The organism is Mycobacterium asiaticum, assembly GCF_001673635.1.
Taxonomy (GTDB): domain Bacteria; phylum Actinomycetota; class Actinomycetes; order Mycobacteriales; family Mycobacteriaceae; genus Mycobacterium; species Mycobacterium asiaticum_C.
The window spans coordinates 57,672-115,342 of record NZ_LZMH01000031.1; the positions used below are offsets into that span (position 1 = coordinate 57,672).

Annotated in this window: 49 protein-coding genes and 2 pseudogenes (2 of these 51 cut by a window edge); 20 read left to right on the plus strand and 31 right to left on the minus strand. The window is 63.4% G+C overall.

The genetic code is table 11. The features are described 5' to 3' along the window. The 3 genes and pseudogenes from A5645_RS07675 to A5645_RS27610 all read left to right on the plus strand — a co-directional run. Nucleotides 1-1,770 carry the 3' portion of a thiamine pyrophosphate-binding protein gene (locus A5645_RS07675; protein ID WP_065129097.1) on the plus strand. The gene continues 84 nt to the left of window position 1, outside the view, so the window shows 1,770 of its 1,854 coding nt (coding positions 85-1,854); the start codon falls outside the window, past its left edge; it ends in the stop codon at nucleotides 1,768-1,770. Nucleotides 1,771-1,860: 90 nt separating this feature from the next. After that, nucleotides 1,861-2,661: an aldolase/citrate lyase family protein gene (locus tag A5645_RS07680; RefSeq protein WP_081288223.1), complete on the plus strand. Its 801-nt coding sequence runs from the start codon at nucleotides 1,861-1,863 to the stop codon at nucleotides 2,659-2,661. 125 nt (nucleotides 2,662-2,786) lie between these two features. After that, nucleotides 2,787-3,896 (plus strand): annotated as a pseudogene (locus tag A5645_RS27610) (IS3 family transposase); the annotation flags it as partial. A gap of 462 nt (nucleotides 3,897-4,358) precedes the next feature. Here the strand turns inward: A5645_RS27610 and A5645_RS07695 are convergent. Continuing rightward, entirely contained in the window at nucleotides 4,359-5,624 is a 1,266-nt protein-coding gene (locus A5645_RS07695; protein WP_065129099.1) for a hypothetical protein, read from the minus strand. Between the two features lie 738 nt (nucleotides 5,625-6,362). On the opposite strand from A5645_RS07695, the gene A5645_RS07700 reads away from it, so the two are divergent. Together A5645_RS07700 and A5645_RS07705 are read left to right on the plus strand one after the other, a co-directional pair. After that, complete coding sequence (locus A5645_RS07700) at nucleotides 6,363-8,993, plus strand: PEP-utilizing enzyme (protein ID WP_065129101.1); 2,631 nt, start codon at nucleotides 6,363-6,365, stop codon at nucleotides 8,991-8,993. Nucleotides 8,994-9,059: 66 nt separating this feature from the next. After that, on the plus strand, nucleotides 9,060-9,869 hold the full coding sequence (locus tag A5645_RS07705) for a phthiotriol/phenolphthiotriol dimycocerosates methyltransferase (protein WP_065129102.1): 810 nt from the start codon (nucleotides 9,060-9,062) through the stop codon (nucleotides 9,867-9,869). 260 nt (nucleotides 9,870-10,129) lie between these two features. Here the strand turns inward: A5645_RS07705 and A5645_RS07710 are convergent, their stop codons facing one another. From A5645_RS07710 to A5645_RS07735, 6 genes are all read right to left on the minus strand, one after another. Next, complete coding sequence (locus A5645_RS07710; protein ID WP_065129179.1) at nucleotides 10,130-11,737, minus strand: pyruvate, phosphate dikinase; 1,608 nt, start codon at nucleotides 11,735-11,737, stop codon at nucleotides 10,130-10,132. A 267-nt stretch (nucleotides 11,738-12,004) separates the two neighbouring features. Beyond that, nucleotides 12,005-12,745 carry a class I SAM-dependent methyltransferase gene (locus A5645_RS07715; RefSeq protein WP_172830489.1) on the minus strand — a complete coding sequence of 247 codons (741 nt, stop codon included), beginning with the start codon at nucleotides 12,743-12,745 and terminating at the stop codon, nucleotides 12,005-12,007. Nucleotides 12,746-12,784: 39 nt separating this feature from the next. Then, complete coding sequence (locus A5645_RS07720) at nucleotides 12,785-13,708, minus strand: glycosyltransferase (RefSeq protein ID WP_065129180.1); 924 nt, start codon at nucleotides 13,706-13,708, stop codon at nucleotides 12,785-12,787. A 47-nt stretch (nucleotides 13,709-13,755) separates the two neighbouring features. Next, nucleotides 13,756-14,691: a GNAT family N-acetyltransferase gene (locus A5645_RS07725; protein WP_065129105.1), complete on the minus strand. Its 936-nt coding sequence runs from the start codon at nucleotides 14,689-14,691 to the stop codon at nucleotides 13,756-13,758. Nucleotides 14,692-14,975: 284 nt separating this feature from the next. Then, nucleotides 14,976-15,968, minus strand: a complete 993-nt coding sequence (locus A5645_RS07730; protein WP_065129107.1) for an NAD-dependent epimerase/dehydratase family protein — start codon at nucleotides 15,966-15,968, stop codon at nucleotides 14,976-14,978. Between the two features lie 9 nt (nucleotides 15,969-15,977). After that, the gene (locus tag A5645_RS07735) at nucleotides 15,978-17,084 is read right to left on the minus strand and encodes a DegT/DnrJ/EryC1/StrS family aminotransferase (RefSeq protein WP_065129108.1); all 1,107 of its coding nucleotides are present in this window, start codon (nucleotides 17,082-17,084) and stop codon (nucleotides 15,978-15,980) included. A 1,049-nt stretch (nucleotides 17,085-18,133) separates the two neighbouring features. Here A5645_RS07735 and A5645_RS07740 point away from each other — a divergent pair. From A5645_RS07740 to A5645_RS07755, 4 genes are all read left to right on the plus strand, one after another. After that, entirely contained in the window at nucleotides 18,134-19,582 is a 1,449-nt protein-coding gene (locus A5645_RS07740) for a glycosyltransferase family 87 protein (protein ID WP_172830490.1), read from the plus strand. A 192-nt stretch (nucleotides 19,583-19,774) separates the two neighbouring features. Then, entirely contained in the window at nucleotides 19,775-20,440 is a 666-nt protein-coding gene (locus A5645_RS07745) for an SDR family NAD(P)-dependent oxidoreductase (protein WP_253866880.1), read from the plus strand. Continuing rightward, complete coding sequence (locus A5645_RS07750) at nucleotides 20,437-21,519, plus strand: 3-dehydroquinate synthase (protein WP_065129111.1); 1,083 nt, start codon at nucleotides 20,437-20,439, stop codon at nucleotides 21,517-21,519. The genes A5645_RS07745 and A5645_RS07750 overlap by 4 nt, the downstream gene beginning before the upstream one ends. After that, entirely contained in the window at nucleotides 21,491-22,768 is a 1,278-nt protein-coding gene (locus A5645_RS07755; protein ID WP_065129112.1) for an FGGY family carbohydrate kinase, read from the plus strand. Before A5645_RS07750 ends, A5645_RS07755 begins: the two co-directional genes overlap by 29 nt. Before the next feature lie 28 nt (nucleotides 22,769-22,796). On the opposite strand, the gene A5645_RS07760 is transcribed toward A5645_RS07755, so the two are convergent. The 6 genes from A5645_RS07760 to A5645_RS07785 form a co-directional block, all read right to left on the minus strand. Beyond that, nucleotides 22,797-23,840: an NAD-dependent epimerase/dehydratase family protein gene (locus tag A5645_RS07760; protein WP_366663756.1), complete on the minus strand. Its 1,044-nt coding sequence runs from the start codon at nucleotides 23,838-23,840 to the stop codon at nucleotides 22,797-22,799. Between the two features lie 20 nt (nucleotides 23,841-23,860). Then, entirely contained in the window at nucleotides 23,861-25,372 is a 1,512-nt protein-coding gene (locus A5645_RS07765; RefSeq protein ID WP_065129113.1) for a glycosyltransferase, read from the minus strand. 5 nt (nucleotides 25,373-25,377) lie between these two features. Beyond that, nucleotides 25,378-26,397, minus strand: a complete 1,020-nt coding sequence (locus tag A5645_RS07770; protein ID WP_065129114.1) for an NAD-dependent epimerase/dehydratase family protein — start codon at nucleotides 26,395-26,397, stop codon at nucleotides 25,378-25,380. Beyond that, nucleotides 26,394-27,665: a nucleotide sugar dehydrogenase gene (locus A5645_RS07775; protein WP_253866871.1), complete on the minus strand. Its 1,272-nt coding sequence runs from the start codon at nucleotides 27,663-27,665 to the stop codon at nucleotides 26,394-26,396. Before A5645_RS07775 ends, A5645_RS07770 begins: the two co-directional genes overlap by 4 nt. A 301-nt stretch (nucleotides 27,666-27,966) precedes the next feature. Further along, entirely contained in the window at nucleotides 27,967-29,439 is a 1,473-nt protein-coding gene (locus A5645_RS07780) for an ArnT family glycosyltransferase (protein WP_065129116.1), read from the minus strand. Nucleotides 29,440-29,533: 94 nt separating this feature from the next. After that, the gene (locus tag A5645_RS07785) at nucleotides 29,534-29,806 is read right to left on the minus strand and encodes a hypothetical protein (RefSeq protein ID WP_155767896.1); all 273 of its coding nucleotides are present in this window, start codon (nucleotides 29,804-29,806) and stop codon (nucleotides 29,534-29,536) included. Between the two features lie 310 nt (nucleotides 29,807-30,116). Between A5645_RS07785 and A5645_RS07790 the strand changes: the two genes are divergently transcribed. From A5645_RS07790 to A5645_RS07800, 3 genes are all read left to right on the plus strand, one after another. Further along, entirely contained in the window at nucleotides 30,117-30,605 is a 489-nt protein-coding gene (locus A5645_RS07790; protein WP_065129118.1) for a GtrA domain-containing protein, read from the plus strand. 266 nt (nucleotides 30,606-30,871) lie between these two features. Beyond that, nucleotides 30,872-31,888 carry a CDP-glucose 4,6-dehydratase gene (gene rfbG, locus A5645_RS07795; RefSeq protein WP_065129119.1) on the plus strand — a complete coding sequence of 339 codons (1,017 nt, stop codon included), beginning with the start codon at nucleotides 30,872-30,874 and terminating at the stop codon, nucleotides 31,886-31,888. Between the two features lie 19 nt (nucleotides 31,889-31,907). Next, the gene (locus tag A5645_RS07800) at nucleotides 31,908-32,120 is read left to right on the plus strand and encodes a dodecin (protein WP_065129120.1); all 213 of its coding nucleotides are present in this window, start codon (nucleotides 31,908-31,910) and stop codon (nucleotides 32,118-32,120) included. Between the two features lie 7 nt (nucleotides 32,121-32,127). On the opposite strand, the gene lipL is transcribed toward A5645_RS07800, so the two are convergent. The 4 genes from lipL to mutA all read right to left on the minus strand — a co-directional run bounded on the left by lipL (nucleotide 32,128) and on the right by mutA (nucleotide 38,607). After that, entirely contained in the window at nucleotides 32,128-33,414 is a 1,287-nt protein-coding gene (gene lipL, locus A5645_RS07805; RefSeq protein ID WP_065129121.1) for an esterase/beta-lactamase LipL, read from the minus strand. 63 nt (nucleotides 33,415-33,477) lie between these two features. Next, complete coding sequence (gene meaB, locus A5645_RS07810) at nucleotides 33,478-34,449, minus strand: methylmalonyl Co-A mutase-associated GTPase MeaB (RefSeq protein WP_065129122.1); 972 nt, start codon at nucleotides 34,447-34,449, stop codon at nucleotides 33,478-33,480. Between the two features lie 32 nt (nucleotides 34,450-34,481). Beyond that, nucleotides 34,482-36,743 carry a methylmalonyl-CoA mutase gene (gene scpA, locus A5645_RS07815; protein ID WP_065037625.1) on the minus strand — a complete coding sequence of 754 codons (2,262 nt, stop codon included), beginning with the start codon at nucleotides 36,741-36,743 and terminating at the stop codon, nucleotides 34,482-34,484. 4 nt (nucleotides 36,744-36,747) lie between these two features. Then, nucleotides 36,748-38,607, minus strand: a complete 1,860-nt coding sequence (gene mutA / locus A5645_RS07820; RefSeq protein WP_065129123.1) for a methylmalonyl-CoA mutase small subunit — start codon at nucleotides 38,605-38,607, stop codon at nucleotides 36,748-36,750. Between the two features lie 180 nt (nucleotides 38,608-38,787). On the opposite strand from mutA, the gene A5645_RS07825 reads away from it, so the two are divergent. After that, the gene (locus A5645_RS07825) at nucleotides 38,788-39,549 is read left to right on the plus strand and encodes a TVP38/TMEM64 family protein (protein ID WP_065129183.1); all 762 of its coding nucleotides are present in this window, start codon (nucleotides 38,788-38,790) and stop codon (nucleotides 39,547-39,549) included. Between the two features lie 29 nt (nucleotides 39,550-39,578). Then, nucleotides 39,579-40,475 carry a S1 family peptidase gene (locus A5645_RS07830; RefSeq protein WP_065129124.1) on the plus strand — a complete coding sequence of 299 codons (897 nt, stop codon included), beginning with the start codon at nucleotides 39,579-39,581 and terminating at the stop codon, nucleotides 40,473-40,475. Here A5645_RS07830 and A5645_RS07835 read toward each other — a convergent pair. Continuing rightward, on the minus strand, nucleotides 40,456-41,937 hold the full coding sequence (locus tag A5645_RS07835; protein ID WP_065129125.1) for a sensor histidine kinase: 1,482 nt from the start codon (nucleotides 41,935-41,937) through the stop codon (nucleotides 40,456-40,458). The two genes, A5645_RS07830 and A5645_RS07835, sit on opposite strands and share 20 nt — an antisense overlap. Next, nucleotides 41,934-42,623, minus strand: coding sequence for a response regulator transcription factor (locus A5645_RS07840; RefSeq protein ID WP_065129126.1), 690 nt, complete (start codon nucleotides 42,621-42,623; stop codon nucleotides 41,934-41,936). The genes A5645_RS07835 and A5645_RS07840 overlap by 4 nt, the downstream gene beginning before the upstream one ends. A gap of 34 nt (nucleotides 42,624-42,657) precedes the next feature. On the opposite strand from A5645_RS07840, the gene A5645_RS07845 reads away from it, so the two are divergent. The 3 genes from A5645_RS07845 (at nucleotide 42,658) to A5645_RS07850 (ending at nucleotide 44,085) form a co-directional block, all read left to right on the plus strand. Then, nucleotides 42,658-42,966 carry a hypothetical protein gene (locus A5645_RS07845; protein WP_065037630.1) on the plus strand — a complete coding sequence of 103 codons (309 nt, stop codon included), beginning with the start codon at nucleotides 42,658-42,660 and terminating at the stop codon, nucleotides 42,964-42,966. 73 nt (nucleotides 42,967-43,039) lie between these two features. Then, complete coding sequence (locus A5645_RS27615; protein ID WP_155767897.1) at nucleotides 43,040-43,501, plus strand: hypothetical protein; 462 nt, start codon at nucleotides 43,040-43,042, stop codon at nucleotides 43,499-43,501. Nucleotides 43,502-43,614: 113 nt separating this feature from the next. Continuing rightward, a complete protein-coding gene (locus A5645_RS07850; protein ID WP_065129184.1) occupies nucleotides 43,615-44,085 on the plus strand; it encodes a nitroreductase family deazaflavin-dependent oxidoreductase in 471 nt (156 codons plus the stop codon). Here the strand turns inward: A5645_RS07850 and A5645_RS07855 are convergent. From A5645_RS07855 to A5645_RS07865, 3 genes are read right to left on the minus strand one after another with little or no spacing between them, the layout of a single operon-like run. Continuing rightward, entirely contained in the window at nucleotides 44,068-44,433 is a 366-nt protein-coding gene (locus A5645_RS07855; protein ID WP_065129127.1) for a DoxX family protein, read from the minus strand. The two genes, A5645_RS07850 and A5645_RS07855, sit on opposite strands and share 18 nt — an antisense overlap. 9 nt (nucleotides 44,434-44,442) lie before the next feature. Continuing rightward, nucleotides 44,443-45,585 carry an SPFH domain-containing protein gene (locus A5645_RS07860; RefSeq protein WP_065129128.1) on the minus strand — a complete coding sequence of 381 codons (1,143 nt, stop codon included), beginning with the start codon at nucleotides 45,583-45,585 and terminating at the stop codon, nucleotides 44,443-44,445. Between the two features lie 21 nt (nucleotides 45,586-45,606). After that, nucleotides 45,607-46,041 (minus strand): NfeD family protein, encoded by a 435-nt coding sequence (locus A5645_RS07865; RefSeq protein ID WP_065037633.1) that lies wholly within the window; start codon nucleotides 46,039-46,041, stop codon nucleotides 45,607-45,609. 58 nt (nucleotides 46,042-46,099) lie between these two features. Between A5645_RS07865 and A5645_RS07870 the strand changes: the two genes are divergently transcribed. Further along, nucleotides 46,100-47,014 carry an Rv1486c family protein gene (locus tag A5645_RS07870; protein WP_065037634.1) on the plus strand — a complete coding sequence of 305 codons (915 nt, stop codon included), beginning with the start codon at nucleotides 46,100-46,102 and terminating at the stop codon, nucleotides 47,012-47,014. Here the strand turns inward: A5645_RS07870 and A5645_RS07875 are convergent. The 3 genes and pseudogenes from A5645_RS07875 to fabG1 all read right to left on the minus strand — a co-directional run bounded on the left by A5645_RS07875 (nucleotide 46,980) and on the right by fabG1 (nucleotide 49,616). Beyond that, nucleotides 46,980-48,012 (minus strand): annotated as a pseudogene (locus A5645_RS07875) (ferrochelatase). The gene A5645_RS07870 and the pseudogene A5645_RS07875 overlap by 35 nt on opposite strands. Nucleotides 48,013-48,017: 5 nt before the next feature. Beyond that, nucleotides 48,018-48,827, minus strand: coding sequence for an NADH-dependent enoyl-ACP reductase InhA (gene inhA / locus A5645_RS07880; RefSeq protein ID WP_065129130.1), 810 nt, complete (start codon nucleotides 48,825-48,827; stop codon nucleotides 48,018-48,020). A gap of 33 nt (nucleotides 48,828-48,860) precedes the next feature. Further along, nucleotides 48,861-49,616 carry a 3-oxoacyl-ACP reductase FabG1 gene (fabG1, locus tag A5645_RS07885; RefSeq protein ID WP_065037637.1) on the minus strand — a complete coding sequence of 252 codons (756 nt, stop codon included), beginning with the start codon at nucleotides 49,614-49,616 and terminating at the stop codon, nucleotides 48,861-48,863. 148 nt (nucleotides 49,617-49,764) lie between these two features. Here fabG1 and A5645_RS07890 point away from each other — a divergent pair, with 148 nt between their 5' ends. Further along, entirely contained in the window at nucleotides 49,765-50,697 is a 933-nt protein-coding gene (locus tag A5645_RS07890; RefSeq protein ID WP_436405476.1) for a type IV toxin-antitoxin system AbiEi family antitoxin, read from the plus strand. On the opposite strand, the gene A5645_RS07895 is transcribed toward A5645_RS07890, so the two are convergent. From A5645_RS07895 to A5645_RS07920, 6 genes are all read right to left on the minus strand, one after another. After that, on the minus strand, nucleotides 50,690-51,697 hold the full coding sequence (locus A5645_RS07895; protein ID WP_065037639.1) for a VWA domain-containing protein: 1,008 nt from the start codon (nucleotides 51,695-51,697) through the stop codon (nucleotides 50,690-50,692). The two genes, A5645_RS07890 and A5645_RS07895, sit on opposite strands and share 8 nt — an antisense overlap. A 31-nt stretch (nucleotides 51,698-51,728) precedes the next feature. Continuing rightward, nucleotides 51,729-52,640 carry a DUF58 domain-containing protein gene (locus A5645_RS07900; RefSeq protein WP_081282339.1) on the minus strand — a complete coding sequence of 304 codons (912 nt, stop codon included), beginning with the start codon at nucleotides 52,638-52,640 and terminating at the stop codon, nucleotides 51,729-51,731. 32 nt (nucleotides 52,641-52,672) lie between these two features. Beyond that, complete coding sequence (gene moxR1, locus A5645_RS07905) at nucleotides 52,673-53,797, minus strand: chaperone MoxR1 (protein WP_065037641.1); 1,125 nt, start codon at nucleotides 53,795-53,797, stop codon at nucleotides 52,673-52,675. 131 nt (nucleotides 53,798-53,928) lie between these two features. Then, nucleotides 53,929-54,648, minus strand: coding sequence for an NlpC/P60 family peptidoglycan endopeptidase RipB (gene ripB / locus A5645_RS07910; protein ID WP_065037642.1), 720 nt, complete (start codon nucleotides 54,646-54,648; stop codon nucleotides 53,929-53,931). A gap of 9 nt (nucleotides 54,649-54,657) precedes the next feature. Continuing rightward, on the minus strand, nucleotides 54,658-56,085 hold the full coding sequence (gene ripA, locus A5645_RS07915) for an NlpC/P60 family peptidoglycan endopeptidase RipA (protein ID WP_065129131.1): 1,428 nt from the start codon (nucleotides 56,083-56,085) through the stop codon (nucleotides 54,658-54,660). Between the two features lie 234 nt (nucleotides 56,086-56,319). Next, nucleotides 56,320-56,874, minus strand: a complete 555-nt coding sequence (locus tag A5645_RS07920) for an Rv1476 family membrane protein (protein ID WP_065037658.1) — start codon at nucleotides 56,872-56,874, stop codon at nucleotides 56,320-56,322. Between the two features lie 265 nt (nucleotides 56,875-57,139). Between A5645_RS07920 and A5645_RS07925 the strand changes: the two genes are divergently transcribed. Next, nucleotides 57,140-57,671 carry the 5' end (the start) of an aconitate hydratase gene (locus tag A5645_RS07925; protein ID WP_155767898.1) on the plus strand. The gene runs 2,300 nt beyond the window's last position, so only the first 532 of its 2,832 coding nucleotides appear in the window; its start codon is at nucleotides 57,140-57,142; the stop codon falls past the right edge of the window.

Below are 57,671 nucleotides of genomic sequence, written 5' to 3' on the forward strand. Positions count from 1 at the left end.
CACTGCTTCTTCGTGGCCGGCGGCAACATAATGCACTTGCTTGATTCGGTGCGCACCCAGATGGTGTGCGTGCCGTTCGTACACGAGGTGGGCGCGGCGATAGCCGCGGAGTACTTCAACGCTTCCCGCGATGAGGACACTGGCCGTGCGCTGGTGTTGGTGACGGCCGGTCCTGGAATTACCAATGCGCTAACGGGAATTGCGGGCGCTTGGCAGGAGAGCCGCGAATTGCTTGTCCTTGGTGGACAAGTCAAGAGCACCGATCTGAGCCACGGTCTGGTCCGCCAACGGGGCATCCAGGAAATCGACGGAGTGGCTCTGGTGAGCAGTGTCACCAAGCGCGCCTTGCGAATTGAGCGGCCGGTCGCACGTAACAGCATCCTGGAAGCCGTGCTCGACGGCCGCACACCCCGACAGGGGCCGGTGTTTATTGAAATCTGCCTGGACGCGCAGGCAGCACCACCCCTACCGGACCAAGATCTAGTCGCGATGCCTGAGGCAAGCGCACTTCCGAAGGTGCCGGCAGGGGACGTCGAACAGGCTTTGGCTCTCCTGCGGCAGTCGAAGCGTCCGGTCATCCTCATCGGGGGCGGGGTGGGCCGCCGAGCCGTGCGCGCGTTGGACCATCGGACCGTAACCGCCGGTATTCCAATCATGACGACCTGGAACGGCGCCGACCGGGTTCCGACCGAACATCCCTTGTACTCCGGCCGTCCGAACACCTGGGGACAGCGTGCGGCGAACATCCTCATTCAGCAGGCGGATCTCGTGGTTGCCGTCGGTACCCGCCTCGGACTGCAGCAGACGGGTTTCGCCTGGGAGCAGTTCGTACCTGTCGGGCGAGTGGTCCAGGTCGACATCGACGCCGCCGAACTCGAGAAAGGACATCCCCGCATCGACCTCGCACTGCGGGGGGACGCCGATCACTTCCTGGCTGAGCTGTACGAGGCCGACCTGGGAGATCCTCTGCGGTGGCAGCCGTGGCGGGAATTCATCGCGTCAGTCCGCGCCGAGTTGCCGCTCAATGATCCGCAGAACGTCACGGCTCCTGGCTACGTGAAACCCTACGAGTTCGCGATGCGATTAGCCGAGGTCGTGGCGCCGAATGCCATCGTGCTGCCAAGCAGTAGCGGGGGCTCTTTCAGTGTCGCCATGCAGGCTCTGCAGCTGCGTGCCGGCCAGAAACTCATCACGAACAAGTCGCTCGCAAGCATGGGTTACGGGTTGTCCGGGGCGATAGGGGCGGCACTGGCCAACCCCCACCATCAGGTGGTCCTGAGCGAGGGGGACGGTGGATTCGCCCAGAATTTACAGGAACTCGGCACGCTCGCTGCCACGAGAGCGAATCTCAAAGTCTTCATCCTGGACAACAACGGTTACGGGTCGATCAGGATGACCCAACGCAACTATTTCGGTGGCGCGTGGATCGGTTGCGACGCACAGACCGGGCTTGGTCTGCCGGAATGGGAGGTCCTGGCGCGCGCATACGGGATCCCGTTCGCCCGCCTCGACGCTGAGTTCGGCCTGGATGCACCTGCCGTGCGTTCATTGCTGGAAGCTAACGGTCCGGCGCTCATCGTGGTGCCCATCGACCCCGAGCAGACCTACTATCCGAAGATCACCTCGGCAGTGCAGCCCGACGGCTCGATGAAGTCAAACCCCCTGCACCGGATGAGTCCCGACCTCCCTGCCGATATCGAGGAGCGGGTGACCATCCATCTAGCCGCTGCGGTGCGGCCCGTCCGGGCGGGCTCACCCGCTGGCTCCTAATCATCAATTCCTGCCCCAATTTGGCCACGGGGCTGGATGACCGACGCCTAGAATCTAGAGATTTGTTGGAAGTTTTAGCGGGGAGGCAATGTGAACAAAACCGAACGGAAGATGTCTGAAATCTTGCGGGAGGGCAAGGACAAGCACGGCATTGTCAGCGTCAAGGCTGAGTTCGAGGCGGAAGGGACTCGTATCGATGAGTTGCTGCGTCTCGTCGACATCGCGCGCTCCGCTGGCCTCCCTTTGACCGTCAAAATCGGCGGCTGCGAGGCCATGCGTGACCTCCTAGAGGCCAAACAGATCGGTGTGCGCTACATCGTCGCGCCGATGGTTGAGACGCCCTACGCTCTGACGAAGTACATCGCGGCCAAAAACACGGTGTACGACGAGGACGAGGAATTAGACACCGACTTTTTGTTCAACCTAGAGACGATCACAGGTTTCAATAATCTCGATGAGATGCTTGAGACAGCCAAGAAAGGTCGCGGCGTTCACGGCATCGTGTTCGGACGGGTGGACTTCACCGGATCACTCGGCCAGACCCGCGAAACCATCAACAGCCCCGAAATCACCAAGTACGTGCTTACGGTTGCCGAAAAGGCGAAGCAGGCCGGTCTTGACCTGGTCCTTGGTGGTGCGATTTCGAGTGACACGTTGGACACAATCCGCGAGGTTGCCAATGTGCACCTGACGCGCTTCGAGACCCGCAAGGTCGTGTTCGACGGCTCGGCCGGCACCTTCGACTCGATCGCAGATGGGCTGCTGAACGCGGTACATTTCGAGTTGCTGTGGCTGCTGAACAAGCGTGACTACTACGGCCACATAACCGACGAGGACGCCAAGCGCATCGAAATGCTCGACGCACGTTGGAAGGTCCTTAACCACAACTGAGCTCGCGGGTCCACCTAGATTCCCAGTCCGACCTTTTAGCCTTAATGGCGTGTTCCCGGTGAATGAGTCCAGCTTGTTTTAGAGTTCTGTGGCCCGAGATCGGGTCGGAAGGGACGATGAAATGCATGGCTGGTCGCAAGCGCCATTCCGCGGAAGACGTGGTGCGCAAGTTGCGCCGCCCGGTTGAGCTGGCTGCTGAAGGCAAGACTGGCGAGGAGTCGCCGCCGAACTGGGTGTCTTCGCGGCCACGCTGTACAAACTGGCGCCGCGCCTATGACGGCATGGACACCGATGCCGCCAAAGAGCTGCGGGAGTTGCGGGAGCAGAACGCCCGGTTGAAGAGGCTGCTGGCCGAGGCCGAGCTTTAGAAGGACGCGCCGCGGGAGGTCGCCAGGGAAAATTCTGAGCCCAGCTGCCAAGCGCCGCGCCGTGGACATGCTCACCGTCACGCTGAGCATGACGGAACGGTTGGCGTGCAGAGCCGTTGAGCTTGCCCGCTCCACCTACCGCCGCCTGCCTGCGGCACAGACCCCGGATGATCCAAACGCCCAGACGCGGGCCTGGCTGCGGCCTACGCCACCAAACACCCTGCCATGGGTTCCGGCGCGCTTGGGCGGCGTTGCGCTACGACGAGGGGCTCGAGGTCAAAAGAAAAAGATCCACCGACCGTGGCGAGAGGAGGGCCTACAGGTCAAGATCCGGTCGCCGCGTGCAAGCGGCCCGGGGTGTCCTCGGTCCCGCCCGTGGCGGCTGATTCGCCGAACGTGGTATTGGCGATCGACTTCCAGTTCCACTCCACCACCGACGGCAAGGCCATCCAGATCGCCTCGATGATCGACAAGCACACCCGCGAGTCGCTGCTGATCATCGTGGAGCGCTCGATTACCGCCGAGCGCCTCGTCACCAAACTCGAAACAGCGTTCGCAATGGCCGGCGGGCCGCCGAAGGTCCTGTTGATGGACAACGGGCCGGAGCTGGTTTCCCAAGCGCTGCAACGGTTCTTGCGAGAACAAGACCGGGTTGCTCTACATCCCACCAGGATGCCCATGGGTTAACGGCTACATCGAATCGTTCAACAACCGGCTACTTAAGGAGTGCCTCAACCGCGACCACTGGAACACCCTGTTCGAGGCCCGCGTGTCATCGGCGACTTCAAGCACGAACACAATCACCGACACCGCCGTTCAACGCTGGGCTACCGCACACCGCCCGAGTACGCTTCGGCCTGCAGACACAACCACACCCTGCGAGATCAACTGAATCCGAATCAACAACCCGACTCTAGAAAGGGGTGGGTTCAGTAACGGGGACTCGCCATTAGAGCTTGCGTCCACTTGTGGCGGATCCCCTCAAAGCCGTTGCGATCTTCAGCGTCAACTTGCCCGTGCGCACGAAGCTCTGGCGGCCCTTCAGCGTGTACACGGCGTGGCGACGAAGAAGAGACGCGGTCGAATACCGGGCTTTTTTTCTTCAGCAACTTTCGTCGCCCCCGGTTGCGGTTTTTTCCTCACCCACCAGAACAGCGGCGCTCTACAAGCGTGGGCCCAACGAATGCCGCCATCCGACAGTCAAGCACTGCGGCGTCGATCTGGGCGCCCACGGACACGAGTCGGCTTGGGGAGACTCGTGTCGTTGCCGCCCCTCCTAACACATCGGAGTCCGGCACCTGCGGGCAGCGCTTGGTACCCCAGCCGCAATTAGTGTTGTTGTTCCCATCTTGGCGACCGCACCAATGCGACCAAGTGGATGATGATTCCGACCAGAGGGCCAGCCAGTAGGGCGATGATAGTGCGCGCATCGAGCGCCATCGGCAGGAGCAGCAACAAAGTCGACGTGACCGTCGCACCGAGCCAGCCGAAAGAATACGCTCGGTGCAGAGCGGCCGCAGCCGTGGCGGCACCTGTGAGCGTCAGCATGGCGATGGAAACAGCCGCCACCATCAACCAAACGAGTAAGGCCCTGCTGGCCTGGTAGTCAGGACCAAATCCGGCTCGCAGCAACCACGGGCCAGCTAGCCCTACAGCCAGCACACCGACTACGCCGATCCCCCCAATAATCAAAGCCGGGCGGATCAGGGCCCGAAGCCGCTCGGCTTGTTCGTCGACAAAATGGGCAATCAAATTGCTCTGCATTCCGCTCAGCGGGACCAGGAGCGGGGCGCGGGTCAAGGTGACCGCCAGGATGATCACTCCACCGCTTGCGCCTAATCGGTCCGACGTAGCCTTCAGCAGCACTGGGAAACCCATGACTAGGATTGCGCTGGCACCGGCGGCGGTGATCGAATGACCGGCGCCACGCAAAAACGTCCCCATCGCAGTCGGCGTTAGCAACCGGGCCGTTTCTCGTGCGGCCGGCGATGCCAGCAGCACGAGCAGCCATGCGACCGAACCTGCGGCGGTGGCCCACAAGTAACCTGCAACGCCCCAACCGATCACGAACGCCGCGGCAGCGACTGCCAGCCGACTCAGGCCGTCGGTAACCATCATGGCTCCGTACTGGCCCCACCGATTAGCGCCAGCCAGCATCCCTAGCAACGCGGCATTCAGACAGAACCCGGCAACCCCAAACCCTAGTAGCCCCACTGATAACCAGCGCGATTCCACGAATATGTGTCGGCTCCAAAGGGGCGAAGTGCCCGCAATCGCGGCGGCAGCAACGAAGCCGATCACTATGGCGGCCCTTAATGGACTGGTATGACGGCTAGCCACGACGCCGGTGTTGCAGCCGGAACGAATTTCACGTGTCGTTTCTTGCATCAACCCGTTGGTTGCACCGGTGAACAATCCGAAGGTTCCCCAGAACACGGCGAATACTGAAAACCCAGTCGGCGCCAGGGCACGAGCTGCTAGGTAGATAACTGAGTAAAGACCTATTGCCGTCAGTGCCGTCGCAAGTCCAACCCGGGCGACGCTGGCTCGCGTGATCGCCCCGTTGGAAGCCGCAGTGTCGCTGACTCCAGTCATCGGCGGGATACTTCGGCCGCTGTGAAGAACGAGATCCGCCCGAAAGACCAGAGTTTCGACCCATAAGCGCGAGTGCCAAACATGAGCCTCTTCACGTTCACCACTGCGGCGGCTGCCTTCTCGTTCATTGCGAGACGTGCAGGGCCGCAACGCAGCATAGCTGGACGGCCGTTGATGGACGAGTTGGTCACGCTTCCTGCTCTAGTTGGCTTGTGCGGGCCCGCCTCGCTGCATCTGTTATCGGCGACGTTCACCGGACCGAAAACCACTTCGTTCAGAAGATCCGGTCACGACCAAAATGCAATCACGCGTGCGAGGTTCATTCGTGAAGCGACGAAGGTGTTCAGCGGAACCTCCGCCAACCGGACCGGTGGACCTTGCTTACGGGTTGTTCGACGGTACGCATCATGAAGGACTGTGTGGATATCGTCCAGACTACGGAATCAGTGGATGATCCGCGGAGCAATCAAATTTCTGATAACGAAGATGCGGATCGACGCGGGTAATGGGACGACGTCGAGGGGCACAACCGCGCGGCTGGGCCGTGAGAGCGGACTTGGGAAGGCGACTGCAGGCCGGACTCGTCTGAGTCCGTGGCGCGCAACCCCATCCATGCTGCGCACACTCGCATCTCTTCATGCGGCAGCGTTCGAATCGACAGACCTTGATACTGTCGGCACCAGCGCGACGGGAGTGCGCAGGAGCCAAGTCGAAGGTTTCTAGACGGGTGAAGGTCAGGTGTCGGGACAAGTTCTGGTAACTGGAGGCACCGGTGCGGCCGGCGGGGCGACTGTCAAATGGCTGCTACGGATGGGAGCCGACATCGTAGTCCTGGCCCGGCGCACTCCGCTGGTGCCGGTGCCGGGCGTAAGGTACGTGGTCGGCGATATCCAACATTCAGAAGCCGTATCGCGAGCGATCGCGCATTGCGACGCGGTCGCCCACTTTGCGTGGACCACCCCGACACTCGGAAGTGCAGTCAATACCGAAGACAACGACATCGGCGGTATCGCCACGTTGCTCCGTGCGATGACCGACCACGATTGCCGCAGGGTGCTGTTCGCATCCTCAATCTCTGTTTACGGCGGCCAGCCCGCCCATCCGCAACCGTTCACCGAAGATGAGCCGCCGCGCCCCGCAGCGTCGCTGCAGTATGAGCAAAACAAGCTACGCGCGGAAAAAATGATTGCAGAGTCCGGCATCGAGTGGGTGAATGTGCGGCCTACCGTAACCGTCGGACGGTCTGTGTGGAGCGGCCCGGCCAATATGTTCCGGCAGCCGGTGGTGGTCAGTCCGAGCCGCAAGGCGCGCATGCAGCTGATCCATATCGACGACGTCGGCCGATTCTGCGCGTCGGCTGTCCTGGGCGGGCCTACCGGGACCGTCAACCTCAACGCCGACGATCCGCTTACATTTGCCGAGATTGCTGACATCGTAGAAAAACCGCTTGTCAAATCGGGCAAGCGGTTCTCGCGCGCATTGGCCAGTCTCATCGCGAGAACAAGCAGATTTGACAGCGTGCCCGACCGGATCAAGCTTCTGTCGTGTTACCCACTCGGAGACACCCGAAAGTTGCGCCAGGATTTCGGCTTTACATGCGCTTACAGCTCAGCAGAAGCCGCAGCCGACATGACTGACTCGTCGTCGGCTGCCTGGACAGTCGGCTCGCGTTCTATCCGCAAGCCGAGCCGTCTGGCGACACCGGTCATCCACCCCCGCGAGACATCTGCTTCCGACGGAAGCGCGGTGCAGATCGTACCGCCGGAGTACACCGGAGAATTCGACAACGTCACCGGCGATCCCGCGCTGCCGGAGTGGACTGCGGCAAATTTGGCTGAGGCGTTTCCAGGGCCGATGACGCCATTCTCGCTCGGCCTCGCCAATCGCATCATGCTGAGTGGGGCGAACCAGTTCGAACTGATTTTTCCCTTGAAACCAGAGCTGGCCTGGACGGTAAGTACCAAGAAGGTCGGCACGATCGGACACCGCCTCTACAACAACTTGACGGTGATGAAGGAATTGGCCAAAGCCATTCCCGGCCAGACTCCCGAAAGCATCGAGCATGAGGTGAACGGCACCGCTTTACCTGACGGCTATCGTTCGCCGCCGATAACGATTGCCGACGCATTCATGGGCGCCCGCACAGTCCTTAAAAGCGGCCCGCAGATCGCCGGTCTAGGGCACGAGGTCTCCAACATGGAGCGCCGAGTCGCGCGACTCGTGTCCGACCGCCCAAGTCTGCGGACGATCACCGATCAGAAATTGCTTGCACGCATCGAATTGGTGACCGACATGGTCGTTCGCGCATGGGACATCAACCAAATGAACACCGCCGTGGCCGTTCCCCCAATGAATCTCATCGCGCAGCGCTACGGGGACGACGTAGCGATGAATCTGCGCACCGGCACGAAAACCCTGCGCAGCGCCGTCCTCCTGAGCGGTGTGCTAGAACTCGCTGAGATCGCAGCGACAGATGCGCGATTGCGCCAGCTCATCGAAGACAGCCCCCGCGAATTGGTGCTGGACAGGCTGCGCAGCGATGCCCCGACATTCCACGCCAAATTTGACCGCCTCGTGCGGGAATGCGGGCATCGGGGGCCCGGCGAGACGGAACTGAGTAACCCCGTCTACGCGGATGCGCCGGAACTGCTTCTTCGCTCGATCGTCGGCAGCATCCGCAGTTCCAGTACAAGTCCTTCGATCTCGGCACCGAGTCTCTTGCATCGCACGCTGATCCGTGTCGCCCTTGGGGCCATCGAGCGACGGGAACGCGGGCGCGACGCGTGCATGCGCATCACTTATGAGGTTCGGCTTGCTTTGCGAGAATGGGGTCGGCGGCTGGCCGAGCGGGGGACCCTAGAGTCTATTGACGACGTACACTACCTTTCGATAGGCGAAATATATTGTCCGCCCGCTAATTCCAGAGAGTTGGTCGCCAGACGCCGGGCTGAGCGGACGCGGCTTGCAGCGCTAGACTTCCCAATTTATTTCCATCAGCCGTGGAGTCCATCCGCCCAGGACACCATCAGTGCAAACCAAGTCATCAATGGGCTTGGCGCATCGCCGGGCTTTGCTCGTGGCAAGGTGCGAATCATGGCAGAGGCCGACGACGACTTCGAACCCGGAGAGATTCTGGTTGCCAACGCCACCGACACCGGGTGGACGCCTTTCTTCGGCTGCGCGGCTGCTGTGGTTACCAACGTCGGCGACATGATGTCGCACTCGGCGATCGTGGCCCGCGAGTTTGGGGTGCCCGCCGTCGTCAACACGCTGACCGCGACCCAGCGTCTCAAGGATGGCCAGGTAGTCGAAGTTGATGGCACCGCGGGCACCATCCGCATTATCGACGGATCACAAGACATAGCGTAGAACGGCCATTCGCAAGTTTCACCGGCCGGGCCGTATCACTCCAGTGCGCTTTGCCATACTGTCCCCATGGCCCGTCTCCACCGACTCGTGTACAACCCTGTCGCCTACCGCATTGTGCATACCCCATCCGTAAGGAGTTTCTTGGCGAAGTACTGGTACCCCTTCGTAACCCAACGTGACGACGAAGAGCTGTTCATCAACTACGGGTACGACGAGGATCCTCCGATGGCGTTGCCACTTGAGGCGAGCGACGAAGCCAACCGGTACTCAATTCAGCTGTACCACCGCACGGCCACGCAAACGGATCTTTCCGGAAAGCGAGTGCTGGAGGTCGGTTGCGGCCACGGAGGCGGAGCCTCGTACATCATGCGCACGTTGCACCCAGCCTCCTACACCGGACTTGATTTAAATCCCGCCGGCGTTGCCTTCTGCCGGGAAAGGCACATTCTGCCTGGCCTTGACTTCGTCGAGGGCGATGCCGAGGACCTACCGTTTCCCGCTGAATCCTTCGATGCGGTGATCAATATCCAATCGGCGAATCTATACCCCCACTTTTCTCGCTTCCTCGATGAAGTGGCGCGCGTGCTGCGTCCGGGAGGGCATTTCCTGTATACCGATTTTCGTCCCAAGGTCCGTATTCCCGAGTGGGAGGAGGCCTTGTCAGATGCCCCAATGCGATTGGTCTCTCGCACCGACATTGAAAAGCAAGTTCTGCGGGGATTAGAAAACACTCTGAAGTCGCAGCCGACGCCGCGCGTACCAAGATTGATGCGCGGCGCGGCTCGCAAGGCCGCCGCCCTCCAGGGCTCATGGCTTCAAAGTGCGGTCCAAAGCGGGGACTACGCGTACCGAATCTACTGCTTTGTCAAGGAGTAAGGCATTCCCTTGCCCAGCCATCGCGATTAGGTCGTAACGCTGAGCACGAAATGCAGATCGGTTGACAACCCCCCACCTTGCGGCGACCGCGCGAACGGCCCCTCAGCTGACTATGACAACTCCGGGGCGGCAGATGATTTGGCTAATCTCGACATGAAGAAGCCTGCAATCTCACACTATTTCGTGGTCGTTGCCACGCTTAGGTTGCCAGGGCGTGGCTCGCGACCGCGCCCGAAACATAACTCTGCGGCACTTCAAATTTATTTGGTCTCATCAAGCTTCAGCGCAAGGAGCATGGCCCGGAGTGGAGCGTTCGATAAGACGTCTGCATGGCCGCTCGCCATGGCTGCACGGATGCCATCCTCGGTAGTATCGTCCAGCCGCGGATGACTACCGGAAGCGTGAGCGCGCAGTGGACTGTACTGACGCGCCAGCTCGGCAAGCTGCAGAAGGTCGGGCGAGTCGGCTTCTGACCATGCGCTCACCTCCAAAATCCCTTCTCGCACTTCACCTTCCGTACCATCGACCGTTATCAGCTTGCCTGCCAGCCGGGCAGCTACACCTTCGCCGCAGCCCACGACAGACGGACGACCGAGTTCTCGACTGACAACGGCGGCATGGCTGGTGGCGCCGCCGATCTCGGTGACGATGCCACAGGCCGCGAGCATCCCGTGAATGTCGTCCGGACTGGTCGCACGGCGGACGAGGATGACGTCGCCTTCGGCGTCGAGAGCTTCCTCGACGTCGGTGTAGGCCCTCCCCCCCGCAACACCCGGGCAGCACGGCAAACCCTTGGCCAGCAGTGGCGCAGCCAGGCGTTCCTCGGGTTGCAACCCCGGCTGCAACAGCGTCTGCACAATCTCTGGGGTTACCCTGCGTAGGGTTTCGGAGTCGTCGATAATCCCCTCGCGACGCAACGCCAGCGCGATCCGCACCGCCGCTTGCGCGGATCGCTTCGCCGTCCTTGTTTGGAGCAACCAGAGTCGACCATCCTCGACGGTGAATTCTATCTCCTGCATATCTCCCGCGAGCTTCTCGAGCAACTTCGCCGCGGCTTCCAACTCGCGGTAAACGGTGGGATGCTGGTCGCGCAAAGTAATCACCGACTCGACGTCGAACGTGCCCGACACAACATCCTCTCCCTGGGCACGCGGAAGCCACTCTCCGAATGACTCGTCGGCTCCGGTCATCGGATTTCGGGAGAAGAGCACCCCCGTGCCCGATGCGCCGTTCAAGTTACCGAACACCATGGCTTGAACAACCACTGCCGTACCGGTGACATCATCGATGCCGTGGTGGCTGCGATAGGTCCGCGCGCGGTCACTATTCCACGATGCAAACACCGCATTGATCGCGCCGGCAAGTTGTTCCCACGGATCGTCGGGCACGATAACGGCGTCGCTGCCTAGCACGATGCGCCGGTATACCTGTCGGAATCTCCGCCGCGTGTCCGCGGCGAACCCAGGATTGTGCAACGCAGACAGCGCATCTTCGACCTCGTCGTCAATGCCCAGGTCCAAAATAGTGTCCAACATGCCAGGCATGGATAGCACCGGGCTGCTTCGCACACTCACTAGTAATGGACGGGATGTCTTCCCGAATGCGCGCCCGGTTTGCTCCTCCAGGTATGACATCATGTCGCGGGCGTGGTCTCGCAGCACATGATCGACCGCGCGCTTTGGCTCAACGAACCAGTCGGCGCATACGGCGGTCGTTATGCAAAAAGCCGGCGGGACCGGTAAGCCCTTAGCGCGCATCGCGTTAATACCGTAGCCCTTATTGCCGACGAGCTCACGCGGCAAGTCGGCGCTGCCATCGAGAACGAGCGCCCGCGGGTTGTTGTCAATGTTTCTCGTCGATTTGGACATTACGTGCATTAGTGCCGCGGATCGCGGGTTGTCGGAAGCCCAAAGCAGCCAACTGGCCGCGGCCGGCGACGGGCGGATCGCAAGAGTGGAGACATCCTCGGCGTGCCATCCTCTCAGTCTCACCTGCTCCGCAGGTGGCACAGGCGGTAATGATTTCGGATCGTTGACTAGGGGCAAACTTACGCAAGACCAAGGTTAGCAACTTCGAGCGATGTCACCGCACCTATCGTGAGAGTGCTCACTTCGTCACACGGGAGGCCTGCCACATCAAGTTGTGCGCTTTGCGTTGATGTAAATTTCTGAGCCGAACTCAGGCATGCGCCGACTTAGGCGGAACAATCCTTCCAAATGCGCCTCGGTGAGAAAGCCAGCGTCGCACAAATCTTGCATCTGTGCATGGGTGAAAGGTTTGACGAAATAACTTCCACTAGATTGAACTTCAAAACCTTGCTCGCCTAGCAATTCGGCGAGACCGCTGAGGTCTAGGGTGGATCGCTGCTGCATGTGCTTCTGGGTAGAGGACAATTCGAAGGGATCATCAAGGAGACCCATCTCCACCGCTAGCAAGCGATGAATCGAATGCGCATTGGGCACGTTAATGTGTACAACAGTGTCGATGTGACAATGCGGGTGCAGCGCCAGAAGCAGTTGCTGTGGTTCGTCAACTTCATGCAGCAGGCTGCTCAGCACAATTAGGTCGAAGCCGCCTTGGCGCAAATCAACGGGCGCCTGCTCAAGCGTGGCCTCCACCACCTTTGATGTCTGGTGGCCGGCGGCGAGTTCGCGGGCGTTGCTGGCGAAGTCGGCTGATGGCTCGATCACTGTGACGTCGATGCCGGGGTCAAGGTCGGTAAACAAAGGTCGCAACCCGCAACCGACTTCCAGTAAGGACGCAGGTCCGAAGCGTGCGATCTGCTCCAGGACCACTCGACGACGATATCCGGCCTGAATCGCCTCGAACGGAAGTTCCCGGTACGAGCGACTGTATGATTCGATGTCGCGGCTCAAGGGCTTTCCTTCGCCAATGTCATGCTGTCGATGTAGTTGTTAGTAAACGTGTTCCACCACTACTTCCGGTCGCGTGGTGACTTCGTCGAAGATGCGCCATATGTATTCCCCGATGATGCCCAGGATGATCATTACTGCGCCCAGCAAGAAGCTGATCAATGCGACCAACGTTGCGAAGCCAGCTACAACCCGTCCACCGAATACCGTACCCGCAACAATGTACAAGCCGTAGCCGAACGAGAGCAGCGACACGATGAAGCCCAACATCGAAATCAGCCGGATCGGCAGCACTGAGAAGCCGAGAATCGAATCTATGAAGTAAGTTAATTTTTTTGCGAATGTCCAGCGCGACTTCCCGTGAGGACGTTCTCGTCGCTCGTAGTAAAGGGTCGCCGGCTTGTAACCGAGCCAATAAGCCAACAGAGCGGTGTTGATGTTCTTGCTGCTATCGCGGATATAGGGCACAAGCGCCGCGTCCATCAGTGCGATGTCGAATCCACCTTTTGGGTAGTCTTTACTAATCATCGCTCGTACCAACCAATGATAAACAGCGGCGAACAATCTCGTCAGTGGCGGATCAACCCGGCTTTCCCGCAGCGCAATCACAAACTTCGACCCAGCCAGCCATTGGTCGGTCATCTCAACGACCAGCTCCGGGGGATCCTGCAGGTCCGCCGCCAGCCACATGAAGCAGTCTCCGGTGACGTAATTCAGCCCTACTTTTGAGGAATGCACGGCGCCGAAGTTTCGCGCAAGCTTAACCACCTGCGTATCCGGCCGTTGCTGCTTGATCTTTAGCAACTCAATCATGGACTCGTCACCGGAACCGTCGTCGACGAAAATCAACTCCATCGCGCAGTCGCGCTCATGAAGCGCATGCTCGACCTTTTGCAGCTCAGCAAAAAGCAATGGCAGCGATTCAGCGTTGTAGTAGACAGGTACGACGACCGAAACCGTCTTCATACCCTCCCCCTCCACGTTCATATGCTCCCTCAACGGGTGGTTTTCGGTCATATCGTTACTCGATACGTATCAACGACGACCGCACGCGCACCAAAGGCTTCCTTCTGGGAGATTAACCCGGAGTTTAGTCCCCCTTCCGACGGGTCGTGCGACGTACCGAAGTCGAAATAGCGCTTGCGCGCGTAGATATCGTTGATCAGATGGTCGAACAACAAATCCAGCGCACCGAGCGCTTTGCCACGCTCGTTCGCTGCGACGTACTGCGTCCGAGCCACAGCGTCGCTTACGTACATGAGCACCCCCGCGTCTATCTCCGAGCCCGCACCTGCCGTATATAGCCGGATGTTGCTCGGGAACCGCTGGCATAACAGGACGATCTCGCTCAAGCTATGAACTGGATGGGCTCCGTGCGTCGTCCACAAGACTTTGTCCAGGAGCGTCCAATATCCTGCCAAGTCATGTGACTCGCTCACCTGGACGCCTGCGCGCGCTGCCTTTTTGACACCGCCGATCCGCCCCTGCTGGAAAGGAAGCCCCGCGCTCTGGTCGATCACGCTGGTAACTTGGCGAGACGTCAGTCGGGCACCGTTGATGTAAAGTCCATAGCGATCTTCGTCGGCCGGCAGGCGGTGGTAAATGTATGGAATCGCCTTGTAGGTGATTCCGCGAATCCCATGATTGGAACAGTAAATGCGCAACTCGTCGAAGATGTTTAGCATCCGCTGCGCTTTCATCCGTTTGTCAGTAATCAATCCACCGTAGGTTAGCCCGCCGTGACTGACCAGCGCGTCGTCATGCTGATTAGCCGGCAAGAGAGCGATCAGATTGTCTTTTTCGTCGTAAATTAGCAGCGAGTGGTCACTGAAGCGGTGGGAGTGATAGTCCATGTAGCCGCGCTCGAATAGGAAAAACCCGTTCTTGCTATTTTGCACAAAGCTGTCCCACACCGATCGATAGGACGCATCATAGCGCTCGACGATCATCAGATGGCGCGACGAGGGTCGTCCACAGAAGGCGCATCACAATTATCCTTCAGATAAGCAAAGGAAATTTCGTCGCCGCTATCATGTTCCCCCGTCAGTTGGGCATCGTGCGGTTTACTAAACACCGCGCAATACCGGAAAGTATAACGCTCTATGCTTGCTTTATTCATCATCCTCTCCCGCCCCAGCTTATGCGATACCGCCGGATCATTTCTGCATACGTTCGCAATATATGGCGTCGCATAACTAACACGTTTCTGCGCGATTGTCGTCGGAATGCGCGATCACCAATAATGTTCTTTGTTCAGCCGGTAGTACGCGACCGTCTTGGAGAGCCCCTCCCGCAATAACGTTCTAGGCTGCCAACCGACAACACGCTTGATCTTGCCTATATCGGCATAGAAATCGCCCGGTTCTTGCGCTGCGCGCTCCGGAGAGAAAGGCGCGTACGACCATCCCGCTGAGGGCGCGACTTCGACCAAGGTTTTTGCGAACGTTATGAAATCCAGCGGCTCCCCAGTTGCTACATTCAAGATTTCGCCGTAAGCGTCCTCGCTGAGCGCCGACATCAGCATTGCTTCGATGCAATCGTCCACATACAAGAAGTCGCGTTTAATCTCACCCGTGCCGAATACCTTCATTTCCTCGCCATCGATCGCCTGCCGAACGAACCAGTTCGCAACGCCATAGCGCGAGTGTCTCATCTGCCCGCGCTCGCCGTAGATGTTCGTTAAACGCAACATTACTGACCGCACCTGATGCACGTCGTGATACATATGGGTGATCTTTTCGGCGGTCAAGTTGGAAATCTCTTGCAGCGCCTTGGGCATCGTGGGTGCAGTTTCATCCACCGGGAGGGAGGTGGCTTCTCCGTATTGCCCGCGGGTACCCGTGTAGATGACCCTCACGTTGCGGTTGAACTGGCGGCACGCTTCCATCACTGTCGCCGTCCCACGGACGTTGATGTCGATATCGGGATAGGGATCGCTCAGGCTGGTGACGTGATCGACGTGTCCAGCGAGATGGAAAAGGTACTCCTGATCTTTGACCAGATACCGCATGATGTTTGCATCCCGCACGTCCGAGAAAGTCACTGTCACCCTGTCGCGTATAGGTGCGATGTTGAACAGGTTGGCGCCGTGATCGGGGAGCATGGCGTCCATTAGGGTGACTTTCGCGCCGAGTTCGACAAGTCGGATCGCAAGGTTGCTCCCGATGAACCCCAACCCACCCGTGATGAGAACCCTTTTCCCGGAGAATTCAGAGGGTCCGAACATGTTGACTCCTCAAACTGCCGCTAGGCAGGCGATCATCTTTTCGGTAATCGTGTCGACTTCCTCGGTATGTAGTCCAGGATGCATTGGGAGGGAGAGTATTTCGCCGCAGACGCGCTCCGTTACCGGCAAGTCACCCCTCTGATAGCCCAGGTCGGCGTACGCCGACTGCAAGTGCACCGGCACGGCGTAGTGAATCAGTGTCTGCACACCTTGATCAGTCATCTGCCGCATCAAAGTGTCTCGCCGCGCGTTTCGTACGACGTATAGGTGGTAGACCGGCTGCGCACCAGTCCGCACTTCCGGCCTCATGATCAGTGGATGATTCTTGAAGGCGGCGTCATAACGCTCCGCGAGTCGGCACCTCACTGCATTCTGTTCGTCCAAATGCGGCAACTTGGCTTGCAATATTGCCGCTTGCAACTCGTCCAGCCGGCTGTTGATGCCACGCGTCCGGTGCTCGTAGCGGCCCACCTGCCCATAAGTTCTGAGTTGCCGAAGCTTGTCGGCAAAACCCGCGTCGTTTGTGACGACGGCGCCGGCGTCGCCTAATGCCCCGAGATTCTTCGTTGGGTAGAAGCTGAACGCTGCCAAATCACCAAAGCTTCCAACCAGTCGACCGTTGAGCCGAGCGCCATGGGCCTGGGCGCAATCCTCAACGACCAACAATCCCTTATCCCGCGCAATGGCGCTGAGCGTCACCATGTCGGCGGGTTGTCCGTATAGATGGACCGGCACGACAGCTTGGGTACGCGGCGTGATCGCCGCCCGGACGGCTGCCGGATCCATTGTGTAGGTGTTTGCATCGATGTCGACCAGCACCGGGACTGCACCCGCCCGTTCGATTGCGCAGACCGTCGGCACCGCGGTATGCGCCACAGTGATTACTTCCGCTCCCGGCTCGACCCCCGCTGCACGCAGGGACAGCTCAATCGCGTCCGTCCCACTGGCTACCCCGACGGCATGTTCAACACCGTGGTATGCAGCGAATGCCCTTTCGAACGCCCTTAGCTCCGGACCGAGGACGTACCAACCGCTGCGCAGAACGCGCATTGCCGCCGCCTCGATCTCCTTTTGCACATTGCAGTTCGAGCTCCGCAGGTCGTTGAACGAGATCATCTACGTGACCGACAGCCCAACCGGGTGAGGCGTTCCGCTCGGAGAGACTTAGCTACGGCAAGGATGCGCCCGGTCTGCGCTCCATGACGCCGGTGATAGATCGGAACGACAGCTGAAATCGGGTGCGTCGGGTTAGCTTTGTGCTCGGCAGAATGTCCCTGCTCAGGCACTGTAGGTGCACGATACGAAAGACAGGGACTGCGCATCGATTGGATCCACTCTCATTTAGCGATGTTTGCCGGCAAGCCGGACGCCTTCGAAAATTAACATGCCCGCCATCGGACCGTGCGGATTTCGAACAACCGACCGATCACCGTTGGCGGTGCCCCCACCAGCGATCGTCTCAGCCCCCGGTGCCGCGCGGCACCCTATCTGCGCGCAACATCAATAGCTTTGCAGGTATGCAGCGGCTGGTTCAACCCTCAAGGCAGCGGTTCCCGTCGAACCGGAAGAGTTGGCCAGTGTTCGACCGCTATTGTCATGCAGTAAGTTCTCGGCCTCGAGCACCGGGACCTGATGCTGCAAGTTTGCAGTGCAACGCCGCCACCAGTCCGGTGCCTGGCGATACCCGGGATAGCACGTACCGCAGCTACCCGCTGTCCCCCTGATGGACGCAAGCCTAGTACCTGGTCATTCGATTCTCCTTGCTTGCGGCGAATCGCAATTCGCGCAGCTTGGGAAACCGGGCACGTTTCGAGCGCCAAGCCAGTTGCTGTGACTACGCTGCCCCTCGGTTGGAGCAATAACTACTTTGACCCGCGGTGCTCATATTGGAGTCAGAACCACTCGTGACACCGCGACAGGAGGATTTCCGATCGCAAGAAGGTTGATCCCACCACCGAACACTACGGGGGGCTGATTTCTAGTCGTTGTTAACGAACGGGGTCCCCCGGGTGACGAACCAAGCTGCCACTACGATGCTCATCCAGGGGGTTGCAACACCCGGCTCCTCGCTGTCGTCGAAGCTTCGATCCGACCCGGAAAGAGTACACGTGACTCGACTCCCCGAGTTAGTGCGCCGTGCAGTCTCCACGCTTCGGGGACAATTCGTGGCTGTCAATTCCCAATCCGAACGCACAATCTTGCTGGGAACCGTCCTGATAGCGTCGGCGGTGTCGGGGGCCACGGGTTTCGTTCTCGCCCAGTACTACTCCGTCGACGTGCTGAGTTCCATTTTCTACCCTCCCCAGGATTGCTGGCTCGGGCGGCCCACCAACGTCGGGCGGCACTGCTTCAACGACTACACGATCCTGACGGGAATAGGGATGCGGCCTGATCCTTGGAAGCCCTTTCCGATCATGGTGTTCGGGCATACTGCACTGATTCGCACGAGCTACACCGCGGCGGCGATGGTACCAATCATGATTTTCGCTTTTCTAGGTAAGTGGCTGGACTCGGCACGACTTGGTCTGTTTGGCTACCTAATTGTATTGACAATCGCTGTGGTTGCCCCGGCCATCTGGGCGTCCCGGGGTGCTCGCGGTCTAGAGCGGATCGTGGTCTTCTTGGTGTGCGGCACTCTGGCCGTTCCGGCGTGGTTCGCAATCGACCGCGGCAACTCGGTGGGATTCGTGGTGCCCATCGCGCTGGCCTTCCTGGTGGCGCTGCGCCGAGAGCGCTGGGGTCTTGTCGCGATCACGGTTGTGCTGGCCGCGTTGGTGAAGCCGCAATTCGCTGTCCTTGGATTCGCGCTGCTCGCTGCCCGACAATGGCGGTTGAGCAGTTTGGCTTTGCTAGGGGGCGTTGTCACTAATGTCGGCGCATACCTACTGTGGCCGCGCAACTTCCCATCGACAATCGTGCAGAACGCCCACAACAACCTTGACTACAGCGATCCCTCGGAGGTTCTCGGGCTGTACAACGTGTCCTTCGGGAAGGCGCTTCTCCTCATCCCTGACACGATCGCGGCAATGAGCAACGGCGGCAAGCTACCGGAAGATTTCCTTGCCACTCCGCGGTCGCTGATCGGTTTCGCCATCCTAGTGCTGGTTGTCATCTGCACAGTGGTTCTCGGACGCCGCATTCCACCGGTCATGGTTGGGATCGCACTACTGGCCACGGCTTCTCTGTTTCCTGCGTTAAGTAATCCCTACTATCTGGTGTTCGCGTTGCCCATTGCGGCACTCGTGGTGCGGGATCCCGGCGGCGCGCCCGGAACCGGACTATTTGATCAGTTCACGACTGTCGGCAGTCGCCGTCGCATAGTCGGCGTTTCTGTGAGTCTGGCTGCGGCCCTTAGCATCGCCGCACCCATTGCGGCGCCCGGCGGGGCGGCAACCTCGATAGCAATTGGAGGCGAGCCGGGGGTGATTGGACTCGTCGACACCACACGCGTCGTTCCTACTTCGGTGATCCTGTCCCCAATCTTGTGGTTGATCGCATGCGCGGCGATCATTGTCTCGTACGCCCGCATGCCGGATTCCAAGGATGTTCCTACGGCGTCGCTTTCCGAAAACACTGCACCTGCCACCGCGTCACCCGAGGGGGACGGTGGGTGAATCCACGCGTCGAAGTGTGGCGTCTGCTGAAGCAGGCGGCGCATTGTGCCCGCGGCAGCCTATTTCATGGGCGTAGCGTGCCCACGACTGGTTAAGCTAAAGCGGATTCGTGCACCAACGACCGGAAGGACGAGCCTTGACCGGGTCCGGCCAACTGCGCACACTTGTCCGCGAGACTTGGTTCTGAAAGCAGTGCCTCCGACGGCCCTTGTTACCGGCGCCGCCCGCGGTATCGGCCGTAGCGTCGCTGACACCCTGCAGTCGAAGGGAATACGAGTGCTGCGGCCCGCACGCCAAGATCTGGACCTGGCGGTGCCTGAATCGGTCGCCGCATACCTCGCGAATCTTGACGAGCCCGTAGATACGTTGGTGCTCAACGCCGGCATCAACAATCCGCAGCCGTTCAAAGAGCTATCGATGGAGAACTGGTCGAGCACGCAACAGGTCAACGTCAGCTCCAATATCTTACTGCTGCAAGGTTTGCTTCCTCGGATGGCAGCAGTCGGATACGGCAGAGTGGTTGCGGTTTCGAGCGTCTACGCGCATCGCGCCCGCCCAGGGCGGGTCGCCTACAGCGCGTCAAAGGCTGCGATTGAGGAAATGGTGCGGTCGGTCGCGGTGGAATACGGGCCGTTCGGGGTGCTGGCCAATTGCGTAGCCCCAGGATTTGTGCTCACCGAGCTGACCTACCAGAACAACGATGAGAAACAGCTACAGGCGTTGGCCGAACGCATTCCGGTGGGCCGTCCGGCAGAACCGGAAGAGGTCGCTCTCTTCATCTGCTGGCTGGCATCTGCCGAAAATTCGTATATAACGGGACAGTCCATCGCGATCGACGGAGGTTTTCTGTGCGTGTGACCCAGGATCGGATGATCATCAAATCCGAGCAGGGTGATTACCCAGTGGACTTCGTCGGCGAAGTCGGGTCAGTCCCTGGACTCATCGACATTAACGCAGAGACTTTCGTGATCATTGACAAGGCCTTGATCGACCTCTATGGCAAGGATCTGTGTGAACTGCTGGAGCGCCCGACCTATCGACTGACGGCTGATGAGGAGAGCAAAACCCTTGCTGGCGTCGGCCATTTCGTCGATTGGCTGCTGGCGAACAGGGCGACCCGCTCGGCGCACATCGTGGCGATCGGTGGTGGCGTAGTACAGGATGTTGCTACTTTCGCGTGCCACATCTACTACCGTGGTGTGCCCTGGACATACGTTCCGACCACTCTCCTCAGCCAAGCGGACAGCTGTATCGGAGCGAAATCCAGCATCAACGTGCTGCCATTGAAGAATCAGCTGGGCGTCTTCCATTCACCCAGCCATGTTGTCATTTGCTCGGAGTTCTTGGAGACCCTGCCGCAGGTCGAGGTCGATTCGGGCTACGGCGAGATCTACAAGCTTGCGCTCACTAATGAGGGCGCGTTCTTCGGTGAGCTCACCGAGGCCTTGCGCGATAACGGCCACCGCAACCCGCATTTGCTGCACATGATCCGCAACGCATTAGAGAGCAAGCGCCTGGTCATCGAGAAGGACGAACACGAGTCGGATCTCCGGCGGGTGCTCAATTACGGTCACAGTTTCGGCCATGCTCTCGAAGCGCTGACTCACAACGAGGTTCCGCATGGACTAGCGGTGATGTGGGGCATGGACCTAATAAACTTTCTAGGCGTCAAGTGGGGACTGACCAATCCCGAAACGGCCGCGCGGGTACGTGCGGTCCTTGCTGCCAATACTGACTACACCATGGCGACCATTCCATCGGCGCGCGAACTCGTTGATACGCTCAAACGCGACAAGAAGGTGCGTAAAGGCGTCATGTATTTTGCTGTGTTACATGACGAGGGTGACCTCAGGATTGTGCCGAAGCCTCTTGACGAAGCACTCGTCGCCGAGGTCTCGGAATACGTAAATGGCAACCCGCTCTTCGCTGCTGGTTGACCTCGGCGCTACCTACATCAAGGTCGCAGTCGTACGTCCCGACGACGGTATCGTCGGCGAGAGCAACTTCCCATTTCCCCCGTTCACGTCGCTCGAAGGGCCGTATCGCACGGTCGAGCCAGCAAGGGTTCTGGCCGCGGTCGAGGCGGCCATTTCATCAGTAATGCCACTAGCCAGAAGCCCTGCGCGAATCCTGCTGAGCGGCCAGATGCACGGCTGGACACTGACTGATGAGCGCAACGTTCCCCACCTGACGCTGGCCACCTTCCAAGATAACCGAGCCCTACTGCCGCACAACGGGATTCGCTATGTGGACGAGCTGCGCGACGCGCAGCCGCCGGAAGTCTGGCATGCCGCCGGCAATGAGTTGCGGTCCGGTCTACCCGCAGCGGGCATCTACGCGACGGATCTCGCAGCGATCGACGGGCACCTCCGCGTGCATAGCCTACTGTCCTGGGTCGCTGCCGGACTGACCAGCGAAGCGGATTTCGTGCAGCACATCACCGACGCGGCCGCGTCCGGAATGTTCGACCTCAAAGCCGGATCGTGGTCCGAGCCCATCACCAAAGTTGTAGGAGGTGGACGACTTTCGTTGCCGCGGGCGACGTCGACGCTCGACGTGGTCGGCGTCCACCGTTCATCGGGCGCTCTGGTTTTCACCCCGGTCGGTGACCAGCAGGCGGCGTTGCTGGGTGCCGGCATTGCGAAGGACGTTACCGCTTTCAATATCTCCACCGGCGGACAGGTTGCCCGGCTCGCTTCCGAGCACGCCGGGAACCGCTGCCAGACCCGGCCGTACTTTGACGGGTTACTGCTGCACACCAGAACCCACCTGCCAGCCGGGCGCGCACTCACGCATGGAGTCGCTTTGCTTTCGCGTGGTCGCGCCGACGACGAGGCATGGCGATGGGCCGCGGCGGCCGCCGCAACGCCCGGACGCCCCGAGCCTCTTAAAGCACATCCAAACTTCCACAGCGCCGCTGGTGGCGGCTGGTCGGGCATCACGGACGCACACAATCCCGAAGACATGCTGCGGGCGTTGGTTGCTGCCGTCGCAGCGACCTACGTCAACGGGGCCGCGGATGTCGGATTCCGAGCGACTGACGAGTTGCTGTTTTGCGGTGGAGTAGCCCAGCGTTTCACCCCGCTGCGCTCCGCAATCCAGTCGGGCCTGGATCGTCCGGCGAAAGTCGTGCCGGAAGGCGATATGGCTCTCCGCGGACTCGCCGTCCTTGCGGGTCGACTGTAAGGATTGCCAACACCGGGATTAAATGTGATCACGCACGACTAAGCACGCCACGGGCAGTGATCTCGATCTGACTGTCAAGGGAAGCGCTCGCCAGGTCCCATGTCTGGCAACGGCATCGCCAATCATTGCCGTCGGAGTGGTACCTATCCGGCTCGCGAGGATCGACCTCGTCGCGAGTTATGACGGCATCCGAGCGCAGGATCGCAGCGATGCGCGTAGCCAGCTCACTCATCTCCACCAACTCCCCTCCGCTATCGATCGTGGCCGGACCGATGCCGCCCTCGGCGAGCCCCAGAGCGAGCAGCTCTTCGGCGAGTACGTATCGGCGATACACCGGCTGGCGCGCAGTGATTCGGATTGCCCCTGACGCGGCAGCCTGGATCATCGATCCCAGTGCGTAGTTCTGTGGTTTCTGCATGTGGGCACCGGCGATGCTCCAGGCCCGCACTATGACGGGCACCGCCCCGCTCTCGGCGGCGGCTTGCGCCAAGCGGTGCTCGGCCTCGCGCTTAAGGTAGCCGTACGGGTTATCCTCGACTCGGCCGTCGAGAGCGTCGTGCGGGTGGACCGCCGCTCCGCTCGAGACGGTGAGCGAAAGACGTACATCGGGAAGCATGGTCGCGTAACAGAGGCGCTCGGTCAGGACGCGATTGATCGCGACGTACTCGGCAAGTGGCATGCCGGCAACTCGGTCTCGGGTGAGAAACGCGCAGTCCAGCACAACAGTGGGCGCGAAAGCGGCTACGGCCCGGTCGTCCCAGACCCGGCATTCGACCTCGCGGTTACCAACTCGGATGGTGCGGGCCTGACTTGCTAGGGCGAGAGTAGGAAGCTCTAGCGGGGCTAGTAAGTCCAGGGCGGTCCGCCCGAGCCAGCCCGACGCGCCAGTAATGAGGACGCGGTCGGTTCCAAGCGCATGCGCCGCGAGCGCGCGCGCGCTTTGACTCAGCAATTCAGTCACGTCGCGGGCCAGAAACTCATAGAGGGAGCCTATGGCGACGGAGAGCTTCGAGTGCGTCCAACGCTCCGATGAAGCCCAAGTACGTTCCGTAGCCGCCAGCGACAAAGGCACGCCCTTCCGGGTGCTACGAACTATCTAATCCTCTTCGTCGTAAAAGCTGCGGCATCGCGTCGGCGTCGGCGCAGCAAAGCCATGGCCCCGGCTGACGCCAGCCCGCCGCTCGTCCATCGCAAAACTGGGCCTTTCATCGCGAGCCCATACCAATGCAGATACGAAGGAAGCCAACCCTTTAGATCGAACTTGCTGGTGCCAGCAGTGCGGTCTTCCCAACTGCTCGCGACCTCATCAACGCGGTAGCCGAGCAAGTGCGCTTTCGTCGTGAGCTCCAGTCCCACTTCGAAGCCGCGAACGCTTTCTACCGCCACCTCTCGGAGGAAACGGCGGCTGTAGCCGCGGAAGTTCGTGGTGGCATCGTGGGTCGCCAGCCCACCCACATAATGCAGGCTGAGTCCGGCCGTCCGCGACATCAAAGTCTTCAGCCGCGGCCCTCCGCTTTGAGAGCCCCCGGGCATATACCGCGATCCGCTGACCACGTCCGCGCCTTCGTCCCGAATCTTGGCTGCCATCAATGGAATAACTGAGGGCGGGTCCGATAGGTCGGCCATGCTCGTGACGATCACATCCCCGCGCGCGGCGGCGAAGCCGGCAACCAAGGCGTTGGCAACGCCCTTGCCGAGGGAATTCCGCACGAGCCGTACCGTCGCCGGACGGTCGGGCATCGCTTCGATGGCCGGCAAAGTGGAGTCTTCGTCGAAGTCGTAGCAGACGATGAGCTCGTGGGGCATGTCGGCCAGAGTTGTGCTGAGCCGCCTGAGACAGATCTGTATGTTCTCCCCCTCGTTGTACACGGGGATCACCACACTGATGAGGCGGTCTTCGTCCGAGGCTGCGACCGGCTTCTGGGCTCGTATCAAAAATTGTTTGCCGAACAGCGGCCACGCTAGCCGCGAACGGAGATACAGCTGCACCAGGATCGGCGCTTGCGGCAGCGGGGAATACGTCGAGTACGGGAGAAAACGACCATAGGTGTCGACAATCTTGAACTGGTGGATGCCCAGCAACTCGGTCAGCGAACGGTCGCTGATCGGCACCAAGTGATCCCAGAAGTCCCAGTAGTCGCCTGCCACCAAGCGAATATTCGGCCCTAAGGCGATGAAGTGCCCGCCGGGCTTGAGCACTCGACTCACCTCGGCGATAGCGCGATCGACGGCGGATTTGTTCGGCAAGTGCTCGAGTACATTGCTGGTGAAGACGACGTCGACCGATTCATCCTCGAGGAAACCGAGGTCCTCGGCTCGGCACTGGTGGAACTCGATCCCCTGTTCTAGGAGCTTGCGACTGTCCGGGTTGAGGTCGACGCCGATTCGCCGCGCAGCCTTGATGTGATTCAGGAATTCGCCGTAGCCGCAACCCAAATCGACCACGGCGTCACTACGTTTGATCCACCCTTGAAAGAAGTCACGAACCAGAACACCCCACAGAGCTGACCGCGCCTCAAGGTTGTGGCCGAATCGCTGTCGGTAAAGCTGTTGTAGGTTGTTGCCGCCAGCGGCGAGCTGGTGATTCTTGCGACTAGCACCCATACAGGTCAGATAGTCCCAGCGTTGACGGCTTTGACAATCCAGGGGATAACTTCGTCGAGCATGGCATCGAGTGTGGTAGTCGCGGAGTAGCCGAGCACCTGCGTGGCCTTGTGGACATCCGGTGAACGCAGCTGGACGTCATGCTCGAATGGCGGGTCGCTTTCATAGCGGAACGGCACGCCGGGGCGCATCTTGCGCCAGATCACCTCCGCGAGTTCCACGACCGTCGTGGCTTCCGGAGTCGACAGGTTGAAATCGTCATTGAGTGCGGCCGGATGCTCCATGCAGGTGCGGATGCCCTTGGCTAGATCACCACCGTAGGTATAGTGCCTCACCTGCGTGCCGTCGCCGAGAATGTGCAGCGGATCCTGGCCCTTGGCGACCTTCTGCACCAGATCCGGTACCACGTGACTCATCGCCAGTTTTACGTTGCCACTGGGAATCTCGCGTCCACCCAGCGCGCGCTGCTCACCGGTTCCGACACAGTTGAACGGACGGATAATGGTGTAAGGCAAGCCGTACTGCTCGTAAGCGCCGTGCGCGAAGTACTCACAGGCCAACTTTTGGAACCCGTAAGTGCTTGTCGGAGGTGGACATTCGGTGATGTGCTTCTCCGGTGTGGGGAACACACTAGCGTTCTCAAACACCATGGATGAGCTGATCACGTTGATCTTCTTCAGCCATCCCTTTTTGTACGCGTAGATCGCCGCGTCGAAATGGGCTGCTGCGATCCTCTCGTTCTCAGCTAGCAGATCATAGGCGTACTCATGGAAATAGGTGATGCCGCCGATACGGGCCGCGCTGGCCACCATTTGCTCACAGCCCTCGACCAGACGACACATCAGGTCAACGTCTTTTACATCACCCTCAACGAACTGATAGTTCGGATGATTGTCGTAGCTTTTCGCGACCGGGCCGTACTTCGAGTAGTTATCGATCCCGACCACCACGTGACCGGCCTGCAGCAATTCCTCGACCACATAGCCGTTGATGAAGCCGGCGCTGCCCGTAACCAGAACCTTCACCGGGCCGCAGCCCCCGAGCCCAGCGTGGCCAATTCGGCGCCGTTCAAGGCGCTCTCCCCCAAGTCACTGACGTCCAAGCAGCCCCACACGTCCTCCACAATCTTGCCCCGCGGAACCTGCAAACCGCGGTACTCGGAGTGCGGTACTCCCACCACCAGCACATCAGCGCGCTCCACGACAGTGTCCAGCGGGAGGTAATCCGGTCCATCCAGGAAGGGATCGTGGCGGATGACTTCCTTGGCCTCCAGCATGAGCAGGTGCCGCAGTTTGAAGCTCAGCGAGTCACGTGTGTCATCGCAGTCAGCCTTGAACGTCATGCCGAGGATGCCAACTGTCTTGTCACGCAGGTCAACTCGACGCTTGAGCATATTGACGATGAACTGCGGTTGGCCTTCGTTGATCAGCATGGCTGCATGCCCGAGCATGAAGTTGTTGTTGCTGAACGCCGCTAGCTGCATTGTGTCCTTCAACAGGCACGGCCCAGCCGCCAGCCCAGCTCTCGGTAGCGAGTCCACCCGGCTGTTCTTGAACGTCGCCGCGTGATGGACACGGTCGAAGTCCAGACCTGCCTCACGGCACAACAGATAAAACTGGTTCGCCACCGCGAATTGGATGTAGCGATAACCATTGCAGAACAGCTTGGCCAGCTCCGCCTCTTGCGGTTCCACCTCAATGATCTCGCTGGTGATCCGCGAGAACAGCTCGCGCACCACCCGCACGCCCTCCTCATCAAAACCGCTGATGATCTGAGGTATCACCCGTAACTCACGAATCGAATGCCCCTGCGCAATCCGCTCCGGGCAGAACGTCACGTGAACTCCAATCCCCCGTTCTCGCAACGAATCATGAACACGCTGGGTCAATCCCGGATACACCGTGCTACGCAACACCAGCGTCTGATCATCGCGGAAATACGGACTGATCTCCGTGATTATCCGAAAGAACGTATGCGCCTGGGGAGTCAAGTACTCATCTACTGGCGTCCCCACCACACAAATCACCACGTCAGCATTGCGGACGATCCACGAATCCGTACTGGCCGCAAGACGACCCGTCGGCAACAAGCGCTTCAGGAGCTCCTCAGCACCGTTCTCAATAAACGGCATCTTGCCGGCCATGATGGTCTTCAACGCCGCGACATTGGTATCCAAGATGTCGACCGTATAGCCCACATCCGCTAACACCAATGCCAACGGCAACCCAACATGACCCGCACCACCTACGATGCAGATCCGCTTTTCTGGCTGACCCGCCACGCGAACCGCCACCTCCCCTGATCGACCCGACGTCTCTCGCCCCGGGAGCACGCGCTCAGCCGCCACCGCCCAGGGAGATAACTTCCTTGGGACGAGCGTACGAAATTTCCGGTCGCCCTACCGGCGTTTCCGCCGATTATTCAGCTGGATCTTCAGGTGTGTGTTGTTGCCGCAGGTGGGGCGTACCCGAGAACGTAACCATCAATACCTCCAGACCAGCGCCCGGGAAGTCAGAACACCCGGCTTCAACCCAACAGCACAGCAGCCCGCAGGTCCAGGTGAAGTAGCAGGCCGGGCGAGACTGGTCCAGGGATCACCCGGCGCGGGCTTGGCCACTAATGATTTTCCACAAACCTGGTGCCGGTCCTGGGATCACCGAGTACCCGGGAGGCAGGTACTTCACAATTTCGAGGCGGAGGTTGCAGGTAAATACGTACCGGTAGTCGTTGACGTTGATCCCCGCCCATACCTGGTCAACCTTACTTGGAAACGGAAGCAGCCAGTCCGGAAGCATCAACCCCCGCCGATCGGCGTAATAAAGAATTGTGGGATCCCAGTCGCAGCCCATCACCACAATCAAGTCGTCGGGGCTGGTGACAGCCTTCATATGTTGCGCATCCAGGTCAGGCGCGGGCGCCATTGCCCACTGCAATGGGTTGTACATAAGGACAGCTGAGCCGATCACGACGAGCGCGGTCGCGGCGGCTGCAAAGACCTCCGTATCCGGCTGCACTCGTCGAGCTAGCGCGACGATCCCTATCCCGACGGCGGCGACGATCGCTGGGTAGACAGCGATGAGATAGTAGCTGTGTGTGAAGTAGAGGTTCAGCAGTAGCAGTGGTGCGAATAGTGTAGTCGCAAGCCATCCGGCGCGGCGGAAACGCTCGAGTTTTGTTGGGGCCCACTTGATACCGAGGATTGCGAAGACCACCCCCAGAAAAAGCGGTCCTGCGATCTCCAAACCGATCCTGGCGAGTGCCGGCATGTAGGCGATCGGATCCAGCCTTTGCTGAAGAGTTCCGAAGTTCCAATCTTGCAGTTCTCCGCTGGTCAAGTACTGCGCAACCGGGTTGTGGACCTTGATGGCGTCAGCGTGATGAGCCCATGCGAGTCCCAGCGCCAAACCCGGCACTGGCCCGGCCAGCAACCCTACAAACATCCGGCGCCACGACCGATTCGCTGAGTATGCCGACGCAGCCGAAACCACCACGAGCACACACCAAGCCGGTGGAGTGGTCGTCTTTACGAGGAAGGCCAGCCATGCGCTGATCGAACCAAGAAGCAGCCCGATACTTGAACGGTTGCGAAACCACGAGTCAAGGCCGAGAACCATTCCGAGCGAAAATGCAACAGAGGGGAAGTCGACGAGCGCGGATGCGCCCCATGCTAATCCGTACGGCGAAAACTCAAAAAGCGCTAGCACCACGAGCGTGGTGAGCTTTCCGTGCCACCGGTAAACCAGCACGGCTAGCAGGCACGCCGACGCCTGGAAACCCACGAGCCCTACGATGCGCATCGCCGAGTCAGGACCCACACCTATGCGAATCAGCAACGCCGCCATCGCCTGCGCAAGGGGAAACTCCATCGGCACGTCGGCGTTCGGGCCGAACACAGGCAAAGGGGTGTGCAGCAGGTCGATACCTTGACGGGCGAATTCTAGTGCCGCGTAGGTTGTCTGGGTTTGCCGGAACTCATGCATCTCGTTGAGGCGGTGCGACAGCTGCGGGATACGAATCAACGTTCCGACAAGGATCAACGCCGTTAACCACCCGACAAACGGATCCACCGATCGGTAGATATGACTCGTCAAAGCACGGACTGCTCGGCTGCTCCTGGGTGCCGTTTCTAGCCGGCTCAGCATGAAAGATGTGAGCACTTGGTCATCCCGCTGCAGGCCAGATCAATGCTAGAAGACTGCCCCACGAGTCCCTGGTCACCGAGATCCAACCACAAGGCGGCAGTCGCTCAGGCAGCTCTTCGGCGCCATTCTTGATGAACGGCACGTCGCCCGCCATCACGAATTTCAACTGGGTTGCGTTGGTATCCAGGACTTCGGCGGGGAATCCTCTGTCCGCAAGCACCAGCGCCAGCGGCAGACCGACGTGTCCGGCACCGCTAATGATGCACATGCGTTCAATGGCTCGAGTTGTCATGAGACAGCCGTCTTCCCCCGCGTCTTTCCCAAACCGCGCACAGGGTGTCAGCACACATCTTCCCCACCCTGAGACTTGGCCCGAGTGGAGCGTACGAGCTCCTGTGACCGCACGCAGGGTATTTGCACAATTCACCTGCCGGTCTTGACCGAAATAGGGTCGCCGACTGCGCAAAGCCAGCAAATGTGAACGCACGTCACCCGCACGTCTGGCTGCTGAACACGTACGGACGATGCTCGTCCAACCACCCTGCCGACGCAAATTCTCAGTTCCGGCAACACGCGGGCTCGAGAGGGGTAATTTATCGAGCATGAGGCTCGTGGGGGGCGTCAGCGGCTACTGTGGCATGCCCACAATCGACAAGAGGTTGCGGTACGCCGCGGTGGCGCTCGCCTTCCTAACGATCGGCCAAGGACTCATCCAACTTTTCGGCCTATGGTTTCACCACTACACCGCAGCGTCGTTTTTGGCATCAGCTATCGTCACGGTTCCAAACTTCCTGGCTAACAAGCGGTTCGTCTGGCGCGTTGGTGCGGGCCCCAACATGCGGAGACAAGCACTCGCGTTTTGGTTCGCCGTCATGTTGGCCGTGTCGTTGGCCACTTCTTTGACTTACCTAGTCGAGAAGGCCATGGTTGGCGAGGCGCGGCCAGTTAAAGGTGCAGTTGTGCTCCTGGTTCAGGTGCTCGGCTTCGGCGTAGTCTGGATCGGGCGGTACTTCCTGTTGGACCGCTGGTTTTCGACACCAGCCAACTACGGACAGGTACTTGAACGATCGTTGGTCCATCAGGCTTCTTGACCGGCGCTTTCGTCCGTCGCTGGTGCGTGAAGTCCCGCGGCTTCCGCCCTGCTGAAGAACCTCGACATCTCGGCTGGACAGAAGGCGAAACGTAGCCGGTATGCCTGCACGCCAACAAATTTCACGATTCTGCCGAGTGAACCACGGACAGCTGCCGATCGAGCTGCTCATCGGCGCATAGTATGTGGCATTTGTCGTGCTGCTTAGAGGAGACGCTCGTGCCGAAGCTTGTACCGAATCTCGAGCGCGTATTGGGGCGATAGCCGATGCATTACCTGATTACCGGCCACACCGGCTTCAAAGGCCCCTGGCTCGTCTTTCTCCTGCTCGGCCGCGGCCACCAAGTATCAGGCTTGGCCCTCAATCCCGCTGAAGGCGGCCTTTTCGAGCGGGCCCACCTCACCGAACTGCTGGCGAGCGATCTTCGCGTCGACATCCGCGACGCCGAGGCAACGAAAACGGCGATCCAGGACACCGCGCCCGACGTCGTGATCCATATGGCCGCCCAGTCGCAGGTCCGCGAGTCCTACCGGGAACCGCGATACACCTACGAGACCAACGCCATGGGCACACTTAATGTGCTGGACGCCGTAGGCGCTACCCCATCGGTGCGGGCGCACATCGTCATCACCACCGACAAGGTTTACCGCAACGTCGACCAGGAAGCCGGGTACGTCGAGACCGACCCCCTCGGTGGTGATGACCCCTACAGTTCATCCAAGGCGATGGCCGACCTGCTCACCCAATCCTGGATCCGCAGCTACCCCGGTTGCCCCACCGCGATCGCCCGCGGCGGAAACGTGATCGGCGGCGGCGACGTCAGCCCCGAGCGCCTGATGCCGGACCTGGTGCGCGCGTACTCGTCGGGCCGAGCACCACTGCTGCGGTTTCCGCGTGCGGTGCGTCCCTGGCAGCACGTTCTCGACTGCCTCAACGGCTACCTCACCATCGCTGATGCGCTGCTGGCCGGATCGGGCCTGGGCCAGTGGAACATCGGTCCCGGCCGGGACAGTTTCGTAGAGGTCGGCCAGGTCGCCACTTTGGCCGCCGAGCTCTGGGGTGGCGGCGCCCACTGGGAGAACCAGCCCGGTGACCACCCACACGAGGCGAATCTGCTGGCCCTTGACGCCGGCAAAGCGCAACGGGAACTCGGTTGGCGCAACCGGCTGGGCTTCCGTGATGCCGTCGCCTGGACAATTGACTGGGAACGGCGAGTCCATAACGGTGCCGACCCGCTTGAGGTGACCCGCGAACAGATCGAAGCTTTCGAAGCCCTTCGTTGAACCGCCAAGGAGTAGCAGGATGAGCGACCACACCTACCGCGTGATCGAGATCGTCGGAACCTCACCCGACGGAGTCGACGCCGCCATCAAGAGCGGCCTGGCGCGCGCCTCGGACACGATGCGCAACCTCGACTGGTTCGAAGTTCAATCCGTTCGTGGCCACCTGGTAGACGGCAGCGTCGCGCACTACCAGGTGACCATGAAAGTCGGCTTCCGCCTGGAAGATTCGTAGGCGAGGGTTACCCCGCCACAGCTCCCGCCTCCGAGTACGGCGCCCCTAGACCGTGCACCGGGCGGTAGCCGCGCTTGCGCGCTTTGGCTGCGGCGTCGCGGATCAGCTTGTACAGACCGACGAAAGCCGCATGGTCGGTGAGCACCAACGGTGTGAGCAATCGGTTGTGCACCACCGCGAACCCCAGCCCGGTTTCCGGGTCGTTCCATCCCACGGAACCGCCCAGTCCCACGTGTCCGAATCCGGGCATTACGTTGCGCAAGGGCAGCGCGTGGTACCCGAGGTGGAAGGCCATCGGCACGAAGATGTTTCGGTCCCGCTGGATGATCCGCTCACCGGTCAGACCGGCCACCAGGCGCCGCGACAGGAACTGGGTGCCGTCGACCTCACCGCCGTTGGCGATCGCGCCGTACATCCGGGCTAGCCCCCGGGCCGTCACGACCCCGTTGGCGGCGGGCATTTCGGCGTCGAGCATGGCCATGTTGCCCTGCACCGCCGCGATCACACCGGGGAAATACATCGACCGGTAGCCGCCGGAGAGATAATTGGCCACCTTCTGCACCGCCCCGGTGAGGATGGGGTTGGCCGCCAGGTCTTGGGGCATGATGATCTCGGCGGCCCGGGTGGGCGAATCGGCCGGCGGACGGCCCAGATGGATGCCGTCGGTACCCAGCGGCTCAGCCAGCTCCTCCCGGAACAGCACCCGCATGTCCTTGCCGGTGACGGCCCGGGCCAGCCCCGACATGAGCCATCCGAAAGTCAGCGCATGATAGGCCGGCTTACCCAGTAGCCGTCCCGGCGACGCCGCCGCCAGCCGCTCCTCCATCAGGACGTGATCGAGCAGTTCCTCCTGGGTGGCCCCGCGCAAGCCCGACAAGCCGGCGGTGTGCTTCATGACCTCGCGAACGGTCATCTTCGCCTTGCCGTTGGCGGCGAAGGAATGCCAGTACTCGGCAACCGGCGCGTCGTAGTCGATCAGTCCGCGGTCGGCCAGGCGGTGGATGACCGTGGCGGCCATCCCCTTGGTCGCGGAGAACACCATCGGCGCGTGGTCGGCCGACCACGGGATACGTCCCTCCCGGTCGGCCCACCCCTTCCAGACGTCGACGACGGGCTGCCCGTCGAGATACACCGCCAACGCACCGCCGCCAAGGCGGCTACCAGGGAACATGGTGGAGAAAGCACGTACAACGCATGCAAAGTGGGAGTCCGCGGCGCCGAACACACCATGCCCTGCGTCAGGGGCATCGTGAGATTGGACAGCACGGCGATCGACTCCGATGTCTATCGTCACGGTTCGAATTTACTGCCCTAACCTGGATGCCTGCTGGCAAACCAAAATTAAGTTACCTAACCGTTAGGAAGTTGCGATCTGAAGTATTTGCTGGGCGGCTAGGGCCGGGGTCAGCTCCCCGTTCCGGACCTGACGCTCCAGGTCCTTGCGGATCCGGCGTACCTCCGGGTTGGACACCACTCGATCGAGCACCGCGTCGCGGACCATCTGCCAGGTCCAGTCCACCTGCTGATCGCGCCGGCGCGCTTCGAAACGCCCGGCCTCGGTCAACACCTTGCGGTGCTTCTCGATGGTCTCCCACAACTCTGGCAGCCCGGCGCCTTCCGTGGCACTCATCGTCAAAACGGGTGGTCTCCACAGTGTTTCGCGTGGATAGATCAACCTGATCGCACCGGAGAGCTCGCGGGCTGCCATCCGGGCGTCCTTGAGATGCGCGCCGTCGGCCTTATTGACCACCACGATGTCTGCGAGCTCGAGGACACCTTTCTTGATGCCCTGCAACTGATCCCCGGTACGGGCGAGGGTCAGCAGGACAAAGGTGTCGACCATATTGGCCACCGCCACTTCCGACTGTCCCACGCCCACGGTCTCGATCAGGATGACGTCAAAACCCGCCGCCTCCAACAGGACAACTGCTTCCCTGGTCGCCTTTGCTACCCCGCCCAAAGTGCCCGAGGTCGGTGACGGACGGATGTAGGCGTCGGGGTGAGTGGCCAGGCGTGCCATCCGCGTCTTGTCACCCAGGATCGAGCCGCCGGTGCGCGTCGAGGACGGGTCGACGGCCAGCACTGCCACCTTGTGACCCAGCTCGATGAGGTGCATGCCGAGCGCCTCGATGCTCGTGGATTTACCCACCCCGGGCACTCCGGTGATGCCGATCCGGTGGGCGTTGCCGGCGTCGGGCAGCAGCGCCAACAGTAGCTGCTGGGCCCGTTCCCGATGGTCAGCGCGGGTGGATTCCAGCATTGTGATGGCACGTGGCAACGCAGCCCGGTCGCCGCTGCGGATCGCGTCGGCCAACTTTTCGATGTTCATCGGGCCGCTCTCCCCGCGACAGGCATCGGCCACTAGCTCAGGTCGTACCCGAGCCGCTCGGCCAGCTTCTTCAGCAGGCCGGCTGCCGCCTCGGCAATGACGGTCCCGGGCGGAAAGATTGCGGCCGCTCCGGCCTCGTAGAGCTCGTCGAAGTCACCGGGCGGGATGACGCCGCCCACCACCACCATGATGTCCGAGCGGCCCACCTCGGCCAGCGCGTCGCGCAGAGCCGGCACCAGGGTCAGGTGTCCCGCGGCCAGCGATGACACCCCGACCACGTGCACGTCGTTGTCGGCGGCCTGGCGAGCGACCTCTTCGGGCGTGGAGAACAGCGACCCGACGTCGACGTCGAAGCCGATGTCGGCAAACGCGGTGGCGATCACCTTCTGGCCGCGGTCGTGACCGTCCTGGCCCATCTTGGCGATCAGGATCCTCGGCCGGCGACCGTCGGCCTCGGCGAATTTCTCGACCAGCTCGCTCGCATCGGAAAGCGGAGTGATGTTGCCGCCTCCTTGGATCTCGTCACGGTAGACGCCGGCGATGGTACGGATCTCGGCCTGGTGACGACCGTAAACCTTCTCCAGCGCGTCCGAGATCTCCCCCACGGTGGCCTTAGCGCGCGCCGCGTTGATGGCCAGCGCCATCAGGTTGTTGCCTAGTCCGTCTTCACCGGCGGGCCCTTGGGCGGCGGCCGCGCGGCTGAGCTCGGCCAGCGCGGCGTCGACCGCGTCCTGGTCCCGGGTCTCCCGCAGCTCCTTGAGCTTGGCCAGCTGCTCGGCACGTACCCGGCTGTTCTCGACCTTGAGCACCTCGATCTCTTGGTCCTCGACCACCTGGTACTTGTTGACCCCGATCACCGGCTGCTGCCCGGAGTCGATGCGCGCCTGGGTGCGCGCGGCGGCTTCCTCGATGCGCAGCTTGGGAATGCCGTCGCTGATCGCCTGCGCCATGCCGCCGTGCTCGGCGACCTCCTCGATGTGCGCGCGTGCCCGTTGCGCGAGCTGGTGGGTGAGCCACTCGACGTAATACGAACCGGCCCAGGGGTCGATCGGCCGGGTGGTGCCGGATTCCTGCTGTAGCACCAGCTGGGTGTTGCGGGCGATGCGCGCCGAGAAGTCGGTGGGCAGCGCCAGCGCCTCGTCGAGGGCATTGGTGTGCAGCGACTGCGTGTGCCCCTGGGTGGCGGCCATGGCCTCGATGCAGGTGCGTGCGACGTTGTTGAACACATCCTGGGCGGTCAGCGACCAACCTGAGGTTTGCGAATGTGTGCGCAGCGAAAGCGATTTGGCACTCTTGGGGTTGAAGTCGGCGACCAACTCGCTCCACAGCAGCCGGCCGGCCCGCAGCTTGGCGACCTCCATGAAGAAGTTCATGCCGATGCCCCAGAAGAACGACAGCCGCGGCGCGAACTTGTCGATGTCCAGACCGGCGGCCAAGCCTGCCTTGATGTACTCGACACCGTCGGCCAGCGTGTAGGCCAGCTCCAAATCCGCTGTCGCACCGGCCTCCTGGATGTGGTACCCGGAGATCGAGATGGAGTTGAACTTCGGCATCTTGGCGCTGGTGTAGGCGAAGATGTCGGAGATGATCCGCATGGACGGCTGGGGCGGGTAGATATAGGTGTTGCGGACCATGAACTCTTTGAGGATGTCGTTCTGGATGGTGCCGGCCAGCTTCTCCGGCGGCACCCCCTGCTCCTCGGCGGCCACCACGTACAGCGCCAGAATCGGCAGCACGGCGCCGTTCATCGTCATCGACACCGACACCGACGACAGGTCGATCCCGTCGAACAGCTGGCGCATGTCGAGGATCGAATCGATTGCTACGCCGGCCATTCCGACGTCGCCCTGCACGCGCGGGTGGTCGGAGTCGTAGCCGCGGTGGGTGGCCAGGTCAAAGGCGACCGACAGGCCCTTCTGGCCGGCGGCCAGGTTGCGGCGGTAGAAAGCGTTGGATTCCGCTGCGGTGGAGAACCCGGCGTACTGGCGGATCGTCCATGGCTGGTTGACGTACATCGTCGGGTAGGGGCCCCGCAGGAACGGCGGCTCACCGGGGAAGGTGTGCAGCGGGTAGCCGTCCTCCCCGGCCGCCGCGCGGTCCTGCGAGATGTACACCGGCTTGACGTCGATGCCTTCCGGCGTTTGCCATTCCAGGTCCTCGGGCGAGTACCAGTGCGCCTTCGCGGCGGCGGCGATGTGCTCTTGCACCTCGGCCTGGGTAGGCGGTTGCGTGGTGCGCTCGCTGCGTAGCGGGACGTCGGAGAAACTACCTATCGAGGGAACTGTGGCGGTCATATGATTACGCCCCCAACCTGGTCAACAAGCTCGAAAGTGCTTCAACGGCATTGATTTTCGCCGTCAGGAATTCGTCGGGCCGGTCCTCAACTTCGCCCAGCGCCTTTTCCGGACCGGCCAGGTACACCCGCTCGATGCCGGCGGCGCGCGCCGCCCGCACGACACCGGCCGTCTCCTCCGCGTAGCGCTTGTCGGTACCGCAGATCACCGCCACTGTCGGTGAGCCCGCCGCGGCGACGGCATCGGCTACCCCGTCGGCATCGAGCGGTCCCGGGTTGACGGCTTCGATACCGCCCGAAGCCAACAGGTTTGCCGCGAACGAGGTCCGGATGTTGTGCTCGGCCAACGGCCCCAACGGGAGCAACAGCACCTGGGGGCGCTTGTCATGGTCGGCGAGGAACACGTCCGAGCGGTCCCGCAATGCCTCGAATTCGGCGGCGTATCGGCGCACCTGTCCCGCTCTGCCCAGCGAATCACCTTGCGGCAGGGACGCTTCGGCGAGGTTGGGGAACTCGTTCACACCAGTGATCGCGATCCGGCGATGCGCGATATCGTCGGCGCGCTTGTCCGCGAGCTCACCCAGGCGGCCGGCCAGGTACTCGCGGGCCTCGACGAAACCGCCTCGAGACTCGATGGATTGGAAGTGCTCCCACGCCCGCTCGGCCAGTTCTTTGGTGAGATCCTCGACGAACCAGGAGCCACCCGCGGGGTCCAGCACCCGGCCGACGTGTGACTCCTCCAGCAGCAACAACTGGGTGTTGCGTGCGATGCGGCGGGCGAAACTGGTGGCGGTGCCCGGCCAGCCGCCCGGGATGGCGACGTCGAACGCGTACACCAGCACCGTGTCGGCACCCCCGACGCCTGCGCCAAAAGCCGCCAGCGTGCAACGCAGCATGTTCACCCACGGGTCACGCTGCGTCATCATCGGCAGCGACGTCTCGGCGTGCACGACGGTTGCGCCACGGTCGGGGTCGCCGGCGACCTCGGCCACCCGGGCCCACAACTGGCGCACGGCGCGCATCTTGGCCAGCGTCATGAACTGGTCATCGTCGGCGGCCAGCCGGAAGCTGATCTGGCCGAGCGCCTGGCCCACCGTAAGACCGGCCTCGGTGAGCTTGCGCAAGTAGTCCACGGCCGCGGCGATCGCCGCGCCGAGCTCCCACGCAGCGGTCGCGCCCAGATTGTGGAACGCGGGCCCGTCGACCGTGACGGCCCGCACCCCCCGGTGTTCGACCGCGCGTTTCGCTACGGCGACGAGGTCCTCGACCGTCGGAGTTTTGCGGTCGCTGAGCACCGCCGTGAAGGGGTCGGCACCCAAGTCCACCGACACCAGGGCGCGCTGCTCGTCGTCAACCTTTTCCACCAGGGACAACATCACGTCCGCGGCCGCGGTGTAATGGGTGCCGGCATCGAGGATGACCGGCGCCATGCTCAGGTACACGCCGTCGAGCAGAGCCGCGAGTTGTTCCGGGGCTACGCCCGACTCCCCCACCCGCACCAGCAGCGCACTGACACCTTCGCCGAGGGCGGCAAGCAGCGCCCCGTTCGCCTCCTCGGTGGGCGTGTCCGGCAGCGGGAACGCCTCGGCGACCTTCCAGCCCGACTTGACGTCGCGCAGGGCGTCGCCGCCGCGCACGAACGGCCAGTGTCCAGGCAACGGCGGTTCCGGCAACTCGTCGAAGGCGGTGTAGAGCGGACGGATGGCGAACCCGTCGTAGGTCGGCGTCTCCAGCCGCTCCTCGGGGTACTCCCCCAACTCCGCAGGGTCGGTCCGGGTGCTCTTGGACAGCACACCGGCGACCGCGCTGCGCCAGCGCCCGCGAACCTGTTCTAGGTCGGCGAGTTCGGGTACGTCAATGGACACCGATTTGCTCCTGTTTCCGCAGCAATTGTGGGTTACTCCGGGATCGTTGCTTGGCTAATAAGGCTAATTGATCGGTGCCTCGAAGTAGGCATCGAGGTGCTGTGATCGGCGGCTCACCGGCGGCGAAACGCCAGCCTGCGGATACTGGATATTCACGTAGGACCCGTACCCTTGGACACCGTGACTACCGCCGCCATCAGCAAAACCACCGATACGGTGCGTGCGATCGCGGCCGCTGTCCGGTTGGCGGTGCGTCAGATGTCGGTGCTGCGGCTGGTGACGACCGTGGCGGGAATCACAGCCTTGGTGGCGCTCGCGTTGTTGGTCGAACTGCCGACCGCGATGCAGATGCGCGAGTGGGCGCGATCGGTGGGCCCCTGGTTCCCGCTGGTGTTCTGGCTGGTGCACGTCGTGGTGACCGTGCCACCGTTTCCGCGCACCACGTTCACCCTGGCCGCCGGGCTGTTGTTCGGGCCGGTGTTCGGCGTCGCGATCGCAGTGACCGCCAGTACGGCCAGCGCGGTGCTGGCCACACTGCTGGTACGCGCGACCGGGTGGCGACTGGATCGCCTGGTGCGCAGCCGGGCGGTGGGCCGCCTCGATGACCGACTGCGGGAACGCGGATGGCTGGCGATCCTGTCGCTGCGGTTCATTCCGGTCGTGCCGTTCGCGGCGATCAACTATGCCGCCGGCGCGTCCGCGGTGCGGGTGATGCCCTACATGTGGGCGACGTTGGCGGGACTGCTGCCGGGCACGGTCGCGGTGGTCATCCTGGGCAACGCGTTCGCCGGCGACGGTAGCCCCTTGCTGGTGCTGGTGTCGGTGTGCACCGGCGCGTTGGGGCTGTCCGGACTGGTCTACGAGGTGCGGCAGTACCGGCGCCACCACCGACGGGCACCGGAAACCGCTGAACCGGTTTCAGAACCGGTCATCACCCGCTGACGTCGCGCCCTGCGTGCAAGATTTATGTCATGACCCCGGCGGCGCACGCGTCTCTTCGCACTGTGCTGTTGCTCGGCGGCATGCTGCTGTGTCTGACGGTCGCGGCGTGGCCGCTGCTGACCCGCGGCGTCAGACGGCGACCGGCGCCGAACTCCCACGGAACCTATAGCTGGCGGCTGTCGGCTGTCGCGTTGCTCAGCGCCGCGGCCTTCGTTGCGGCCCTGCAGATGCCGGTCCACCGGGCGGCGCTGCTGCAGCTCAAACCGGAGGTGCAACCACCGATCCCGCTGCCCGCTTCGGGCGCTATCGGACCCGGCACCGGCATTGCCGTCACCTATGCCGACGGCAGCGGCGGAATGGGTTGCACCGCGGGCTTTCTGGTGCGCACCGGCGACGGCGGTACCGGGGTGCTCACCGCCGGGCACTGCAACAAGCTCGGCGAGGAAAGCAAGGTGAGCATGAACCCGGGCAGCCTGCCCTATACCACCGTGGGCACCTTCAGCCGAACCGTACTGGACGGTGAACACGGCGAAGATCACGACATCGGGCTGTTCCTGCTCGACTCCGACGAGGTGCCGCGCACCCCGGCCATCGTCGCCTCCTTACCGGTGACCGGAGTTGCCGACGACCTGCAGCTCGGCCAGCAGCTGTGCAAGTACGGCATGACGACCGGCCGGATGGAATGCGGTGAGATCACCGCCGTCACCGAAAGCAAGGTGGTGTTCCTGGCGGCCAGCCGGTGTGGCGACTCGGGCGGCCCGGTCTACCTCTTGACCACCGACGGCGCCGTGGCGGTCGGGATCCACATCCGCGCTGGACGGCCGAATGATCCCAACCCCGGATGTTCAACGCCCGCAACGTTTTCGGTCGCAGAGCTGGTGCGGCCGTGGCTTGCGCAGTGGGGTCTCACCGCTGTGACGGGCTGAGCGGCAGCGTCAACCTGAATTGCGCGCCGCCATCGTGCGGCAGGCACACCAGGTCGCCACCATGCGCCCGGGCCAGCGCCCGGGCGATCGACAGCCCGAGTCCGGCGCCACCGTGATCGCGGGCGCGGCCGGCGTCCAGGCGCACCAACCGTTCGAAGATGCGCAGCCGCTCGTCGTCGGGAATCCCGGGGCCGGTATCGGTGACGGTCACGACCGCGGTGTCTTCGGCGCGCAGGTCCACGGTGATGGATCCCCCAGCGGGGGTGTGCCGGCGCGCGTTGTCCAGCAGGTTGGACAGGATCTGCGCGACGCGCGTCGGGTCCGCGTGGATGGCGAGCTCAGGCGCTCCGGTACGGACGATCGACAGGTGCGGGGCAAGCATCGCGGCTCGCTGCACCTCGGCGTCGATGGTGGCGGCCAGGTCGGTGTCGTGGCGGTCCAGGGTGATCCCGGCATCGATTCGGCTCAGGTCGAGCATGTCGGCCACCAGGCGCCCGGCCCGGCGTGCATCGGACTGCAACAAGCTGGCCCGCCGTTGCTGGGCTTCCTCGGTCTCGTGGGCGGCGAGTTGTTCGGCGGCGGCCTGAATCCCGGCGATCGGAGTGCGCAGCTCGTGCGCGGCGTCGACGAGGAATTGCCGCGTCGCGGCTTCGGCCCGTTGTGCGTCGTCGGCCGCCCGGCGGGCACGCAACTCCGACTCCTCCAGGGCATCCAGCATGTTGTCGAAAGCGCTCGCGGCCCGGCCTAATTCGGTGTCTGTACGGGACGGACGCAATCGTCGACCGCGGTCGCCGGTGGTGATGCTTCGGGCCAGCGCGGTCAGCCCGTCCAAGGGCCGCAGCGCCGCCCGGCTCACCGCAATCAGCAGCAGGGCCGCGACGACCAGTGTCGCCAGGCCGGCACCGATCATCAGTTGACGCAACTGCCGGGTGACTTGGGTGGTCTGTGTGGTGTCGGCGACCAGGATCACCCGCGCCCCGTCGGGCAGTGGATGCACCAGCACCGTCGCGGTGCCCTCCGGTGGGAACCCGGGCGGGGGCGGTGGTGGTGGCGGCAGTGGCGGACCGGACGGCGGGCCCGGCATGGGCATCGGCATCGGCATCGGTGGATGGCCAGGCAGCGGTGGCCGGCGCGGCGGCGGGACCATCGGACCCGCTTTGGTGTCAGGACTGATGCCGGGATCACCGTAGGTGGCGCCGTCGGAGGTGATGACCAGCGCACGCACGCTGCCGCCGTTGAGTTCGGCGGCCAACAAGTCGGGCGCGGTGCGGACCGCCGCCAGCGCGTCGGCGCGCGAAGTAGCGGCGAGCAGCCGGTCGTGCAGATTCCGGCGCGCTTGCATGCCGAGGATGACGTCGACCGTCACACCGAGCACCACCAGCAGCACCGCCAGCAGCGCGATGACCAGAATCAGCACCCGGCGCTGCAGCGACGGTGTGGGTGTCACGCTTTCCTCCGTCATGACCGTGGCGGCTGCAGACGGTAGCCGATACCCCGCACGGTGTGCAGGATGCGCGGCCCGTGCGCTTCGAGCTTGCGCCGCAACCCGCTGACGTGCACCTGCACCAGGTTCGGGTCGTACGCGTCGTAACCCCACACCGCGCGCAGGATCTGGCTGGCGCTGACGATCCGGCCCCGTTGTTCCACCAGGTATTGCAGCAACTTCAGTTCGGTGGCGGTCAGGTCGAGCCGATGGCCACCGCGCGCCGCCGCGCCCGCCTCCACGTCCAGGATCACATCACCGATCTGCACCACGGTGGGCAGCCGCCCTCGGCGCCGCAGCACCGCGCCCACCCGCGACACCAATTCGGCAAGCTCGAAGGGCTTGACCACATAGTCGTCGGCTCCGCTGTCCAGGCCGCGCAGCCGGTCCGGTAACCCGTCGCGGGCGGTGATCAACACGATCCCGATCTCCCCCCACTCGCGGATCACGTCGATGAGCTCGAATCCGTCGCGGCCGGGCAGCATCACGTCGAGCACCACCAGATCGGGGCGCACGCCGTCCAGTGTCTCTTCCAATCCGTCTCCGTCACAACGGGTATCGGTGTGATAACCCGCGTCGGCCAGCGCTTCGCTGACCATTTCGCGGATGGTTTCGGAATCCTCGACCACCAGCACCCGCGGCGTGCCGACGCTGAATTCGGTCATACCTCGCGAGCGTAACTGGCGTTACGCTCACCGCGTGACCTCCACCAACACGCCGCCGGCTGCCCCACCGCCACCCGCCCGGCGGCATTCCACCGGCGTGGTGGTCGGCGCCGGGCTGGCGGGTCTGGCGCTCGGGGCGGCGGCCGCCTTTGCGGTGACCGGTCTGGTGTTCACCGTTCGCGTGCAGCTGCCCCCGCCGCCGTATCCGCAGTTTTCTTCGACGCCGAGTTACCCGCCTCCACCCCCGCCGGTGTCCAGCGTCGCGCCGGCACCCAGCGTCGGGCCGTCGTCGGCGCCCAGCCTGATCCCGGTGCCGCCGCCGCTGCCACCCGGCCCGCGCTGAATTCTTCAGCTTCACTTCAAGTTCGGCTCCTACCGTCGCGGTTGCCAACAATCCGACGAACGTGAGGAGTCGCATGACTTCCGAGGAATCCGCGGTCGCTCCCGAACCGCCGGCCGCCGTGCCCGCCCCCGCGGCTGCCCCGGTGGTGACGGAGAAACGCCGCCACTCCACCCGCGTGGTGTTCGGCGCCGGGCTGCTGGGCGGCCTGTTGGGCGCCGTCTTCACCGCGGGCGCCGCTGCCCTGGTCATGGCCTTCGGCTTCGGGCCTCCGCCGCCGCCCCCGGGGTTCGGGCCACCTGGGCCGGCACACTTCGGGGCCCCGCCGCCGGGTCCGGGCGGGCCGATGGCCGGGCCTAAGGGGCCGTGGGGAATGGGTCCGGGACCCGGCGGGATGCGTCCGCCGTTCCCGGGCGGACCGCCGCCGATGGGCCCTGGCGGCCCTGGTGGGCCTGGTGGTCAGCAGCCGCCCGGGCCCGGCCAGCCGCCGGCATCGCCGTCGACGGGGCCTAGCGCGTCGCCCGCTCCCCCGCGGTAGCTCATTGGCCGCCGAGGGTGCGCGGAATGCCACGCCCACCGGCGTGTCGGCGGGCATCTGCGCACCCTCGTGCAACGAACCAAGCTCGTGGCACCCTCGAAGAAACGGAAGGGATCACGAGCACGGGTACACCAAGCCTTCTGGCACGGGCAGGCGCACGCCTGCTGCGAGCTCGCTGGCTCGTGCGCGCCCCGATCTGGATCTACAAAGCGCGCGCCGGGGCGCTGTTCGGCTCCCGCATGCTGATGCTCGAACACGTCGGCCGCAAATCGGGCCTGCCCCGTTTCGTGGTGCTAGAGGTGGTCGGCCACCCGAGGCCTGACACCTACATCGTTCCCTCGGGCTTCGGGGCAAAGGCGCAGTGGTTCCGCAACATTCAGGCCAACCCGCGAGTGCGCGTTTTCGTCCGTAGCCGCGTGCCCGCGGCGGCCACCGCCCGCGTGCTCAGCGAAGAAGAAGCCGACGCCATCCTGGCCGAGTACCAACGCCGCCACCCACGCGCCTGGCAGCAGTTCCAGCACGTTCTCGAGCAAACCCTCGGCGACCGGCCGCTGCCGATGGTCGAGCTACGAATGGCGGGTTGATTCCGGTCCCTTGACCGTCATCGCGGCGAACAGCGCCAGGAACAACGCCGCCGGGAGCGCGTTGGCGACCTTGTCCCGCACTCGGACGTGCGCACCGAGCGCCAGCACGAAGTACAGCGTGAGCAGTGCGGTGGTCAGTCTGGCCAGGGCCGGATAGCGGGTCACGGAAGCGAGTCCGACGGCCGAGGCGGCTTTCACCACCGGCAGCACCGGGCGAACACTCTCGGGCAATCCGACGGTGTCCAGCGCGGTCGTGATCGGCGCCAGCGGAATCGCACACGCAACCGCATCGCCGGCCTGCAGCGCCGCCAGCGCCGCGTAGGTCTTGGGTGACGTCAAAGTGCTCATCGCGCAATCCTATTGACGCAACTCGGGCGGGTTGCCCAACGGGCGTTCGGCCGGATTCACCGGCAACACCTCGGTCCTGGACGCCTGCGCGATAGCCGCGTCGCCGTCGCTGCGGAACCAGTCCGCGACCTCGGGATCGTCGTCGTCGGCCGAGTGCCGCGGTGCGTCATCGACCGGAGACGGCTCGAACCGGAACACGCCGTCCTCGCCCGGTTTGCCGAGCAACCGGGTGAACCCCTGCAGGGCGGCGTTGAAGTCGCTGGGCACCACCCACACCTTGTTGGCGTCACCGCGGGCCATCTCCGGCAGCGTCTGAAGATACTGGTAGGCCAGCATCTCCGGCGTCGGTCGGCCGGCCTTGATCGCGGCGAACGTCTTCTCGATGGCCTTGGCCTGCCCCTGTGCCTGCAGGTAAGCGGCGGCCCGCTCACCCTGGGCGCGCAGCACCCGGGACTGCCGGTCGGCTTCAGCGGTCAGGATCGCCGCCTGCTTGGCGCCCTCGGCGGCCAGAATCTGAGACGCCTTCTGACCCTCGGCCTGCATGATTGCCGCCTGCCGGGTGCCCTCGGCGGTCAGAATCATCGCGCGCTTCTCCCGGTCGGCCTTCATCTGCTTTTCCATCGAGGCCTGAATCGAAGGCGGCGGGTCGATGCTGCGCAACTCCACCCGGGCGACCCGAAGGCCCCAGCGACCGGTCGCCTCGTCCAGCACCCCGCGCAATTGCGCGTTGATCTGGTCACGAGAGGTCAGCGTCTGTTCGAGGGTCATGCCGCCGACGACGTTGCGCAGCGTGGTGGTGGTGAGCTGCTCGACACCGACGATGTAGTTGCTGATCTCATATACCGCCGCCTGCGGGACGGTGACCTGGAAGTAGACGACGGTGTCGATGTTCAGCGTGAGGTTGTCCTCGGTGATGACGGGCTGCGGCGGGAACGACACCACTCGCTCGCGCAGGTCCACCCGGGCGCGGACGCGGTCGATGAACGGCACCAGCAGCGTGAGTTGGCCACTGACCGTTCGGCTGTAGCGACCCAACCGCTCGATCACCGCGGCCTCGGCCTGCGGTATCAGCGCGACCGACTTGGCCACCACGACAATCGCAAAGATGACCAGGACGGCAAGCAACACCAAACCTGCAACTACACCTTCCACCGGAGCCCCTTTCTCGAGCGCCTAGATGTCCTTGAAGACCACCGCCGTGGCACCGTCGATGTGCACCACGGTCACCGATTCGCCGGGTTCGAACACGTCGCCCGCATTGAGCGGGCGGGCCGTCCACACCTGGCCGTCCAGCTTCACTTGGCCCGCATCGTGGGCAACCCTGTCCAGCACCAGGGCGCTCTTGCCCTCGAGCGCCTGAACGCCCATCTTCACGGCTTTACCGGAGCCCAGCCGCCGCCGCAACGCCGGTCGCACCAGCGCCAGCAGCAGCACCGAAACGATCAAGAAGACCAGTCCGTCGGCCCACAGCGGCCAATCCGTCAGCCAACTGCTGCCCGAAGCGGCCAGCGCGCCGCCGCCGAGCATCAGCAGGAACAGATCGCCGGTAAGGGCCTCCGCGCCGACGAGCAGCAAAGCTGCGATCAGCCAGACCAGCGCCACGGACATGCGCACAGAATACTGCGTGAACCACGCTAATAGCGGCGAACTATTACACTGCGAGATCATGTGGTGCCCGAGTGTTTCGTTGTCGATGTGGGCCAATGCCTGGCTCGCGGGCAAGGCTGCCCCCGACGACGTTTTGGACGCGTTATCCCTATGGGCACCAAGGCAATCGGTGGCCGCGTATGATGCCGTCGCCGCCGGGCATACGGGCCTGCCGTGGCCGGACGTCAACGACGCCGGCACGGTGTGTCTGCTGCAGACGTTGCGCGCGGCGGTGGGCCGCAAGTCGCCGGCAGCGCCCGGCCGCCTGCGGGGAACCATCAACGTGGTGCTGCCGGTGCCCGGCGACGTTCGTGGGTTGTCCGCAGGCACCCAGTTCGAGCGTGACGCGCTGGCGGCTGGCGAAGCGGTGATCGTCAGCAACCCCGACGAACCGGGCGCGGCGATCGGCCTTGTCCCCGAGTTCACCTACAGCGACTTCGACGACATCGACGACGAGTCCGTCGTGCCCGAATTGTGCGCTCTGACGTGGATGGTGTACTCGCTGCCGGCGGCCCCGGTGTTCGACCACCACGAGCTCGGTGACGCCGAGTACGCGCTGCGGTCAGCGGTACGTTCGGCGGCCGACGCGCTGAGCACCATGGGCCTGGGTTCGGCCAACAGCGACATCGAAGACCCGCGCGGCATGGTGGAGCAGCTGCTGGAATCGTCTCGCCAGCACCGGGTTCCCGACCATGCGCCGACGCGCGCGCTGCGCGTGCTGGAAAACGCGGCGCACGTCGATGCGATCATCGCGGTCAGCGCCGGGTCGAGTCGCCTGCCCGACCGGATGGGCGCCGGCCCGGAATTGCCGGGTACACAGTCGTCCTCGGAAGGGCAGATCGCCACCAACGCCCTGCGGCCGTTGACGGCTGTGGTGCGTTCTGCGCGGATGGCGGCGGTCACCGCGATCCTGCACTCGGCCTGGACGGACTAGCCCGCAGCGCAATGCGGCGGCCCGCACCGCTCGCCGTTGGCGCTGGCCAGACAACCCGACACCGGATCCGCGGCACTGACCCGTGCGGGCGCGCGACCGTCCCGCAGTTCACCGATCAAATCCACGGCCAGCCGCGCGAATCGGCGGTCGGCGTTGGGTGTCGTGACGCGGGCGAACGCGACGCCCAGCGTCTCGGCTTGCTGCCGCAGCTCAGTATCCAGGTCCCAAACCACTTCGATGTGATCCGCGACAAACCCGATGGGACAAACGATTACGGCCTTGGTGCCGTCTCGAGCCAGCGACGCGAGGTGGTCCCCGACGTCGGGTTCGAGCCAGGGCACTTGCGGTGGCCCCGAACGGGACTGCCACACCAGGTCGTAGTCATCGTAGCCGGCGGCTGACGCGACAAACCTTGCGGCGTAGGCGACTTGGCGGCTGTAGAGATTCGGGCCGCAGCGCTGGTCGGCGGCGATCGGGACGGAATGCGCGGTGAACACCAGCCGGGCACCCGCGGGCACGGTTGCGGCGGCCGCGGCCACCGCCTCGGTGAACATCTCGACGAACAGCGGGTGGTCAAAGTAGGTCCGCAGCTTGATGAGTTCCGGCGCATCCGGGCCGGCTGCTTCGCGGGCCCGCGCGATGTCCTCGACGTACTGCGTGCAACTGGAATAGCCACTCCACGCCGAGGTGGTGAATACCGCCGCCCGCCGAACACCGTTGTCGCGCATGGCCACAACGGTGTCTTCGACGTACGGCTCCCAGTTGCGGTTGCCGAAGTACACCGGTAGGTCCTGCTCGGCCTGCAACTCGCCGATCAGGGCCCGGTTGATGCCGTTGATCGGGGACACACCACCGAAATGAAGGTAGTGTTCGGCGACGTCATCCAGCCGCTCGGGCGGCACATTCCTGCCCCGGGTGACGTTTTCCAGGAACGGCCGCACCTGCTCGGGTCCTTCCGGCCCGCCGAACGACAGCAGCAGGACGGCGTCAAAGTCCATGATGCCTATAGCAACTGGGTGTGGGCGCCGCCGTCGGCGTAAATGATGTCACCCGTTGTGGCCGGCAACCATTCGGACAGCACCGCACACACCGTCTTGGCAACCGGGGTCGGGTCCTTCATGTCCCAGCCGATCGGAGCGCGCTGGTCCCAGCCGTCCTCAAGCAGCTTCATCTGGGCTCCGGCCTCCTCGCCGAGCGCGCCACCGACAATGGCGCTCATCGCCAGGGTCCGGATCGGCCCGGCTGCAACGAGATTCGAGCGCACACCAACCTGGCCGGCCTCGCGGGCCACGAACCGGTTGACCGATTCCAGGGCGCTTTTGGCGACCGTCATCCAGTTGTAGGCCGGCATCGCGCGGGTGGGGTCGAAGTCCATGCCCACGATGGCTCCGCCGCGGTTCATGATCGGCAACAGCGCCTTGGCCAGCGATGCGTAGGAGTAGGCGGAGATGTGGATGCCCTTGGAGACGTCCTCGTAGGGCGCCTCGAAAAACGGGTTGATGCCCATGCCGGTCTGCGGCATGAACCCGATCGAGTGCACGACGCCGTCGAGCCGGTTGTCCTCTCCTATCTCGGCCAGCACCCTATCGGCCAGCGTCGACAGGTGCTCCTCGTTCTGCACATCGAGTTCGAGCAGCGGCGCCTTCTCCGGTAGCCGGTCGGCGATGCGCTGGATCAGCCGCAACCGGTCGAACCCGGTCAGCACCAGTTGAGCGCCCTGTTCCTGTGCGACCCGGGCGATGTGGAACGCGATCGACGAGTCGGTGATGATCCCGGTGACCAGGATTCGTTTGCCTTCGAGCAGTCCTGCCATGTCTGTCCTAATGTCCTCGTGTCTTGAGTGGAATCAGTGGCCCATGCCCATGCCGCCGTCGACCGGGATGACGGCGCCGGCGATGTAGCTCGCATCCTCGGACGCGAGGAAGCTGACCACGCCGGCGACCTCGGCGGCGGTGCCGACACGCTTGGCTGGGATGAATTGCAGTGCCCCTTCTTGGATCCGCTCATCCAGTGACCGGGTCATCTCGGTGTCGATGTATCCGGGGGCGACGACGTTCGCGGTGACTCCGGCCTTGGACAGCTCGCGGGAGATCGAGCGGGCCATGCCGATCAGGCCCGCCTTGGAAGCCGCGTAATTAGCCTGGTTGCCGATCCCCCAGCTGCCCGAGACCGAGCCGACGTAGATGATCCGGCCGAACCGCTTCTTCTGCATGCTGCGCGAGGCCCGCTGGGTCACCCGGAACGCCCCGGTGAGGTTCGCGTCGATGACCTTCTGGAAGCGCTCCTCGGTCATCCGGATCAGGAAGGCGTCCGCGGAAATGCCGGCGTTGGACACCAGCACCTCGACCGCACCCTGGTGCTCCTCGACCTCTTTGAAGGCGCGGTCGACGGCGTCGTTGTCTGTGACATCGCACTCGACGCCGAAGAGGCCCTCGGGCGCCCCGGATCCGCGGTGGGTGACGGCGACCTTGTGCCCGTCAGCGGCCAACCGCTGCGCGATCGCCAGCCCGATACCCCGGTTTCCGCCGGTGACCAGGACTGAACGGGATACGAATGGGGGTTTGCCGACGGTTGGGGCGGCTTCAGTGGCTGTGTCAGTCACCCCGTCAACCTATCGCCTTGCCATGGTTGCCTTGAAATCGGCTCGCTCCCGACCTGCCAGCCGAACCAGGCTGCGAAATCCGGCGCTGAATTTCGCCGTGCGGTTCGGCTCGTGGATCGCTGTCAGTGTGACGCAGCACACTTCGACCATGACAGCTCCCTTCACGGGCAGTAAAGCCCTGGCTGTGGGCGCGTTGACGCCCTATCAACTGCGTAGTCGCTTCATGGCCATACACAAGGACGTGTATGTGCCGCGCGATGTCGAACTGACCGCGCACCTTCGAGCGAGGGCGTTGTGGCTGCGGTCGCGCGGGCGCGGCGTGCTGGCGGGCTACTCGGCGTCCGCCCTGCACGGCGCCAAGTGGATCGGCCCCGACCTCCCGGCGTCGATCATTCATGCCAATAGCCGCCGCGAGCCGGGCGTTCAGACCTGGGAAGACCGCATCGAGCCCGACGAGATCTGTCTGATCGACGGCATGCGGGTCACCACTGCCGAGCGGACCGCCCTGGACCTCGCCAGCCGGTTACCGCTCGACACCGCCGTCGCCGCGGTCGACGCCCTGGTGCAGGCTACCGACGTCAAGGTTGCGGACGTCGAGTTGCTGGTCGAGCGGTATCGGGGCCGACGGGGCATCAAAACCGCGCGAGTCGCCCTCGAACTGGTCGACGGCGGTGCGCAGTCACCGAAGGAGACCTGGTTGCGGCTGCTGTTGATCCGCGCGGGCTTCCCACGCCCACGGACACAGATCGCAGTGTGCAACGAATGGGGTTGGGCGGAGGCGTATTTGGACATGGGCTGGGAGGACATCAAGGTCGCCGCCGAGTATGACGGCGACCACCACCTGACCAATCGTTACCACGTTCGGAAAGACATCCGACGGTACGAAAAGGTGACACACAGCTACGGCTGGATCGTGGTGCGGGTTTTAGCCGGAGACCATCCCACCGACGTCGTTGATCGGGTTCGGCAGGCCCGACTGGCCCGAGGAGTCCATGACAAGCTCACGAACCAAACCACACTGCTAAATCCGCGCCCAAAAATCGCAGCCAGGTTCGGCTCGCGACCCGAGAAAGCTAGGTAGGCAAACGCCGGTTGATCAGCAGCGCCGCCAGGCCGGCGATCGCCAGCACGAAGGCGCCGAGCCGCAGCCAGCCCACGCTCGCGTCACCCTTGATGGTCTCGTAGCCGATCTGCTGCTGCAGGGAGGCGTAGACCGCCTTCAACTCGGCCAGAGTCGCGGCGTTGTAAGCGTTTCCGCCGGAAAGCTGGGCGACCTTCTTCAACGTCTCGTCATCGACGGGCACCGGCTGGCGCTGGTCGTTGATCTCGACGAAACCGTACGGCGTGCCGAACGAGATCGTGGAGATGGGTACGCCCTGGTCCTTGGCGGTGCGCGCGGCGGTGAAGGCGCCTTTGGGGTTGTCCGGGTTGGTCGGCATCGTCTCTTTACCGTCGGAGAACAGCACGATGCGCGCGGGCGGTGGCGTGTCGCCGCCGCCGATCACGGCGCCGACGGTGGCGATGGCCTGCAGCGCGGTGAAGATGCCCTCACCGGTGGCGGTGCGGTCGGCGAACTGCAACTTGTCCAGGGCGGCCTTGGTGGCTTCTCGGTTGGTGGTCGGCGACACCAGCACCGTCGCGGTTCCGGCGTAGGCGATCAGGCCGAGGTTGATCCCCGGGGTGAGCTCGTCGGCGAACTGCTTGGCGGCCTCCTGGGCCGCGACCATCCGATTGGGCTCGACGTCGGTGGCGCGCATCGACTGCGATACGTCGATCACCAGCATCACCACCGCGCGGTTACGCGGGATCCGGACGTCGTTCGTCGGCCCAGCCATGGCCACGGTGAACAACACCAGCGAGAGCGCCAACAGAATCGCCGGTATGTGCCGCCAGCGCGAAGGGCGTTTGGGCGCAACGCTTTCCAGCAACTCCATATTGGCGAAGCGCAACATCCGCCGCTGTCGCGCCAGCTGCAGCACCACATACAGCGCAACCAGCCCGGCGACGACGAACAGGAACAGGAAAAACCACGAGTGTTCGAAGCCGGACAGTGTCATCGGCCCCAGTAACGGAAACGTCATAACAGACCCGTCTTAAAGGTGAGCAAATCGGTCACCGGCGTCCCGCCATCGCCCCACGCCGGCGGGAGGAGATGAAACGAACGATGTCGGCGATCCAGTCGCGGTCGGTGCGCAGCGTCATCACCGGTGCGCCACACCCGCGGATGGTGCGGGCCACGTCGTCGCGGTGCTTGGCGGCGGCTCTGGCGAAATCGGTTTGCAACTGCGTGTCGATGGTGAATTCGCGCACAGCCCCGGATTCGGCGTCCTGCAGCACCACGTCACCGATATCGGGTAATTCGACGTCACGCGGATCGAGCACTTCGACGGCCAGCACCTCGTGGCGGGCCGCGATCGCGCGCAGCGGCCGCATCCAGTCGATCGGCCCGAGGAAGTCGCTGATGATCACCGCCATGCCGCGACGCCGTTCGGGTCGGCGCAGGGCGTCGATGGCCGCGGCGAGGTCACCGCGCACCCCGACCGGCGCCTTGGGGGTGGTAGCAATGGTGCGCAGCAAGGTGTGAACATGCTCCCGCCCGGAGCGGGCCGGCACCCGAATCATGTTGTCGCCGTTAGAGATCAGCGCACCCAGCCGGTTGCCGCCGCCAACGTTGAGAAAACAGATCGCGGCCGCGGCCGCCACTGCCAGGTCCCGTTTCTCGCACGTGGACGTACCGAAGTCCAGGCTCGCCGACATGTCGACCACGAGCCAGGTCTCCAGCTCCCGGTCGGCGATCATCTGCCGAACGTGCGGGTGGGTGGTACGCGCGGTGACGGCCCAGTCCATTCGGCGCACATCGTCACCGGGCTGGTAAACCCGCGACTCCCCGGGCTCACTGCCCGGGCCCGGGATGAGACCGAGGTGATCGCCGTGCAGGATGCCGTCCAGCTTGCGGTTGACGGTCAGTTCGAGGGTACGCAGCGCCGCCGACAACTTCGGGTCGTCGATGGTGCCGCGCAGCATCGAGGGCGGATGGCGAACCGCCTTCTTATCTGTCACCGACCGCCCGCCGCGGCGCCCTGCATCACCGGGCCAACCGAATGTCCTTGCTGCGGAACGGCGTTCACTTGCGGCAGCGCCACGGTCTGCAGGACTCGGTTGATCACGGTCTCAGCGGTGATCTCGTCGGCGAGCGCATCGTAGGTGAGCACCAACCGGTGCCGCAGCACGTCGGGGATGACGTCGATGATGTCCTGCGGGATCACGTAGTCACGCCCCCGCACCAGGCCCAGGGCTCGGGATGCGGCGATGATGCCCAGCGAGGCGCGCGGCGAGGCGCCGAACGCGATCCAGGTCTTGACGTCGTTCATGCCCAGCTGTTCGGGGTGCCGCGTTGCGGTCACCACCCGGACGACGTAGTCGACCAGCGCGTGGTGCACGAAGCTGTTGGCGGCGACGGTCTGCAGCCGCAGCAGGTCGCCGGTGTTGAGGATCTGCTTGGGCTGCGGCGGGGTCACGCCCATCCGGTAGATGATCTCCCGCTCCTCCTCGGGGGACGGGTAGCCCACGTTGATCTTGAACAGGAAGCGGTCGCGCTGCGCCTCGGGCAGGGGGTAGACACCCTCCTGCTCGATCGGGTTCTGGGTTGCCATCACCAGGAACGGATTGGGCAGCGGGAAGGTCTTACCGCCGATGGACACGTGGCGTTCGGCCATCACCTCGAGCAGCGCCGACTGAACCTTTGCCGGGGCACGGTTGATCTCGTCGGCGAGCAGGAAGTTGACCACCACCGGGCCGAGCTCGGTGTCGAACTCCTCCTTGCCCTGCCGGTAGATGCGGGTACCGACGATGTCCGTAGGCACCAGGTCCGGGGTGAACTGGATACGGGCGAAGCTGCCGCCGACCACGCGCGCGAAGGTCTCCACAGCCAGGGTCTTGGCGACGCCGGGCACACCTTCGAGCAGCACGTGGCCCTTGGCCAGCAGGCCGACCAGCATGCGCTCCACCAGCTGGTCCTGGCCGACGATGATCCGCTTGACCTCGAAGATGGCCCGCTCGAGGGTGTGTACCTCGGCAGCCAGGCCATCCGAGCCGCCTGGAGAGCCACTTACGTGCGCCTCCTGGGTCGGCGGGGCCGAATGCCCACCCGGACCCGGGTAACCGCCTCCTGCTGATGTCATCAACAACCCTCCACAGCTCATCCCGACACGACTGCCGACCCGACTAATGTCACCGGGCAGCGACGTGCCCGCGTTCAACTATTCCAGGCGTCTGGGGATCCGTCGACGCACGGTCAAGCAGCCCACCCGGCTCAGTACTCGATGATCCTAGTCAGATAGGGCGTCATCCCGGGCTTGCGCACCGGACTGATGGTGACCTTGCCGGCCAGGCTGGAAGCCTCCAGCATCTGCCCGTTGCCCAGATACATGGTGACGTGCTGGCTGCCGTTCGGCCCATAGAAGATGAGGTCGCCCCGCCTGGCCTCGTTCTGCGGAATGTGGCGCCCGGCGTTGTACTGGTCGCCGGAGAACCGCGGGATCAGCACACCGACGCCGGCGAACGCGTACCGCATCAGCCCCGAGCAGTCGAAGCCGTTGATGTTCGCCCCGTCGTCCACGCCCTTGCTGGGGCCCTCCAGCGAGCCGCCGCCCCACGAGTAAGGGACGCCCATCTGGGACCCGGCGCGCTTGATCACGTGCTCGATGGCCTGCCTGCCGTTTGCCCGCGGGATGCGGCTGCCGCTGGTGTTGGTCGACGCGGCCGGCGCGGCGGGGCCGCCCAGGTTGATGCCCAACCCGCTGAGAAACTGCTGACCCAGGTTCAGGGTGGTCTGGGTGGCTTGAGCGGTGGCCTGCAGCGAGGCGTTGGCGACGGCTAGCGGGTCGCCAGGAGCGCCGGCGCTGATCGCGGCCGGCAGGGTCGGGTCCCACTCCCCCGGGTCGGCCGCGGCCGGGGCGGCCACAGCGAGCAAAAGCCCGGTCACCAACACGGTGATCCAGGCTAGGGAGAAACGAATTCGCTTGTGACGCATGAAACCTCGTTAATACTCGATATAGCGGACTACGAAGGGCGTCATACCGCTGGTGCGCACCGGGGCGGTCCGGACCTTCAGACCGATGTCGGGCGCCTCGAGCATCTGGCCGTCGCCGAGGTAGATGGTCACGTGCTGACTGCCGCCCGGCCCGTAGAAGATGACGTCGCCGCGGCGCATCTGAGCGGTCGGGATCTTGCGGCCGAGGTTGTACTGCGAGCCGGAGTAGTGCGGCAGCTTGATGCCCACCCCGGCGAACGAGTACAGCACCAGGCCCGAACAGTCGAAGCCGGTGATGCCGGCCCCGGAGTCGATTCCTTTGCTTGGGCCGGCGGCGTTGCCGCCACCCCAGGAGTACGGCACGCCGATCTGGGACATGCCGCGACGGATGACGTACTCGGAGGCCTGCCGGCCGTAGACCCGCGGGATCCGGCCCGACGTCGCTCCCGAGGGTGCGTTGGTGATGCCGGTGTCGTTGGGCTTCAGGATGCCCAACTGCTGTAGGAAGTTGCGGCCCATCTGCGCGGTGACCTGCGCCGACGTAGCCGAATATCCGAGCACCTGGTTGACCACGGCGATCGGGTCGCCTTGGATGTTGGCGCTGGGGACCTGCGGCAGGGTGGGGTCCCAGCCGTCCCAGCGGCGCCCACCGCCGGGACCGTCGGCGGAGTCCCACATGCCGCTCGGCGGCGTGCCCTGCCCACCGGTGGCCTGCCACGCCACCAGCCGGGCCTGCTGCAGCTTGGCTTCGGCCCGTTCGCGTTCGGCGGCGGCGCGGTTGACTTCCTCACGCTGCTCGTCGAACTTGCGCTGGGTCTCGCTGAGCGCGGCCGCCGCCGCGTCCTGGCTGGCTTTGGCGTCCGCCGCGGCCTTGTCGGCCTTCTCCTTGGCCAGCCGCGCGGCCGATTCCTTGTTCAGCTGTTCGGTGCGGGCCCGCTCCAGCTTGGCCATCACGGCCGCGGCGCCGGCGGCCATGGTCCGGGTGGCGGTCGCCGCGGCGATCATGTCCTCGGGGCTGCGCGCGGTGAGGTAGCCGTCGGAGGGGCCGTTCATATAGGTAGCCGCGGCGAAGGTGTCGAACCGGTGTTGGGCCGCGGCGATCGCGGCGGTCGCGTCCTTGACCGACTGCTGGGTGGCCTCGAGTTCTCGGCCGGCCACCTCGGCGTGTTCGCGGGCGTCCTCGACGGCCACCAACGCCTTGTTGACGCTCTCCTGCTCCATCTCTACTGCGGCGCTCAGATCTTCCAGGCGCTGGTTGGCCTTGGCGACGTTGGCGATCAGGACCGCGATCGAATCGGCGGCGGGATCCGCCCAGGCGACCCCGGTGGCGAGCTCGGGCGTGCAGAACAGCAACGCCGCGCTCATTACCACCGGGACGGCTGGTCGTATCAGCCTGGCGGCGGTTCGCGAAGCAGAGCTGGGGCTTGTCCGTCTCATACGACGTCGATCTCCTTGGGGCTCATATCGGACGGACGGCGCCGAAATGCACTGGTAGCGCCATTAGCATCACAAGCATCATTCGCACCGTACGTCACAGCTGTCCCCAAAGAAACGCAAGTCACAAATTGCACTCTGGAAGTGCGTTTACTGTGACCCAACAGTGACCTGGCGGGTTTGCCGCACTAGCGGCGCGGGCGCTGCGGCGGCAGCGCTAAAAGGGCAGTGAGCTTGCTAGACGCTCGGCTTTTCTGCGTCGGCAGCGATTTCCGTCGGGGCTGCTGACGTTGCTGGCTGCCTGTTGCGGAGCTGCATGACCCGGCCGACGACGGCGGCGGCGAACACCACGATCAGCAGGACGATCGTCAACGCCGTCCAAGGGAACTCGGGGGTGTTGAGTTCGTTCAGAAAGTTCTGCGCAGACTGGGTGGGATTGCCGGTTTTGGAGTGGTCTTCACCGGCCTCGAGCGTCACGCGCGGGTAGTGCGAGCTGTAGCTGCCGACATAGCTCGGGCTGAGCACCAGCACCGTGGAATCGGGGTGGTCGGCGCCGACGACGGTCGCGATGTCGCGCAGCGGGGTGTCGCTGGGCGGGTTGTGGTCGAGCAGGACGATCTTGAGGTTGATGCCGTCGCCACGAGCCTGGTTGACAACTTCGAGCAGGCCGGGCTCGGCTGCCGGCGCCGCGGCGACGCCGTCGACGGCGACCTGCGCCTTGATTGACTCGATGTCCACGTCCTGCGGAATGTATTCCGGCAGAAAGGGGATCGTCTGCGGCAGGTTGCTCATCGTCGTCGTCGCTCCTCTCAGCCCGAACGTCACGCTGGCGTGACGCTCGACCACGGCCGTCACTCTAGTGTGACGATCGGCGCGCTGGGCAGCGTATCGGTCGGCGCCCCGGTCGGCGTAGTACCCGGGGCTTCCCACGCCGAGCCGACAGGACAAGACTGGCCGGTACGGGTGCTGCGTATTGCAGGACAAGCGTACTGTTAAAGTGGCACCGCATTCGTCGGCACGGCCCGCCGGCGAAGAGAACTTAATCCAGGGAGTTGATGTGACTAGCAAAGGTTCGGTGAATTCGTTCGAAGCCCGCGACACCCTTGAGGTCGGTGACAACAGCTACGAGATCTATCGTCTCGACGCGGTCCCCAACACGGAGAAACTCCCCTACAGCCTCAAGGTCCTGGCCGAGAATCTGCTGCGTAACGAGGACGGCAGCAACATCACCAAGGAACACATCGAGGCCATCGCGAACTGGGACCCCGAAGCCGAACCGAGCATCGAAATCCAATACACGCCGGCCCGGGTGGTCATGCAGGACTTCACCGGGGTGCCCTGCATCGTCGACCTGGCCACCATGCGCGAGGCCGTCGGCGACCTGGGCGGTGATCCCGACAAGGTCAACCCGCTCGCCCCGGCCGACCTGGTGATCGACCACTCGGTGATCGCCGACCTGTTCGGCACCGCCGACGCTTTCGAGCGCAACGTCGAGATCGAATACGAGCGCAACGGCGAGCGTTACCAGTTCCTGCGCTGGGGCCAAGGCGCTTTCGACGACTTCAAGGTGGTTCCCCCGGGCACCGGCA

Bases quoted from the DNA above. Each gene is read 5' to 3' on its own strand.
- A5645_RS07695 (WP_065129099.1), bottom strand. From the start codon at position 5,624: ATGACTGGAGTCAGCGACACTGCGGCTTCCAACGGGGCGATCACGCGA.
- A5645_RS07705 (WP_065129102.1), top strand. From the start codon at position 9,060: ATGGCCCGTCTCCACCGACTCGTGTACAACCCTGTCGCCTACCGCATT.
- A5645_RS07710 (WP_065129179.1), bottom strand. From the start codon at position 11,737: ATGTCCAAATCGACGAGAAACATTGACAACAACCCGCGGGCGCTCGTT.
- A5645_RS07720 (WP_065129180.1), bottom strand. From the start codon at position 13,708: ATGAAGACGGTTTCGGTCGTCGTACCTGTCTACTACAACGCTGAATCG.
- A5645_RS07725 (WP_065129105.1), bottom strand. From the start codon at position 14,691: ATGATCGTCGAGCGCTATGATGCGTCCTATCGATCGGTGTGGGACAGC.
- A5645_RS07730 (WP_065129107.1), bottom strand. From the start codon at position 15,968: ATGTTCGGACCCTCTGAATTCTCCGGGAAAAGGGTTCTCATCACGGGT.
- A5645_RS07735 (WP_065129108.1), bottom strand. From the start codon at position 17,084: ATGATCTCGTTCAACGACCTGCGGAGCTCGAACTGCAATGTGCAAAAG.
- A5645_RS07755 (WP_065129112.1), top strand. From the start codon at position 21,491: ATGGCAACCCGCTCTTCGCTGCTGGTTGACCTCGGCGCTACCTACATC.
- A5645_RS07765 (WP_065129113.1), bottom strand. From the start codon at position 25,372: ATGGGTGCTAGTCGCAAGAATCACCAGCTCGCCGCTGGCGGCAACAAC.
- A5645_RS07785 (WP_155767896.1), bottom strand. From the start codon at position 29,806: ATGACAACTCGAGCCATTGAACGCATGTGCATCATTAGCGGTGCCGGA.
- A5645_RS07790 (WP_065129118.1), top strand. From the start codon at position 30,117: ATGAGGCTCGTGGGGGGCGTCAGCGGCTACTGTGGCATGCCCACAATC.
- rfbG (WP_065129119.1), top strand. From the start codon at position 30,872: ATGCATTACCTGATTACCGGCCACACCGGCTTCAAAGGCCCCTGGCTC.
- A5645_RS07800 (WP_065129120.1), top strand. From the start codon at position 31,908: ATGAGCGACCACACCTACCGCGTGATCGAGATCGTCGGAACCTCACCC.
- meaB (WP_065129122.1), bottom strand. From the start codon at position 34,449: ATGAACATCGAAAAGTTGGCCGACGCGATCCGCAGCGGCGACCGGGCT.
- scpA (WP_065037625.1), bottom strand. From the start codon at position 36,743: ATGACCGCCACAGTTCCCTCGATAGGTAGTTTCTCCGACGTCCCGCTA.
- A5645_RS07830 (WP_065129124.1), top strand. From the start codon at position 39,579: ATGACCCCGGCGGCGCACGCGTCTCTTCGCACTGTGCTGTTGCTCGGC.
- A5645_RS07835 (WP_065129125.1), bottom strand. From the start codon at position 41,937: ATGACGGAGGAAAGCGTGACACCCACACCGTCGCTGCAGCGCCGGGTG.
- A5645_RS07840 (WP_065129126.1), bottom strand. From the start codon at position 42,623: ATGACCGAATTCAGCGTCGGCACGCCGCGGGTGCTGGTGGTCGAGGAT.
- A5645_RS27615 (WP_155767897.1), top strand. From the start codon at position 43,040: ATGACTTCCGAGGAATCCGCGGTCGCTCCCGAACCGCCGGCCGCCGTG.
- A5645_RS07855 (WP_065129127.1), bottom strand. From the start codon at position 44,433: ATGAGCACTTTGACGTCACCCAAGACCTACGCGGCGCTGGCGGCGCTG.
- A5645_RS07865 (WP_065037633.1), bottom strand. From the start codon at position 46,041: ATGTCCGTGGCGCTGGTCTGGCTGATCGCAGCTTTGCTGCTCGTCGGC.
- A5645_RS07870 (WP_065037634.1), top strand. From the start codon at position 46,100: ATGTGGTGCCCGAGTGTTTCGTTGTCGATGTGGGCCAATGCCTGGCTC.
- inhA (WP_065129130.1), bottom strand. From the start codon at position 48,827: ATGGCAGGACTGCTCGAAGGCAAACGAATCCTGGTCACCGGGATCATC.
- A5645_RS07890 (WP_436405476.1), top strand. From the start codon at position 49,765: ATGACAGCTCCCTTCACGGGCAGTAAAGCCCTGGCTGTGGGCGCGTTG.
- A5645_RS07895 (WP_065037639.1), bottom strand. From the start codon at position 51,697: ATGACGTTTCCGTTACTGGGGCCGATGACACTGTCCGGCTTCGAACAC.
- A5645_RS07900 (WP_081282339.1), bottom strand. From the start codon at position 52,640: ATGCTGCGCGGCACCATCGACGACCCGAAGTTGTCGGCGGCGCTGCGT.
- moxR1 (WP_065037641.1), bottom strand. From the start codon at position 53,797: ATGACATCAGCAGGAGGCGGTTACCCGGGTCCGGGTGGGCATTCGGCC.
- ripB (WP_065037642.1), bottom strand. From the start codon at position 54,648: ATGCGTCACAAGCGAATTCGTTTCTCCCTAGCCTGGATCACCGTGTTG.
- ripA (WP_065129131.1), bottom strand. From the start codon at position 56,085: ATGAGACGGACAAGCCCCAGCTCTGCTTCGCGAACCGCCGCCAGGCTG.
- A5645_RS07920 (WP_065037658.1), bottom strand. From the start codon at position 56,874: ATGAGCAACCTGCCGCAGACGATCCCCTTTCTGCCGGAATACATTCCG.